This window comes from Paenarthrobacter sp. NPDC056912 (assembly GCF_042786555.1).
GTDB lineage: Bacteria > Actinomycetota > Actinomycetes > Actinomycetales > Micrococcaceae > Arthrobacter.
Map to the genome: position 1 here is coordinate 1 of NZ_JBHUCD010000002.1, position 57671 is coordinate 57671.

48 protein-coding genes (1 of these 48 running past the window's edge) are annotated in these 57671 nt (G+C 63.3%); 27 read left to right on the forward strand and 21 right to left on the reverse strand.

Annotation, left to right across the window (positions count from 1 at the left end; all coding sequences use genetic code 11):
• Window positions 1-137 precede the first annotated feature (137 nt).
• Window positions 138-329 carry a YegP family protein gene (locus ACFRJ9_RS02020; protein ID WP_377663879.1) on the reverse strand — a complete coding sequence of 64 codons (192 nt, stop codon included), beginning with the start codon at window positions 327-329 and terminating at the stop codon, window positions 138-140.
• 158 nt (window positions 330-487) lie between these two features.
• On the opposite strand from ACFRJ9_RS02020, the gene nboR reads away from it, so the two are divergent.
• Together nboR and ACFRJ9_RS02030 are read left to right on the forward strand one after the other, a co-directional pair.
• Window positions 488-1126: a nicotine blue oxidoreductase gene (gene nboR / locus ACFRJ9_RS02025; protein WP_377663882.1), complete on the forward strand. Its 639-nt coding sequence runs from the start codon at window positions 488-490 to the stop codon at window positions 1124-1126.
• A gap of 10 nt (window positions 1127-1136) precedes the next feature.
• Complete coding sequence (locus tag ACFRJ9_RS02030) at window positions 1137-1604, forward strand: GNAT family N-acetyltransferase (RefSeq protein WP_377663884.1); 468 nt, start codon at window positions 1137-1139, stop codon at window positions 1602-1604.
• A 48-nt stretch (window positions 1605-1652) separates the two neighbouring features.
• On the opposite strand, the gene ACFRJ9_RS02035 is transcribed toward ACFRJ9_RS02030, so the two are convergent.
• The 5 genes from ACFRJ9_RS02035 to ACFRJ9_RS02055 form a co-directional block, all read right to left on the reverse strand.
• Entirely contained in the window at window positions 1653-4460 is a 2808-nt protein-coding gene (locus ACFRJ9_RS02035; RefSeq protein WP_377663886.1) for a molybdopterin-dependent oxidoreductase, read from the reverse strand.
• Entirely contained in the window at window positions 4450-5379 is a 930-nt protein-coding gene (locus tag ACFRJ9_RS02040; RefSeq protein WP_377663888.1) for an FAD binding domain-containing protein, read from the reverse strand. The genes ACFRJ9_RS02035 and ACFRJ9_RS02040 overlap by 11 nt, the downstream gene beginning before the upstream one ends.
• Window positions 5370-6605 carry an XdhC family protein gene (locus tag ACFRJ9_RS02045; RefSeq protein ID WP_377663890.1) on the reverse strand — a complete coding sequence of 412 codons (1236 nt, stop codon included), beginning with the start codon at window positions 6603-6605 and terminating at the stop codon, window positions 5370-5372. Before ACFRJ9_RS02045 ends, ACFRJ9_RS02040 begins: the two co-directional genes overlap by 10 nt.
• A gap of 332 nt (window positions 6606-6937) precedes the next feature.
• Entirely contained in the window at window positions 6938-8494 is a 1557-nt protein-coding gene (locus ACFRJ9_RS02050) for an NCS2 family permease (RefSeq protein ID WP_377664675.1), read from the reverse strand.
• A 15-nt stretch (window positions 8495-8509) separates the two neighbouring features.
• Window positions 8510-9004 carry a nucleoside deaminase gene (locus ACFRJ9_RS02055; RefSeq protein ID WP_011776019.1) on the reverse strand — a complete coding sequence of 165 codons (495 nt, stop codon included), beginning with the start codon at window positions 9002-9004 and terminating at the stop codon, window positions 8510-8512.
• 412 nt (window positions 9005-9416) lie between these two features.
• Between ACFRJ9_RS02055 and ACFRJ9_RS02060 the strand changes: the two genes are divergently transcribed.
• A complete protein-coding gene (locus ACFRJ9_RS02060) occupies window positions 9417-10772 on the forward strand; it encodes an 8-oxoguanine deaminase (protein WP_377663892.1) in 1356 nt (451 codons plus the stop codon).
• A 112-nt stretch (window positions 10773-10884) separates the two neighbouring features.
• On the opposite strand, the gene ACFRJ9_RS02065 is transcribed toward ACFRJ9_RS02060, so the two are convergent.
• The 3 genes from ACFRJ9_RS02065 to ACFRJ9_RS02075 form a co-directional block, all read right to left on the reverse strand.
• Window positions 10885-11889, reverse strand: a complete 1005-nt coding sequence (locus ACFRJ9_RS02065) for a hypothetical protein (protein WP_377663894.1) — start codon at window positions 11887-11889, stop codon at window positions 10885-10887.
• 97 nt (window positions 11890-11986) lie between these two features.
• Complete coding sequence (locus tag ACFRJ9_RS02070; RefSeq protein WP_377663896.1) at window positions 11987-12478, reverse strand: hypothetical protein; 492 nt, start codon at window positions 12476-12478, stop codon at window positions 11987-11989.
• Between the two features lie 1186 nt (window positions 12479-13664).
• On the reverse strand, window positions 13665-13841 hold the full coding sequence (locus tag ACFRJ9_RS02075) for a hypothetical protein (protein WP_377663898.1): 177 nt from the start codon (window positions 13839-13841) through the stop codon (window positions 13665-13667).
• Between the two features lie 370 nt (window positions 13842-14211).
• Here ACFRJ9_RS02075 and pucL point away from each other — a divergent pair, with 370 nt between their 5' ends.
• Both pucL and ACFRJ9_RS02085 read left to right on the forward strand, forming a co-directional pair.
• Window positions 14212-15126: a factor-independent urate hydroxylase gene (gene pucL, locus ACFRJ9_RS02080; protein WP_377663900.1), complete on the forward strand. Its 915-nt coding sequence runs from the start codon at window positions 14212-14214 to the stop codon at window positions 15124-15126.
• Between the two features lie 177 nt (window positions 15127-15303).
• Entirely contained in the window at window positions 15304-16812 is a 1509-nt protein-coding gene (locus ACFRJ9_RS02085; protein ID WP_377663902.1) for a nucleobase:cation symporter-2 family protein, read from the forward strand.
• A 128-nt stretch (window positions 16813-16940) separates the two neighbouring features.
• Here ACFRJ9_RS02085 and ACFRJ9_RS02090 read toward each other — a convergent pair whose 3' ends face one another.
• Window positions 16941-17696, reverse strand: a complete 756-nt coding sequence (locus ACFRJ9_RS02090) for an IclR family transcriptional regulator (protein ID WP_011776026.1) — start codon at window positions 17694-17696, stop codon at window positions 16941-16943.
• 221 nt (window positions 17697-17917) lie between these two features.
• Here ACFRJ9_RS02090 and ACFRJ9_RS02095 point away from each other — a divergent pair, with 221 nt between their 5' ends.
• Genes ACFRJ9_RS02095 through ACFRJ9_RS02110 form a run of 4 tightly spaced genes read left to right on the forward strand, consistent with a single transcriptional unit; the run spans window position 17918 to window position 23024 of the window.
• Window positions 17918-19318, forward strand: a complete 1401-nt coding sequence (locus ACFRJ9_RS02095) for an NAD-dependent malic enzyme (RefSeq protein WP_377663904.1) — start codon at window positions 17918-17920, stop codon at window positions 19316-19318.
• A gap of 16 nt (window positions 19319-19334) precedes the next feature.
• Window positions 19335-20933 (forward strand): malate synthase A, encoded by a 1599-nt coding sequence (gene aceB / locus ACFRJ9_RS02100; protein WP_377663906.1) that lies wholly within the window; start codon window positions 19335-19337, stop codon window positions 20931-20933.
• A 1-nt stretch (window position 20934) separates the two neighbouring features.
• Window positions 20935-22197 carry a DUF6986 family protein gene (locus tag ACFRJ9_RS02105; RefSeq protein ID WP_377663908.1) on the forward strand — a complete coding sequence of 421 codons (1263 nt, stop codon included), beginning with the start codon at window positions 20935-20937 and terminating at the stop codon, window positions 22195-22197.
• Window positions 22198-22211: 14 nt separating this feature from the next.
• Entirely contained in the window at window positions 22212-23024 is an 813-nt protein-coding gene (locus ACFRJ9_RS02110) for a bifunctional allantoicase/(S)-ureidoglycine aminohydrolase (protein WP_011776030.1), read from the forward strand.
• 82 nt (window positions 23025-23106) lie between these two features.
• Here ACFRJ9_RS02110 and ACFRJ9_RS02115 read toward each other — a convergent pair whose 3' ends face one another.
• On the reverse strand, window positions 23107-23421 hold the full coding sequence (locus ACFRJ9_RS02115; protein WP_377663910.1) for an MmcQ/YjbR family DNA-binding protein: 315 nt from the start codon (window positions 23419-23421) through the stop codon (window positions 23107-23109).
• 69 nt (window positions 23422-23490) lie between these two features.
• Here ACFRJ9_RS02115 and ACFRJ9_RS02120 point away from each other — a divergent pair, with 69 nt between their 5' ends.
• The gene (locus ACFRJ9_RS02120; protein ID WP_377663912.1) at window positions 23491-23850 is read left to right on the forward strand and encodes a VOC family protein; all 360 of its coding nucleotides are present in this window, start codon (window positions 23491-23493) and stop codon (window positions 23848-23850) included.
• Between the two features lie 15 nt (window positions 23851-23865).
• Here ACFRJ9_RS02120 and ACFRJ9_RS02125 read toward each other — a convergent pair whose 3' ends face one another.
• From ACFRJ9_RS02125 to ACFRJ9_RS02135, 3 genes are read right to left on the reverse strand one after another with little or no spacing between them, the layout of a single operon-like run.
• Window positions 23866-24786: a carbohydrate ABC transporter permease gene (locus ACFRJ9_RS02125; protein WP_377663914.1), complete on the reverse strand. Its 921-nt coding sequence runs from the start codon at window positions 24784-24786 to the stop codon at window positions 23866-23868.
• A gap of 9 nt (window positions 24787-24795) precedes the next feature.
• Window positions 24796-25809, reverse strand: a complete 1014-nt coding sequence (locus tag ACFRJ9_RS02130; RefSeq protein WP_377663918.1) for a carbohydrate ABC transporter permease — start codon at window positions 25807-25809, stop codon at window positions 24796-24798.
• A complete protein-coding gene (locus ACFRJ9_RS02135) occupies window positions 25806-27146 on the reverse strand; it encodes an ABC transporter substrate-binding protein (protein WP_377663920.1) in 1341 nt (446 codons plus the stop codon). The genes ACFRJ9_RS02130 and ACFRJ9_RS02135 overlap by 4 nt, the downstream gene beginning before the upstream one ends.
• 259 nt (window positions 27147-27405) lie before the next feature.
• On the opposite strand from ACFRJ9_RS02135, the gene ACFRJ9_RS02140 reads away from it, so the two are divergent.
• On the forward strand, window positions 27406-28419 hold the full coding sequence (locus ACFRJ9_RS02140; RefSeq protein ID WP_377663922.1) for a Gfo/Idh/MocA family protein: 1014 nt from the start codon (window positions 27406-27408) through the stop codon (window positions 28417-28419).
• On the opposite strand, the gene ACFRJ9_RS02145 is transcribed toward ACFRJ9_RS02140, so the two are convergent.
• Entirely contained in the window at window positions 28416-29915 is a 1500-nt protein-coding gene (locus tag ACFRJ9_RS02145) for a sulfatase-like hydrolase/transferase (RefSeq protein WP_377663924.1), read from the reverse strand. The genes ACFRJ9_RS02140 and ACFRJ9_RS02145 overlap by 4 nt on opposite strands.
• Window positions 29916-30057: 142 nt before the next feature.
• Between ACFRJ9_RS02145 and ACFRJ9_RS02150 the strand changes: the two genes are divergently transcribed.
• Window positions 30058-31242, forward strand: a complete 1185-nt coding sequence (locus ACFRJ9_RS02150; RefSeq protein ID WP_377663927.1) for a substrate-binding domain-containing protein — start codon at window positions 30058-30060, stop codon at window positions 31240-31242.
• Between the two features lie 70 nt (window positions 31243-31312).
• Here ACFRJ9_RS02150 and ACFRJ9_RS02155 read toward each other — a convergent pair whose 3' ends face one another.
• Complete coding sequence (locus tag ACFRJ9_RS02155) at window positions 31313-33688, reverse strand: polysaccharide lyase 8 family protein (protein WP_377663929.1); 2376 nt, start codon at window positions 33686-33688, stop codon at window positions 31313-31315.
• Window positions 33689-33919: 231 nt separating this feature from the next.
• On the opposite strand from ACFRJ9_RS02155, the gene ACFRJ9_RS02160 reads away from it, so the two are divergent.
• From ACFRJ9_RS02160 to ACFRJ9_RS02195, 8 genes are all read left to right on the forward strand, one after another.
• A complete protein-coding gene (locus ACFRJ9_RS02160) occupies window positions 33920-34507 on the forward strand; it encodes a DinB family protein (RefSeq protein WP_377663931.1) in 588 nt (195 codons plus the stop codon).
• A gap of 65 nt (window positions 34508-34572) precedes the next feature.
• A complete protein-coding gene (locus ACFRJ9_RS02165) occupies window positions 34573-35553 on the forward strand; it encodes a phosphodiester glycosidase family protein (protein WP_377663933.1) in 981 nt (326 codons plus the stop codon).
• Window positions 35550-36731, forward strand: a complete 1182-nt coding sequence (locus ACFRJ9_RS02170) for a GtrA family protein (RefSeq protein WP_377663935.1) — start codon at window positions 35550-35552, stop codon at window positions 36729-36731. Before ACFRJ9_RS02165 ends, ACFRJ9_RS02170 begins: the two co-directional genes overlap by 4 nt.
• Entirely contained in the window at window positions 36728-37408 is a 681-nt protein-coding gene (locus ACFRJ9_RS02175; RefSeq protein WP_377663937.1) for a DUF4956 domain-containing protein, read from the forward strand. Before ACFRJ9_RS02170 ends, ACFRJ9_RS02175 begins: the two co-directional genes overlap by 4 nt.
• Window positions 37405-38193, forward strand: coding sequence for a polyphosphate polymerase domain-containing protein (locus tag ACFRJ9_RS02180; protein WP_377663939.1), 789 nt, complete (start codon window positions 37405-37407; stop codon window positions 38191-38193). The genes ACFRJ9_RS02175 and ACFRJ9_RS02180 overlap by 4 nt, the downstream gene beginning before the upstream one ends.
• Window positions 38194-38222: 29 nt before the next feature.
• On the forward strand, window positions 38223-39794 hold the full coding sequence (locus ACFRJ9_RS02185) for a carbohydrate-binding domain-containing protein (RefSeq protein ID WP_377663941.1): 1572 nt from the start codon (window positions 38223-38225) through the stop codon (window positions 39792-39794).
• A gap of 274 nt (window positions 39795-40068) precedes the next feature.
• The gene (locus tag ACFRJ9_RS02190; protein ID WP_377663943.1) at window positions 40069-40542 is read left to right on the forward strand and encodes a sensor histidine kinase; all 474 of its coding nucleotides are present in this window, start codon (window positions 40069-40071) and stop codon (window positions 40540-40542) included.
• Window positions 40543-40647: 105 nt separating this feature from the next.
• Window positions 40648-42828 (forward strand): transglycosylase domain-containing protein, encoded by a 2181-nt coding sequence (locus ACFRJ9_RS02195; RefSeq protein WP_377663945.1) that lies wholly within the window; start codon window positions 40648-40650, stop codon window positions 42826-42828.
• Between the two features lie 125 nt (window positions 42829-42953).
• Here the strand turns inward: ACFRJ9_RS02195 and ACFRJ9_RS02200 are convergent, their stop codons facing one another.
• Window positions 42954-43685 (reverse strand): glutamine amidotransferase, encoded by a 732-nt coding sequence (locus ACFRJ9_RS02200; RefSeq protein ID WP_377663947.1) that lies wholly within the window; start codon window positions 43683-43685, stop codon window positions 42954-42956.
• Window positions 43686-43828: 143 nt separating this feature from the next.
• On the opposite strand from ACFRJ9_RS02200, the gene ACFRJ9_RS02205 reads away from it, so the two are divergent.
• Entirely contained in the window at window positions 43829-45109 is a 1281-nt protein-coding gene (locus tag ACFRJ9_RS02205; protein WP_377663949.1) for an MFS transporter, read from the forward strand.
• Between the two features lie 176 nt (window positions 45110-45285).
• A complete protein-coding gene (locus ACFRJ9_RS02210; protein WP_377663951.1) occupies window positions 45286-46599 on the forward strand; it encodes an ammonium transporter in 1314 nt (437 codons plus the stop codon).
• Between the two features lie 130 nt (window positions 46600-46729).
• On the opposite strand, the gene ACFRJ9_RS02215 is transcribed toward ACFRJ9_RS02210, so the two are convergent.
• The 3 genes from ACFRJ9_RS02215 to ACFRJ9_RS02225 all read right to left on the reverse strand — a co-directional run bounded on the left by ACFRJ9_RS02215 (window position 46730) and on the right by ACFRJ9_RS02225 (window position 50411).
• Window positions 46730-47326 carry a DUF1992 domain-containing protein gene (locus tag ACFRJ9_RS02215; protein WP_377663953.1) on the reverse strand — a complete coding sequence of 199 codons (597 nt, stop codon included), beginning with the start codon at window positions 47324-47326 and terminating at the stop codon, window positions 46730-46732.
• Window positions 47327-47490: 164 nt separating this feature from the next.
• Window positions 47491-50061, reverse strand: coding sequence for a DUF4132 domain-containing protein (locus ACFRJ9_RS02220; protein ID WP_377663955.1), 2571 nt, complete (start codon window positions 50059-50061; stop codon window positions 47491-47493).
• On the reverse strand, window positions 50058-50411 hold the full coding sequence (locus ACFRJ9_RS02225) for a hypothetical protein (RefSeq protein ID WP_377663957.1): 354 nt from the start codon (window positions 50409-50411) through the stop codon (window positions 50058-50060). Before ACFRJ9_RS02225 ends, ACFRJ9_RS02220 begins: the two co-directional genes overlap by 4 nt.
• A 338-nt stretch (window positions 50412-50749) precedes the next feature.
• Between ACFRJ9_RS02225 and ACFRJ9_RS02230 the strand changes: the two genes are divergently transcribed.
• A complete protein-coding gene (locus tag ACFRJ9_RS02230; protein ID WP_377663959.1) occupies window positions 50750-51337 on the forward strand; it encodes a hypothetical protein in 588 nt (195 codons plus the stop codon).
• Between the two features lie 112 nt (window positions 51338-51449).
• Here ACFRJ9_RS02230 and ACFRJ9_RS02235 read toward each other — a convergent pair whose 3' ends face one another.
• A complete protein-coding gene (locus tag ACFRJ9_RS02235) occupies window positions 51450-53738 on the reverse strand; it encodes a SulP family inorganic anion transporter (protein ID WP_377663961.1) in 2289 nt (762 codons plus the stop codon).
• A 455-nt stretch (window positions 53739-54193) separates the two neighbouring features.
• Between ACFRJ9_RS02235 and ACFRJ9_RS02240 the strand changes: the two genes are divergently transcribed.
• The 4 genes from ACFRJ9_RS02240 to ACFRJ9_RS02255 form a co-directional block, all read left to right on the forward strand.
• On the forward strand, window positions 54194-55702 hold the full coding sequence (locus ACFRJ9_RS02240) for an FG-GAP-like repeat-containing protein (RefSeq protein ID WP_377663963.1): 1509 nt from the start codon (window positions 54194-54196) through the stop codon (window positions 55700-55702).
• Complete coding sequence (locus ACFRJ9_RS02245) at window positions 55703-56191, forward strand: FG-GAP repeat domain-containing protein (RefSeq protein ID WP_377663965.1); 489 nt, start codon at window positions 55703-55705, stop codon at window positions 56189-56191. It abuts the gene before it with no gap.
• A gap of 102 nt (window positions 56192-56293) precedes the next feature.
• On the forward strand, window positions 56294-57355 hold the full coding sequence (locus ACFRJ9_RS02250) for an acyl-CoA dehydrogenase family protein (RefSeq protein ID WP_377663967.1): 1062 nt from the start codon (window positions 56294-56296) through the stop codon (window positions 57353-57355).
• A protein-coding gene (locus ACFRJ9_RS02255) for a PIG-L family deacetylase (RefSeq protein ID WP_377663969.1) crosses the window boundary here: on the forward strand, window positions 57349-57671 show its 5' portion. Its footprint extends 1042 nt past the window's final position; 323 of the gene's 1365 nt are visible here — the first part of the coding sequence; it begins with the start codon at window positions 57349-57351; its stop codon lies beyond the right edge, outside the window. Before ACFRJ9_RS02250 ends, ACFRJ9_RS02255 begins: the two co-directional genes overlap by 7 nt.

The following is a 57671-nucleotide window of genomic DNA, read 5'->3' on the forward strand; positions in this document are numbered from 1 at the left end:
ACTGCTGTACGACCACGCCGGAACCACGGGCGTTGCTGGCGGCGCCGCATTGTAAACCAGCGCAAAACCGACTTTTGGCGGCTGTGTTCGTGAAGAACACTGCCGCCAACTGTCATTTGCCGGGAAACCGGAGATGCTCAGGTACCCAGGTTCCTCCGGTCGACTACGAAACCTGTTGCCGCGTTTTCGCGGACTGCGTTGATGCCTGCTACTACGGCATTGAGATTTGGGAACTGTGGCGACACTGCCACTACTGTGCCGTCCTCGGCTGTGAGCCGGAATCGGAATGAGTTAGTACCTGCTTTGAGAATCTCGAAACTGCCCGCCATTTTCCCCTGTCCTCACGCGTCGTTGCGTACCCGAGCTGACTTCATAACTCTCCACCGACCCTAACGGCCAACTTCGTCCATCAAAAGCCCTACTGATGGGTAATTTGCAACCGATATCGGTAGATCTCTTCGAAACCATCCAAGGAGCTAGAGACCGCATGCAACCCCGCGCGTATCGTGAGGATATGACTGACTCCGGCATGGCCCCTGTTACGGGCGTGCTGCTCGCTGCGGGCGCTGGCACGCGGTTGGGCCGTGGCCCCAAAGCGCTGCTCCCCTTCCGCGGCCGCACGCTGGTGGAAGTCCTCGCCGACACCCTTTTCGACGGCGGCTGCCGCGAGGTTGTGGTGGTGCTCGGCGCCGAGGCGGACAACGTTCGCCGCAGCACCGACCTCGGTACTCACGTCGTCGTGGAGAACGACAACTGGGCAAAAGGAATGGCGGGATCGTTCCGCGCCGGCATCGACGCCGCAACGGCAGGCAACAGCATCATGGTGGCGCTGGTGGACCAGCCCGGATTAACCCCGACGGCGGTCAGCAGGTTGCTGGGCAGCCACCGTCCCGGTCGGGTCACCGCAGCCGCCTACCCTGATGAGTCAGGCCACCTGAAGCGCAGGCACCCGGTGATTTTCGACGTCGGGCTCCGCCAGCAAGCCGCGGAAGCGGCCAATGGCGACACCGGCGCGAGGTCGTTCCTGAAGGCCCATCCGGGGCTGGTGGACCTGGTGGATTGCAGCGACCTCTGCTCGGGCGAGGACCTGGACACGAAGGATCAGCTGCACCTGCTGGAAGGGTAAATTGGGGTCCATGTTCCGCATTTCCCCTGATGATCCAGCGCGCCCTGATGTCCACCAGCTCCTCAGTGAACACTTGGCTGACATGTTCGCGACTTCCCCGGCTGAGAGCGTGCATGCGCTGGACCACTCGGCGTTGTCGCACGAGTCCATCACGTTCTGGACAGCCCGCGAGGACGGCGTGCTGTTGGGATGCGGTGCGTTGAAGATGCTCTCCGATGGCCATGCCGAGATCAAGTCCATGCGCACCACAGCCAGTGCACGCGGGCGCGGCGTGGCGACACTGATGCTGGAGCACATCGTGGCCGAAGCAGGACGTCTGGGTTATGACCGGGTGAGTCTGGAGACCGGCACCGAGGAGTACTTCGCCCCCGCGCGCCGGCTGTACGCCAGGCACGGCTTCACGGAGTGCCCGCCGTTTGGTGACTACACCCTGGACCCGCACAGTGTGTTCATGGAACTCGCCGTTTCACCCAAGTAGCTGGCATTGGTGGTTGTTCCCAGGGCTGGGAACAACCACTAATGCGGGTCAGTTGGGGATGAGGGTGCGGTCGCGGAGGGCAAGGTAGATCTTGTCCCGAGCGATGGGGAGCTCACCGAATCGGATGCCCGTCGCGTTGCGGATGGCGTTGGCCAAAGCGGGTGCCACGGGGTTGAACGGGCTCTCGCTCATGGACTTGGCGCCGAGGGGGCCGGTGGAGTCGTTGGTAGTGGCAAAGTAGACCTCGCTCCTGGGCACGTCCGCGAACGATGGAATGTGGTACTGCCGCAGGATGTCCGTGGTGACGCGTCCGGCGTCGTCCACTTTGACTTCCTCGTACAGCACAGCGCCGAGCGCCTGGGCGATACCGCCCTCGATCTGCCCACGGCACTGCCGCGGATTCACCACTACACCCGCGTCCGCTGCCTGGACACTCTGCAGGATCCGTAGCTCGCCCGTGCCGGTATTGACCGCAACGCGGAAGCCGTGCACGTTGAACGCCACGGACCGCGGCGTTCCTCCCCAGTTTCCTTCGGCGGCGAGCTGGACACCCTGGTGCCGGGCGGCGTCGTAAATCTCGTTCAACGGCACGGTTCGCACCCCGCCCACCACAACGCCGCCGTCTACCAGCACGCATTCGTTTTCCGGAACGCCTGCCAGCACGGCGGCAACCGCACGGAGACGGGAAGCGAGTTCGACGGCGGCCGCGAGAGTAGCCTTGCCCGCCACCACGGTCCCGGCCGAGCCGAACGCACCGGTGTCGTGGGACACGAGATCCGTATCTGACTGGCGGACGGCCACGTTGGACGCTGTGCTGGCCAGCGCGGTGGCCGCCAGTTGCGCGTGAACCGTCGTGGTGCCGTTGCCGAACTCTGCCGTACCGACGTCGACGGCGAACCTGCCGTCCGCTTCAAGGCTCACCCGGGAGTGGGCGAAGTGGCCGCGCGGCGGAACGGTGTCGATCATGGAGAGCGCCGCCCCTTCGCCGGTGACCCAGTCCGCGCCAAGGTCATCGAGGCCTGCTGCCCGGTAGCGCTCCTTGCCCCGGTCCAAGGCGTCCCGCACCAAAGCCACACACTGGTCAAGGCCGTAGCTTCCGTAGTGGACGTCTTCCTCGGGTTCCGGGTGGGTGGAGACCATATCGTCGCCGGGCCGGACCATGTTGTTGAGCCGGAACTCCAAAGGATCCATGCCAATGCCCACCGCGAGCTCGTCCATGCCGGACTCGATCGCGAAGATCATCTGGCTCAGACCATAGCCACGGAAGGCGCCGGCGGGAACGGTGTTGGTGTAGACGGCCTGCGCATCCACCTTCTTGTTGGCGCACTTGTACAGGGCCAGGGATTCACCGCAGCCGTGGAACATGACGCCCGGGGCGTGGTTCCCGTAGGCACCAGTGTTGGTGACCACCTCGACCTGCAGTGCCGTCAGATGTCCGTCCCTGCTGGCTCCGGCTTTGAGCTTGATGGTGAAAGGGTGCCGGGTGGTGGTGGCGGTGAACTGTTCGGTGCGGGTGAACTCCACCTGCACCGGGCGCCGGAGCTTCAGGGTGGCCAAGGCAACGAGGTCCTCGGTGAGAACTTCCTGCTTGCCTCCGAAACCACCGCCCACCCTTCCGGCCACCACACGGATGCGGTCCTCGGGCAGATCGAACACCCGGCCCAACGTGCGCCGGACCAAGAACGGAACCTGCGTGGACGAGCGGACCACCAATCGGTCTTCTTCATCCAGCCAGGCAATGGAGGAGTGCGTTTCCATGGCGACGTGCTGGACCCGCTGCGTCTGGTAGGTGTGCTCGTGGATGAAGTCGGAGTTTGCAAAACCGTCGCTGACACTGCCCAGTTCCGTGTGGACCTCGGCGATCACGTTTTGCTGGGGACGCGAAATCCGGGCCGTTTCGCCGTCCTTCTCGCCGTGAATTGCCGGAGCTCCGGGCAGCAGTGCGTCGTGGGGACTGAAGACGGCGTCGAGCACCTCGTATTCCACGGCCAGCGCGCGCGTTCCCGCTTCAGCGGCACCTACGGATTCAGCGACAACGGCGGCAACACGCTGCCCGATGAAGCGCACCACGTCGTCGAACACGCGGGTGTCGTCGGGGTCATCGGTGTAGAGCTCGTGTTGGGCGGTGGAGAACAGTTGGGCCGGTGCGTCCTGGTGAGTGAACACAGCCACGACCCCGGGGACCGCCAGCGCTGCCGTTGCGTCAATAGAGACGATCCGGGCGTGCGCGTGGGGTGAACGCAGGAGCTTGAGGTGGAGCAGGCCAGGGAGTTGTTCAGCCGGGACATCCAAGGTGTACCGGGCGGTTCCCGTGACGATTGCCTGGCCGGCGGGGGCGGGTACGTTGTCCCCCAGCTGGCCGGGTGTGGCATCCCCGGCGGGTGACTTTTCCTGCGAAACGTCAGCTCCGGCGTCGTGCTTGTGATCTCCGCCGTGACCACACACGGCGTCCGCGATAGAGCGGTAACCGGTGCAGCGGCACAGGTTACCCTTCAGGCTGCGGGGCAGGTTGGCGCGTTGCTCGTCGTCGAACGTGGCTGCCGTCATCATCATCCCGGCGGTGCAGAAGCCGCATTGGAAACCCTGCCCCTCCAGGAACTGCTCCTGCACAGGGTGGAGTTCCCCGTCCTTGGACAGGCCCTCGATGGTGGTGACCGCTTTGCCCTCGGCGCGGACGGCGGGGTAGATGCAGCTGTGGACGGGCGTGCCGTCGACGTGGACGGTGCAGGCACCGCAGTCGCCGCCGTCGCAACCTTTCTTGACGCCGAAGTTGCCCTGTTCCCGGAGGAAAGTGCGGAGGCACTGGCCGGGACGGGGTGTGGCCTGCGTGGCAGCGCCGTTGATCTCAATTGCCATGGGAGGCCTCCTTCTGCGGGGTGGCGGGCTGGGCGGACGGCTGGGGAGATGTTGCATGCGGGGGCCAAAAGTCGCCGGACACGTTCATCGATTCGCCCAGCAACTCGGCCCGGATTTCCTCGGCCAGCCGGAAGGTCATATCGCGACGCCACGCCGGAAGGCCGTGGATGTCGTCGTGGTACAGCGGCCAGGGAATGGAATTCCCGACGGCGTCAGCCAGGGTCCCGGCGTCGGGAACCTGCCCGGCGGGGAACCTTAGCTGCACCGGGCGTTTGGTGGACGCGGTCACCGTGATGACCAGGCCGCCGTCGGGGTCCAGACGACCGATCAGCAAAACGCCGGAGCGGCCGAGGTTGCTGAGGGACAGTCGCCGGAAGGCGACCCTCGCCGAGAGTGCCTCGGCGGGGAGGTGGATGCTGCGCAGCAACTCCCCCGGTGCCAGGACAGTCTGCATGTCTCCTGTCACGAAGTCGGCCACAGGGACGGTTCGGCTGGTGCCGTCCGGGCTCAGGATGGTGGCAAGGGCATCGAGTCCTGCGCAGAGCGATGTCATGGGTCCTGCAGGCAAACCCGTACAGATGTTGCCGCCCACCGTGGACATGTTCCAGATCTTGAAGGACGCCACAAAGGAGTCGCAGGACGGGCGGATCAGGGCGAGCCCGGGCCACTCACGGTTGGCTGCTTCAGCGGTTTGCGGCAAGGCGTAGAGCTCGGCAACCGTGCAGGTCGCGGCAAGTTCGATGCCCTGGTCAGTGACCGTGATGGCTGGCCAATCCGCTTGGCCGAGGTCAAGGAGCCGTGTCAGGACGGTGCTCCCGTAGGAGAAGAGGACCGTGCCTCCGGCGAGCCAGGCATCGCCGTCGCGCCATTGCGCAGGGTCCGTGGTGGGGACCACGGCCTCGATGGTGTTCATGTCCATGGGTCCTCCTGAGTGAGGTGTTGACGTACTGAATGGATCGGTCCGGAGACGTCCTTGAGGGATGGGAAACCAGGTGCGCCGGGTGTTTTGTGGATTGGAGCACCACGCTCCGCGATGATCTCGGCCGTGATGGACACCGCGACTTCCGCGGGAGTTACGGCGCCGAGGTCCAGCCCGATGGGTGAATGCAGGCGTTCCAAGGATTCCGGGGGCGTACCGGCATCGAGCAGGGCATCCACCCGCTGGCGGTGGCTGCGACGGGAACCCATCGCGCCAACGTACGCCAGGTTCAACCGGAGGGCGCTTTCAAGCAAGGGGATGTCGAACTTGGGGTCGTGGGTCAGGATGCACACCACAGTTCGGGCATCGATACGGCCTGCCGCTGCCTCCGATTCGAGGTACCGGTGCGGCCAGTCGGTGACCACTTGGTCGGCTCCAGCGAAGCGGCTCTGCTGGGCAAACGCTGCTCGGGCGTCGCACAGGGTGACGTCATAGCCGAGCAGTTGCCCTGCGGGGAGCAGGGCTGCGCCGAAGTCGTTGGCGCCGAAGACCAGCATTCGTGCGGCCGGCAGGCGGCTTTCAACGAACAAGGTGATGGGTTCGGGCTGGGTTTCCTCCCGCGGGGGCAGGGCCAGCCTCTCGGTAGTGACCCAGCCATCGATGCAGCCCTCGGGTGCAGCCAGGCGGACCAAGCCGGCGCGGCCACCTTGGAGGAGTGGTTCGACCTGCGCTGCGGCCGCGAAGAGTGTGGCGGGGTGGTCTCCCACCAGTTTTGCCAGTTCCTCCGATTCCATGGCGCGGAACCGCACGGGATCATTGACCACCACCACTCCCCCACCGGCGTCGAGCCGCCGGATCAACGCTGTAGGGCGTTGTGTTTGAGCAAACACGGAAAGTTCGGGTGCGCCTGCCGTGAGCGGCTGGATGTGGACTTCCAGCTCCCCTCCACAGGTGAGTCCGACGGCGAACGCGTCCTCGGAACTGTAGCCGAAGGACTCGAGGCGAGGGCCGCCGTCGCGCATTGCTTCCAGGGCCGCCTCAACGACGGCGCCTTCCACGCAACCTCCGGACAAACTGCCCAGGATTTCGCCATGTTCGGAGACCATCATGGAGGTCCCCATGGGCCGCGGCACGGAGCCGCCCGTCCCTACGATCGTGGCCACAGCACACAGTTGGCCGGAGACCGCAGGCCGCCAGCTGCCCAGTGAAGGCATCAGATCCAGCATGGCAACACATCCTTATTCCAGGTGTCCCGGCCGGGTGGCCCGGCCGGAGCAGTGCGCGATCTTGCCTCATATTCTCATTTCCAGAGGATGTTGAGGGGTAGTCGCGGCTTATCAGTAAAAGTTCAATCAGCAAGAGTTCATAGGAACGGGGGCAAGGGCTTCATCTCCCTGCCCCCGTTCCCTGACGGAGCGTCGGAACCCGGCCGCCGCCCGCCGTCGTGCCTGTTCATCAGGGACGACGACGGCGGACGCCTATTCCTGCGGTGGGTTCCGACGGACCGTCGATCGGAGTGCCGGAAACAAGACCCGCCGGCGCGGGGTGGGGCTCCGGGCTAGACGCCCATCAAAGCGTTGATGGGGCCACGGGCGAAGTAGATGATGAAGCCCGCAGTCACTACCCACATGAGCGGGTGGACCTTCTTGGCCTTGCCCGACGCCGCGCTGATGATGGCGAAGGAGATGAACCCGACGCCGATTCCGTTGGCGATGGAGTAGGTCAGCGGCATGGTCACGATGGTCAAGAACGCCGGCAGTGCAATGGAGAACTTGGTGAACTTGATTTCGCGGATCTGCGCCATCATCATCGCGCCCACCACAACCAGTGCCGCAGCAGCGACTTCCAGCGGCACCACCGAGGTGAGCGGGGTGAAGAACATCGAGCCAAGGAACAGCAGGCCGGTGACCACGGAGGCCAGGCCGGTACGGGCGCCTTCGCCGATGCCCGCTGCGGAGTCGATGTACACGGTGTTGGACGACCCGGAGGTAGCGCCACCCACCACTGCGCCCATGCCTTCAACGATGAAGGCGGACTTCAGCTTGGGGAACGTACCGTCCTTGTGTGCCACGCCTGCGCTCTTGGCCAGGCCGGTCATGGTGCCCATGGCGTCGAAGAAGTTGGTGAACACCAACGTGAAGACCAACATGGTGGCAGCCAGGCCGCCGATCCTTGCGAACGAGCCGAAGAGATCGAACTGGCCCACCAGGCTCAGGTCCGGGACAGAGACCAGCTGGCTCGACAGGATGGGCACGTTGAGGTGCCAGCCGCCGGGGTTGTCAGCGGTGCCCGGACCGATGTGGAAGATGGCCTCGACAACGGCGGCGAGAACGGTGGTGGCGACGATGCCGATCAGCAGGCCGCCTTGGATCTTGCGTGCCACGAGGATGCCCATGGCCAGCAATCCGATGATAAAGACAAGGGTGGGGATGGAGGTGATGGAACCATCATTGCCGAGCTGGACCGGCGGGCCGCCTGCCGTGGGGCGGACAAAGCCGGAGTCAACGAAGCCGATGAAGGCAATGAACAGACCGATGCCAACGGTGATGGCGGCCTTGAGTTCCTTGGGGACTGCCTTAAAGATCGCCGTCCGGGCGCCGGTGGCACCGAACAGGACGATCAGGATGCCGTTGATGACCACCAGGCCCATGGCTTCTGGCCACGTGACTTCCTGGATGACCGCGACGGCGAGGAAGGAGTTGATGCCCAGGCCCGCTGCGAGGCCGAAGGGCAGGTTGGCGACGAGGCCGAAAATGATGGTCATGACGCCGGCGGTGAGGCCGGTGACGGCGCCCACCTGTGCTGCCGAGAGCCAGCCGCCGGCGACGTCGGTCGGGGCGTTTTCCGCCGAGAAGCCACCCAGGATGAGCGGATTCAGGATGACGATGTACGCCATGGTGAAGAACGTGACCAGACCACCGCGGAATTCGCGGGCCAACGTAGAGCCACGCTTGGAGATCTGGAAGAACTTGTCCAGGAAGGAGTTCGACACCGGGGGCGTTTTGTTGCCATCTGCCAGGCCGGTTGCCGTGTGCTTTGCCGCTGTGGGCTCTGCGCCGTCTCCTTGGGGAAAGAGCGCAGCCTGCTTTTCAGCGGAATTGTCCAGGATTGTCATGTCAGCCACCGGGCCCTAGTAATCAATCCTGGAATCAAGCGTGTTCCATGTGTTGAACGGCTGGAGGGCCTCCGGAGCCTGGGGGTCGCCCAGTTCCAGCTTGGCTACCGGCATCAGCGCGTCCCGGTTGTCGTTCTCGAAGTACTCGTAGAAGACGGCGTCGTCGAAGCCGACGGATGCGGCGTCGTGACGGTCTGCGGCAAAGAACACGCGGTCAACGCGTGCCCAGAGTGCGGAGGCCAGGCACATGGGGCAAGGCTCGCAGCTGGTGTAGAGGGTTGCTCCGCTCAGGTCGAAGGTTCCCAGTTCGCGGCAGGCGTTACGGATGGCCGTGACTTCTGCGTGTGCGGTGGGATCGTTCGTGGCGGTAACGCGGTTGACGCCTTCGAAGGCTCGTCCGTCCGCGGTGACAATGACGGCGCCGAAGGGGCCCCCACTGTTGAGGACATTGGCTGTTGCCAGCTCAATGGATGTGGCCAGGAATTGCTCGGCCGTGACGGTTGTACTCATGTTGCGACTTCCTTAGTGCTGTGGAAGCCGGGTGACCGTTCGGGGGCGCTACAAAAAGGAGCTCCAGTTAGCTTGGTTACCAGGCTTCAGCATGTGCGATGAAGGTTAAGTTGCGCCTGGTAGATAGCTTCCCGAGGTCCGGGTGCCCGCCTTTGGCAGTTAGAGCGTAGCACCGGATTTGTGAGCCGCGCCATAGTTTTTTGAAAATTTAATTTCGTCATACGAAATTAGTCACTCGGGGTGGGTGTCAACCTTATGTGACCGCGACGCGCCCGCGGGCGTTGACTGCCGCCGTCGAGCATTTTACGCTTTTGGGACTGGACCGCGCTCTGGCGGCCCGGCAACCTGGATCAGCAGACAGGGCCTAACTGAGCTGGAACGCATAAATGCCGACCAGACAAGGAACCCCCTCATGTCGCAATCCCCTACCCGGCTCTGGATCAAGAATCCTCTGGGAATCTTCACCGCAAACGACCTCGACGCCGGCGGCGGCCTGGTAGTTTCCGACGGGAAAATCATAGAGCTGGTGCCTTCGGGCGGGCAGCCCTCGTCTCCTGCCTCCGTGTTCGACGCCTCCGGGCACGTGGTCCTCCCCGGACTCATCAACACGCACCACCACTTCTACCAAACCCTCACCCGAGCCTGGGGACCCGTGGCCAACGCGCCGCTGTTCCCGTGGCTGCAGAATCTCTACCCCGTGTGGGCGCGACTGACTCCCCGAAGCCTTGAGCTCGCCGTGCAGGTTGCGCTGGCCGAATTGCTGCTCTCCGGCTGCACCACTGCCGCCGACCACCACTACCTCTTCCCCGACGGCATGGAAGATGCGATCGATATCGAGGTGGCTGCTGTACGCGCCATGGGCATGCGGGCCACTTTGACCCGCGGATCCATGACGCTCGGAGAGGACGACGGCGGGCTGCCGCCCCGGACCACGGTCCAGTCGCCTGAGGCGATCCTTGCGGACAGCGAACGGCTCATCCGCAAGTACCACGAAACCGGCGATGGGGCTGTTGTGCAGATCGCTCTTGCCCCGTGTTCGCCGTTCTCCGTGACCAAGGAAATCATGGCCGAGAGCGCCGCCATGGCCGAACGCTTCGACGTCAGGCTCCACACCCACCTTGCCGAAACCATCGACGAAGAAGACTTCTGCCAATCCATGTTCGGTTTGCGGACCGTGGACTATCTGGAATCGGTGGGCTGGTTGGGCAACCGGACCTGGCTTGGACACGGCATCCACTTCAACGACGAGGAGATCGCCAGGCTGGGAGCCGCGGGCACCGCCGTCGCGCATTGCCCCACGTCCAACATGCGGCTCGCTTCCGGCACCGCGCGCGTCCTGGAACTCGAGGCAGCGGGTGTTCCCGTGGGGCTGGGAGTGGACGGATCGGCGTCGAACGATGCTTCCAACATGATCCTCGAAGCCCGGCAGGCACTGTATTTGCAGCGGCTCCGCTATGGCGCATCCGTTCCCGTGGAGCGGGCTCTTGGCTGGGCAACGCGCGGATCCGCCGCGGTTCTGGGTCGTTCCGACATCGGGCAACTGGCTCCGGGTTTGCAGGCTGACTTGGCCATGTTCAAGCCCGACGAGCTGCGGTTCTCGGGCAGCCACGACCCCGTTGCTGCCTTGCTGCTCTGCGGCGCAGACCGTGCCGACCGGGTGATGGTTGGTGGGGCCTGGCGGGTAGTGGACGGCGCGATTCCCGGGCTGGACGTGGCCGGGCTGATCGCTGAGCACTCTGCGGCCGCGCGGAAGCTGGTGGCTGGGTAGGTTCTGCCCCTTCCTCCTCCTCGCTGCGACGAAATCGCCGGAACGCGTCCATTTCGCATGGAACGTTCCGGCGATTTCGCGCTTTTCCGGCGATTTCGAAAGCGTCAGTCCGTTAGATCCTGACCTTGTAGACGTGATGCGTGTACTCGTTGGCGAACGAATCCGTGAACTTACCGCCCTGGACGGTGAGGGTGCGCCCCTCGCCCACGACCTCCACCTGCGTGCCAGTGATTCCGGCCGGGAGGGTGAACGTCTTGGAGCCCGTAGTGCCGTTCACGCCGATGCCTGCGAAAAGGTAGGCATTGCCGTCCTTGGCTTTCAGCATGGTGTCCGTACCTGCGGCGCCCGCGTTCCACACATAGCTTTGCGTGTTGAGGACAGGTGCCAGGGCCTGAATACCAGCGAGGGCAGTCTTGATCTTCGCCTTCCGATCAGCCGGTGCCTGGACCAGGGAGTAGGTCCCGAAACCAGACTGGCCGTTGTTGTTGTGCTGGAAGATGCTGATCCCGCGGGCCTCGTGGATGATGCCGGACCACATGGCGCCCTCCATCTGTTCAGGCGTGATGGTCCGGTCGTTGGAGGCGTTCAGGAACGGCTTGGCCGACTCAACGAAAATCCAGTTAGGGTGAATGCCCGGTGCTGACTGGAATTTCCGCATCTGGTCCAGCTGCCAGCCGTAGGCCGCTGACGTGGCGGTCTTTGCACCCTGCGGCCATCCCGGGGTCCGGTTCAGCTCGTCTTGGAGGTCCGCGCGGGCGTACATGTAGTTATCCACGGATGCCGCGTCAACCGCGGCCATGAAATCGTCCATCACACCGGGCGCCCAGTACGTGTCCAGGATGCCCTTGGAATAGTTGGCGAAAGCGAACCTGCCGTCGTTGAAGGCACGGATCTGGGCCACCTTGTTCTTCATCTGCTGAAGATTCTGAGCATATGTGGAACCGTTGCAGCCCAAACCGAGCATGTCGCACTCGTCGTAGGTGTCCCAGCCGACGACTCCCGTATTGCTGCCTACTTCCGCGCGTGACCACTCTGTGCCAGCGATGACCAGCATCCCGGTATTCGTAATGGACGCCATCGTGGACCCGTCGTGCTCGGCGTTCTGATAGACGTTCACCCCGATGTCCTTCAGCTGAGCGGCGTGCTCAGGTTTGCCGTAGTAAACGCTGACCGGGAACAGGTTGGGGTTGTTGAGCTTGGCCGCACCCGGGAACTTAGCCCAATAGGCGGGGCCTCCATCCCACGGAATCCTGGCCAGGTTCGCAAGGGTTCCGGTGCCGGAAGTGGGGGTGGGGGTAGGGGTTGGGGTTGCAGTGGGTGTGGGGGTTGCGGTGGGTGTGGGGGTTGCGGTGGGTGTGGGGGTTGCAGTTGTCGCACTCGGCGTCGGCGTCGGCGTCGCAGTTCGAGTAGACGTCGGTGTCGGTGTCGGGGTCGGACTTGCAGTCGTCGCAGTGGGCGACGGGGTCGGCGTTGCAGTACGCGTCGACGTCGGGGTCGGTGTCGGCGTCGGTGTCGCAGTACGCGTTGACGTCGGGGTCGGCGACGGCGTCGCAGTACGCGTCGACGTCGGGGTCGGGGTCGGTGTCGGCGTTGCAGTACGCGTCGAGGTCGGTGTGGGCGACGACGTCGGGATTGCGGTTGTCGCGCTGGGCGACGGAGTTGGTGCCGTAGCGGTTGTTGACGGTGTCGGTGTCGGCGTTGTACACCCTGCAAGAGCCAGCGCGATCACCGCCCCAAGCATTGAGACCTTGAGTTTCATAACGTGTGTTCCTTAGGGGTAGCAGCCAGATTGCAGCTGCTGCGGCGCCGGATCCCCACGCCCGGCTCTCTTTGTCACCTGCCAAAGCAGGGATATAAGCCGAGGTATCAATCCCGGCACGGGCTCGATGACGAGCGTCTGTTTTTACTCGACATGCTGCGTTGCGACGCGTGCGGAACGTATTGCCCGGCGCCATCGAGCGAGCAAGCGCAACCCGTCAGTCAGGGCCGCAACGACCTTGAAGACCCAGAGGGTGGCCGTCAGCCCAGCTTACGTGAAGCCCTCAGTACCCTGCCGATTGTTACGCAGATCACAATGCGCGATTTCGATGGCTTGCTGCGCACTGGGCCGTTCATTCGGCATTGCCTACAACAGGGCGTCGAATTGGGGTTCTCCACATAGCGCAATCCGGGCCTTTCCATGCGCCAGGGCGCGTTCGAGGCTTATCCCATGACGAAAATAGACCGAGGCGAACTCCCTGCGGGGATGGATTTATGGCGAACCAGCGAGCTCCACGAGCCGAGTTTGAACAACAGGAAAATTGCCGCCTTGATACGGGCAGGCAAGCTGATTCGCCTGCGCCGTGGCTGCTACATCCGCGGGCAGTACGTGGATAGCCCAAAAGCCATGGGTTCGCAGCCGGCAACTGCTTGCCGCTCACGCCCATGGGACGCTCACGACGTCGTCCGGCGGCTTGGTCTACAGCCACACCTCAGCCGCACGACTCCACGGATTGTTCCTGCGGGACTCTGATGACCGGGCACATGTCACCACCCGGTCAACCGCGTCGAGCACATCCCACGGGCTCGATTTCGTGCCCCTGGGATCTACCAGGAAAGGCAGCGCGAAAAGGCACTCATGGCTGGAAGTTCATGCGGATCACATGGCCACACTTATTCAGGGAGCAGGAGTTCAAGATGTCAGTTCTGCGAGTCCTGCAGGGCGCAGGCTAGTTCCCGATTCGGGGGCTTGCTGCACGCTGAACCGTGCGCACGGCACGGACTGCAGCAAGGCATCGAATCGGGAGCAAGCACAGAGGAGCAAGCACAGAAAGGCGGGCAGCACCTCCCCAGGTACCACCCGCCTCTTTGGCTCTGTTGCGCAGAGTCCGCGCCCGTAGATGCAGGAAGATCCTAGGGGCGCTGCCGGCCGAACACCGGGAGCGCGCGAAGCCAGCGGGAGAATCCGCCGGCTTTGCGGTCACAGTCGGCCGGAATGTAGAAGTCGGGATCTGTAGCACCGAACGGCAGGTACAGCTCCTGACCGGGTGCCGGGAATTCCACGACGCGGTTCGTATCCTTCGGGTCCATCTGTTCCTCCTCTTTCAAGCGCATCCAGTTTCCGTACTTCGGAAAACTTTTATTGTTATGTGGAAAGTGTAGGTGGCGGCGAAACGAAGCGTCAAGACCCTCTTGGGGGGAGCAGGAGTTGCCCCGGTCACATTTGGATGGTTCATAACGATCTTCCGGAACCCGTATACACAAGCCGTTTTTGTGAGCTACTCTCGAATGAGTTCGTGGCGTACGTCACGTAACCTGAGAGCAGCAGGCAGGGTCGTAATGAGCTGGCATCCATGGATGCTGGCTCTTTTTTGTTGGGTCGGCTCCACCAGAAACGCAGTGGAAACACGCGCTTAATTTCATTGATGGAACGTAGGTTCCACCTCACAGAAGTTGGGATATGACCATGAGCAACAACATCGTCCTCGGCGAAAACCAGTACGGCAAAGCAGAAGTCCGCGTCGTCAAGGTCACTCGGGATACTGACCGCCACCACATCGAAGACCTGAACGTCACCTCGCAGCTGCGGGGCGATTTCCAGGCCGCACACCTCAAAGGCGACAACGGCCACGTGGTTGCCACCGACACCCAGAAGAACACGGTTTACGCTTTCGCACGTGAAGGCATCGGCTCCCCCGAGTCCTTCCTCCTGCGCCTTGCAGACCACTTCACCGGCGGTTTCGACTGGGTCACCGGCGGGCGCTGGGAAGCCGAGGCCTACAGCTGGGATCGCATCCAGGCCCACGGCGAGGGACACGACCACAGCTTCGTCCGCAACGGACAAGAGGTGCGTACCGCCGTCGTCGTCCGTGATGGCGCAACCACCCACGTCATTTCCGGCCTCAAGGACCTGACCGTCCTGAAGACCACGGAGTCCGGTTTTGTCGGCTACCCGCGCGACAAGTACACCACCCTCCCGGAGACCACGGATCGCATCCTGGCCACCGATGTCTCAGCCCGCTGGCGCTACAACACCAACCTTGATGTTGCCGGCACCGATTTCAACAAGAGCTACGAAGACATCAAGGCACTCCTGCTGGAAGGCTTCACCGAGAACTACTCCCACGCCTTGCAGCAGACGCTGTTCGACATGGGCAAGAAGGTCCTCGAAGCACACAGCGAAGTGGCCGAAATCAAGTTCTCCATGCCCAACAAGCACCACTTCCTGGTTGACCTGAGCCCGTTCGGCCTGGACAACCCCAACGAGGTCTTCTTCGCCGCGGACCGCCCGTACGGCCTCATCGAAGCAACCGTCCAGCGCGAGAACATCGAAGCTGCACCTGTTGCATGGAGCGGCATCGCCGGCTTCTGCTAGGCCTGCACCTAAACCGCAGTAAGAACGCACCACCAACGGATTTGTGTGCAGGTCCCGCCAACGGCGCCCATTAAAGGCCGGACCTGCACACAAACCCAACCCCAAAAACCAAAGATTTTGTTAGCCAGACACAGTTAGCCAGACGAAGACGTCTGCCATGAACCCAGAAAGTCTGCCATGAACATCAAAAAGAAATCCCGCCCCGCGAATACCACCTCTTCGCAGAAGCATCAGCCCGAACGCCCTGAGGACAAGCGCCTTTCCATTGGAAGCACCTTCGCATACGGTTTCCAGCACGTCCTCACCATGTACGGCGGAATCATCGCCCCGCCCCTGATCATCGGCGCAGCCGCGGGCATGTCCTCGCAGGACATCGGCCTGCTCATCGCGGCGTGCCTGTTCGTCGGAGGCCTGGCCACCATCCTTCAGACCATTGGCATTCCGTTCTTCGGATCGCAGCTTCCCCTGGTCCAAGGTGTTTCCTTCGCCGGCGTTTCCACCATGGTGGCCATCGTCCAAGGCGGTGGCGGCATCCAAGCGGTGTTCGGCTCGGTGATCGTGGCGTCCCTGATTGGTTTGGCGATCACTCCCCTTTTCTCCAAGATCATCAAATTCTTCCCGCCGGTGGTCACCGGCACAGTCATCACCACCATTGGCCTGACGCTGATGCCGGTGGCCGCAAACTGGGCCATGGGCGGCAACGCCAAGGCTGACAACTACGGCAGCATGGCCAACATCGGCCTCGCAGCGGCAACCATGGGCGTCGTGCTCCTCCTGAGCAAGGTTGGCAACGCCGCAATCTCCCGGCTCTCCATCCTGCTGGCCATGGTCATCGGCACCATCATCGCGCTGGTGGCAGGCATGGCTGACTTCTCCAAGGTTGGCCAGGGCGACATCGTCGCTTTCCCCACCCCGTTCGCCTTCGGTGCACCCACCTTCGAAATCGCAGCCATCGTCTCCATGCTGATCGTCATCCTGGTCACCCTGACCGAGACCTCAGCCGACATCATCGCCGTTGGCGAGATCGTGGACACCAAAGTGGACTCCCGCCGCATCGGCGACGGCCTCCGCGCAGACATGCTCTCCAGCGCCATCTCACCGCTTTTCAACTCCTTCACGCAGAGCGCCTTCGCCCAGAACGTGGGCCTCGTGGCCATCACGGGCATCAAGAGCCGTTTCGTGGTCAGCGCCGGCGGCCTCATCCTGGTGGTGCTCGGCTTGCTGCCGATCCTGGGCCGGGTTGTCGCAGCGGTTCCGACGCCCGTCCTGGGCGGCGCCGGCGTCGTGCTCTTCGGTACGGTGGCAGCCAGCGGTATCCGGACACTGGCCAAGGTTGAATACAAGAACAACATGAACCTGATCATCGTGGCGGCTTCGATCGGCTTCGGCATGATCCCCATCGCCGCCCCGAAGTTCTACGACCAGTTCCCGTCCTGGTTCTCCACGATCTTCCACTCCGGCATCAGCTCGGCAGCCGTCATGGCCATCCTGCTGAACATCCTCTTCAACCACTTCAAGGCCGGCAACTCGGACAACCAGTCGGTGTTCGTCGCGGGCACCGACCGGATCGTTAGCGAAGAGGACATCAAGTGCCTGAGCGAAGGCGACCGGTTCGAGAACGGCAAGTTGATCGACGCAGAAGGCAAGGAAGTCCCGCTCAAGACCTCCAGCGCGTCAGAGCACTAGCACCCTTCCGCAGATGACAGGCGGCAGTGTTTCCTTGGGGGACACTGCCGCCTTTTGTCGGCTCAACGAGATGACAAAAGATGGCAATGTTCCTGGGGAACATTGCCATCAAATGCCAACTCGGCGGATCAGTTCTGGTTCAGCTCCGCGGAGATGGCCATGGCTGCTTCGCGCAGCATGGGCACGGCACGGTCGGCGAAGCTCTGGTCCACGCGCGTGATGGGGCCGGAGACGGAGATTGCCGTGGGCGTGGGCGCGTTGGGGACGGCCATCGCGAAGCAGCGCACGCCGAGCTCCTGCTCTTCCTCGTCAATGGAGTAGCCACGTTCGCGGATGAGCTTGAGGTCAGCGAGCAGGGAGTCGATGTCGCCGATGCTCTTGGCCGTGGGAGTGGGCATGCCGGTGCGGGCCACTATGCCGCGGACAACCTCGTCGTCCAGCTGGGCGAGGATGGCTTTGCCCACGCCGGTATCGTGCGTGTGGGCGCGGCGGCCGACTTCGGTGAACATGCGCATGGAGTGCATGGACGGGACCTGCGCGACGTAGATGACCATGTCGGAGTCGAGCACGGCCATGTTGGAGGTCTCCCCGAGGCGTTCGACCAGGGTCTTCAACTGTGGACGCGCCACGGCACCGAGCTGCTTGCTGGCGCCTTCGCCGAGCCGGATCAGGCGCGGGCCCAGGGCGTAGCGGCGGTTGGGCAGCTGACGGATGTAACCCAGGGACACCAAGGTCCTCAAAAGGCGATGGATGGTGGGCAAGGGCAAGTCAGTGGATGACGAGAGCTCGCTCAGGGTGACGTCGCCACCTGCATCCGTGATCAGTTCCAGCAGTTCAAAGACGCGCTCAACGGACTGCACGCCTCCGGAGGCTTTTTCAGCCATTCCCTTGTCTCCAATGACTCAGATTCCGACAACTCTTATCCACATCGTGAAAAGAATTGCTTAGAACACCCAACATACAGCACAGCGCGCACCTGCGCGACGACACCGAACATGACCAAGTAGGGGGTTGTGTTTCCACTTTGTAGATAATAATATCCATAATACGAAAACATTCAGTTTGGAACGGCGGCCCGGGAACGGGCCTAACAGGAGGAATTTCAATGGCGAATCCGAGCCCCGGAAACTCGATCACCCTGCGCGTCGCCGCACCGTCGAGCTTCACCGCTACCAGCGAACTGGCAGCAGCCGTCGGCGCAGCCGGTGCAGCAATCACCGCGCTGGACGTCACGGAATCCCACCACGAGACGATCGTTGTTGACGTCACCTGCAACACCACCGACGACGACCACGCAGCCCGCGTGAAGGACGCCCTGAATGCCCTCGACGGCGTCAAGGTCCAGCACGTTTCCGACCGCACCTTCCTGATGCACCTCGGCGGCAAGCTCGAGGTCGTCCCCAAAGTAGCCCTGCGCAACCGCGACGATCTGTCGCGTGCCTACACTCCCGGCGTCGCACGTGTATGCATGGCGATCGCAGAGGACCCGGCCGCTGCCCGCAACCTGACGGTCAAGCGCAACACCATCGCCGTCCTCACCGACGGCTCGGCTGTCCTGGGCCTGGGCAACATCGGTCCCGCCGCTGCCCTGCCGGTCATGGAAGGCAAGGCCGCGCTGTTCAAGCAGTTCGCGAACGTGGACGCCTGGCCGGTCTGCCTGGACACCCAGGACACCGAAGAAATCATCATGATCGCCAAGGCCATGGCACCGGTCTACGGCGGCATCAACCTCGAAGACATCGCCGCACCGCGTTGCTTCGAAATCGAGAACCGCCTCCGCGAAGAACTGGACATCCCGGTGTTCCACGACGACCAGCACGGCACCGCGATCGTCACGCTCGCTGCCCTGGTCAACGCCCTCCGCGTGGTGGACAAGAAGCTGTCCGAAGTGAAGATCGTGGTTTCGGGCGTGGGCGCTGCCGGCTCCGCCATCATCCAGCTCCTCAAGGCCCAGGGTGCCCAGCACATCATCGCCGCAGGCCGCTCCGGCGCCATCCACTCCGGCGAGGAATACAACGACGAACACCGCAGCTGGATCGCAGCGAACACCAACGAAGAAGGCTTCTCCGGAACCCTGCACGACGCCCTCAAGGGAGCGGACGTCTTCATCGGTGTCAGCGCCCCGCACGTGATCGGCGAAGAGCAGGTTGCTTCGATGGCCGAGGACGCGATCGTGTTCGCCATGGCCAACCCCACGCCGGAGATCGACCCGGTCATCGCTTCCAAGCACGCAGCGGTGGTGGCGACGGGTCGCAGCGACTTCCCGAACCAGATCAACAACGTGCTAGCCTTCCCGGGCTTCTTCCGGGGCCTGCTGGACGCCGGAGCATCGGACATCACGCCGAACATGCTGGTGGCCGCAGCCGAGGCAATCGCCAACCGGGTAGCTGACGATGAGCTGAACGCGAGTTACATTATCCCCAGCGTCTTCGATCCCCATGTTGCCGCCGATGTGGCCAGTGCCGTAGCAGCAGCTGCGCACGCCAACGCCGCCAGCGCACTCTAGAAAAGGACACCGCCAAATGGCTATCACAGTCACTGATCCCCGGCCGATCGATCGCGCCGAGGAAATCCTCACCCCCAAGGCACTGGCCTTCATCGAGGAGCTGCACAAGCGCTTCGCCGGCACCCGCAACGAGCTGCTGCAGGCACGCGGCGTCAAGCGCCAGAAGGTTGCCGACACCAGCCGCCTGGACTTCCTTCCGGAGACCCAGGACATCCGCGACGGCGACTGGAAGGTCGCTGAGGCACCGGCAGCTTTGCAGGACCGCCGCGTTGAGATGACCGGCCCGGCAACTCCGGCCAAGATGGCCATCAACGCCCTGAACTCCGGCGCCAAGGTGTGGCTCGCGGACCTCGAAGATGCCAGCACGCCCACGTGGCCCAACGTCATCGACGCCATCCTCAACCTCCGCGACGCCGCCCAGGGAACCCTGAGCTACACCTCGCCCGAGGGCAAGGAATACCGCCTCCGCACGGACGCTCCCCTGGCTGTCGTTGTTGCCCGCCCCCGCGGCTGGCACATGGAGGAACGGCACCTGCTGATCGACGGCGAACCCGCCGTGGGTGCGTTGGTGGACTTCGGCCTGCACTTCTTCCACATCGCCAAGCAGTTGCTCCTGAACGGCCAGGGCCCGTACTACTACCTGCCCAAGATGGAGAGCCACCTGGAGGCACGCCTCTGGAACGACGTCTTCGTCTACGCGCAGGACTTCCTCGGCATCCCGCAGGGCAGCGTGCGCGCCACCGTGCTCATCGAGACCATCCCGGCAGCGTTCGAAATGGACGAGATCCTCTACGAACTGCGTGACCACGCCTCGGGCCTTAACGCCGGTCGCTGGGACTACCTCTTCAGCATCATCAAGTACTTCCGTGATGCCGGTGAAGAGTTCGTCCTCCCGGACCGCGCCACCGTTGCCATGACGGCACCGTTCATGCGGGCCTACACCGAACTCCTGGTCAAGACCTGCCACAAGCGCGGCGCCTTCGCCATGGGTGGCATGGCCGCCGTCATTCCGAACCGCAAGCAGCCCGATGTCACCGCCGCAGCCTTCGACAAGGTCCGCGCCGACAAGACCCGCGAGGCAAACGATGGCTTCGATGGCTCCTGGGTGGCACACCCGGACCTCGTCCCCACCTGCCGCGAAGTCTTCGATTCCGTACTGGGCGACCGTCCCAACCAGTTGGACAAGCAGCGCCCCGAGGTGAACGTCACCGCTGAGCAGCTGATCGACGTCGCGTCGGCCGAAGGCCACGTCACCGAGGCGGGCCTGCGCCTGAACCTGTACGTCGCCGTCGCCTACACGGGCGTGTGGATCTCCGGCAGCGGCGCAGTTGCCATCCACAACCTCATGGAAGACGCTGCAACTGCGGAGATCTCCCGCTCGCAGGTGTGGCAGCAGATCCGCAACAAGTCCGTCCTCGCTGACACGGGCAACACCGTGACCCGCGAACTCGTCACCCGAATCCTGGGCGAAGAAACCGAGCGCCTGCGCATCGAGTTCGGCGACGAGAACTTCAAGGCGTACTACGAGCCTGCGTCCAAGCTGATCGAGGACATCTGTCTGTCCGACGATTACACGGACTTCCTCACCACGCCCGCGTATGAGCTGGTGGGCTGAGATGGGCTCATTCTCTTCCTCTGACCTGGCCCGCATCGAGTCGCAGCTGGAGGCGACGGACCAGTTGCTGGACCGCAACTACCCCGGCGACGACGGCTCCCGCCAGCCCATCCACACCGTCTACATCCCGGCTGACCGCTTCACGCCCACGTTCGTGGCAGATTGGGGCACCCAGGCACTGGCGACGGCGGAAGCCCACGGCGGCCTCGAAAAGCTCGGTCAGCTGTTGGGCCAGGAGCCCGACCTCGCTGCCGCGGTTGCTTCCCGTGTGACGGCGAAGCTTTCTTCCGAGCCAATCGAAGACCTCCGCTTGGACTTCGAAGACGGCTACGGTGACCGCGGCGATGCGGCAGAAGACGCCGACGCCGTTGCTGCCGCCAACGCCGTTGCCGCTGCAGTTGCAGCCGGGACCGCTCCGCCGTTCATCGGCATCCGTTTCAAGTGCTTCGAGGCCCCCACGCGGGCCCGCGGCCTGAAGACCCTGGACCTGTTCGTCTCCACGTTGGCTGCGGCCGGCGAGCTCCCTGCCGGTTTGATCCTCACCCTGCCCAAGGTCACCACGGTGGCCCAGGTCCAGGCCATGGACTACGCAGTGTCCAGGTTGGAGGAAGTCCACGGGCTGCCCGCTGGCCGGCTTCGCTTTGAGGTGCAGGTGGAAACGCCGCAGCTCATCATCGGTGCGGACGGGACCTCGCCCGTAGCCCAGCTCCCCCACATTGTTCCGGGCCGTATCAGCGCCCTGCACTACGGGACGTACGACTACAGCGCTTCGCTGGGAATCTCCGCGGAGTACCAGTCCATGGAGCACCCTGTGGCGGACTTCGCCAAGGAAGTCATGCAACTGGCAGTGGCCGGAACGGGCATCCGCCTCTCCGACGGTTCCACCAACATCATCCCCGTGGGCGATGGCGTGGAAGATGCATGGAAGCTGCACGGCCGGTTGGTCCGCCGCTCCCTGGAAAACGGCTACTACCAAGGCTGGGATCTCCACGCCGCCCAGCTGCCCAGCCGCTTCTCGGCGTCGCACGCCTTCTACCGCGAAGGCCTGCCCGCCGCGGCTCTTCGTCTCCGCAACTACGTGGAACGCACTGAAGGCGGCGTCATGGACGAGCCCGCCACCGCCCGCGCGCTTGCCGGCTTCGTCCTCCGCGGCGTCCAATGCGGCGCAGTGGGGACCGACGAGGTCAAGGCGCTTGCCGGCGTCGAACTTTCACAGCTGACCGCACTGGCGCACCCGCGGCTCGCACAACCAACTTCGCACTGATAGGAGCATCTCGCATGGGCAAGTACTACTACCCGCAGGGCGGCCTGCCGCCGCAGACCCAACTGACCACCGAACGGGCCATCGTCACCGAGGCTTACACGGTGATCCCCAAGGGCGTCATGACGGACATCGTCACCAGCAACCTGCCGGGATTCTCCAACACGCGTTCGTGGATCATCGCGCGGCCGATCTCCGGCTTTGCCACCACGTTCTCCCAGCTGATCGTTGAGATCGCGCCGGGAGGCGGGGCTCCCAAGGCCGAGTTCGAGGCCGGCGTTGAAGGCGTCATCTTCGTGACCAAGGGCCAGGTCAACCTCACCCTCGACGGCGAACTGCACCACCTCGAAGAGGGCGGCTACGCCTACCTGGCTGCAGGCGCGGAGTGGGGCCTGGAGAACGTCTCGGACGACATCGTCTCCTTCCACTGGATCCGCAAGGCCTACGAGCGCCTTGAAGGCTTCGAAGCCAAGTCGTTCGTCACCAACGAGAAGGACGTGGAGCCCACCTCCATGCCGGACACGGACGACGTCTGGAAGACCACCCGCTTCACGGACTCCAGCGACCTCGCACACGACATGCAGGTCAACATCGTCACCTTCCAGCCCGGTGGCGTGATCCCCTTCCCGGAGACCCACGTCATGGAGCACGGCCTGTACGTCCTGGAGGGCAAGGCCATGTACTTGCTCAACAACGACTGGGTTGAGGTGGAGGCCGGCGACTTCATGTGGCTGCGCGCGTTCTGCCCGCAGGCCTGCTACGCGGGTGGGCCGGGCGAGTTCCGCTACCTGCTGTACAAGGACATGAACCGCCAGGTGAAGCTCACCTAGTCTTTACCGCTTGCGCCGAGATCGCCGGAAAGCTGCCAGTTCGCTGGCAAGCTTCCGGCGATTTCGCGCGTTTCCGGCGAACTCAGCGACGGCGGCCGGGGGCGCCGGCGATCCTGTACGACTCCTGCAGCAGTTCGTCGAGCTCGTCCATGTCGATCCCCTCCAGCCGGATCAGCAGCAGCTTGGGGGATTGCTCGTGATGCGGCGTCCAGAAATAGGTATCCGGTTCCATGGCTGCGAGCGCTTCGCGTTCATCGGTCTTGACGGTGACAACCCCGTCTTCCCAGATGCGTGCCATGAGGGTCTTGGCGAACCACGCCGGCTGCCCCCAGCTTAAGCGTTCGCTGACGCCCGGCATGTCCAGGCAGATTCTCCTGACGTCCTCTTCGGTGGCCATGGTTCACTGTGGCATTGGGGCTCGCCCAAGGACAAGACATGCCGGGCAACCCGCAGTTAGGCTGGTCGGATGTTGAGCATCGGCAGCACTGTCCTCGGGGTGAACGATATGGGCCGCGCCACCACGTTCTGGCACGAAGCATTGGGCTACGTCCCACGCGAACCAGGCGATGACACCTGGGTGATCCTGGTACCGGCGTCCGGGCCAGGGCCCCAACTCGCCCTCATGCTCAGCGAAACACCAGTACAGGACCACCCCCGCACCCACCTGGATCTCTATGCCGATGACCAGGCCGCCGAGATCGCCCGGCTCATTGAGCTCGGCGCCCAATACGTCGACTGGGACCTGTACCCGGAAGATCCGGACTTCGTGGTCCTCGCGGACCCTGACGGCAACCGCTTCTGCATCATCGACAAGAGCCCGCGGTAGCGCCGGCGTCGAGGGCTACTTGCCCATGCCGAGCGTGAGTCCTTCCGTCAGTCGCCGGCCCAGCCAGACGTAGATGACGAGCATCGGCAAGACCACGATCACGAGCCCGGCGAACAGTCCGCCCCAGTCAGCCCCGGAATACGTCTGCTGCTGCACGAACGAAATCAGGGCTACGGGCAGCGTGTACTTCTCGGTGGACTGCAGGAGTGTCAGTGCCAACAATGTCTCGTTCCAATGCGAGATGACCTGCAGGATGAAGGCTGTGAGGATGCCTCCCTTCGCCAGGGGAAGGGTGATCCGCCAGAACGTGCCGAACGCCGTGGTCCCGTCCAGGGCCGCAGCTTCTTCCATTTCCAACGGGAGGGAGCGGAAGAACGCGGTCAGCAGGAAGACCGTGAACGGCATGGAGACGCCGATGTACACGAGGTTCAACCCGATGATGCTGTCCGTGAGGTACACCTTGTTGAGCATGACGAAGAGCGGGATCAGGATGACCTGCGCGGGAATTCCCAGGCCCAGGATGAAGTACAGGCTCAGTCCCCGGGTCAGCTTGTTGTCCACGCGGCTCAGGTAGTACGAGCACGGTGCTGCGATGGCCACCGTCAGGACTGAAGAGACCACAGTGGTCAGCAGGCTGTTCCACGTTGCGACGGCGAAGTCGCCCACCGTCCAGGCGCGGACAAAGTTCCCGAAGTCCAAGGACGTGGGCACGCCCCAGGGGTCATCCAGGATGGCTCGGGTGTCCCTGAAGGCCTGAGCCACCATCCACACCAGGGCTGCGATGCTGATGGCGACAACCAGCCATAGCAGTGTGACTCCAATTCCCCGGAGGACGCTGCGTTCCCCGCGCAAAGCCGGGCTTGTCCCCCGCCCGGACTGTCGACGTCGGGAACGTGGCCGGGAACCGACGGGTGCAAGCAGTTTGTATTCGCTCATGACATTCCTCTAGAACTCGACGGCGTCGCGGCGCATGGCGCGTCGCAGCAGGACAACCAGGACGGAGATCAGTGCCAGGGACAGCACTGCGGATGCCGTGGCAGCGCCATAGGCCGGCGTTGACTGTCCGGAGAAGGCATTGACGTAGGTGTACACGGCGGCAGTCCAGCTCTGCGTGGGCGGAACTCCTGCACCGGAGCTACCTCCGAAGACCCATACGATCTCGAAGATCTTTACTGACGAGATGGTCCACAGCACCGCACAGGTACCGAAAACATCCCAGGTCAGCGGCAGGATGACGTAGCGCAGCCGTTGGAAGGCAGTTGCGCCGGCCAGCGCACAGTCCTCGTAGTAGTAGGGCGGGATACGGTCGACGCCGGCCATCAGGATGGTGGTGAAGTAGCCCGTGGTGGTGCACACGAGGGTGACCATGATGAGCGGGAAGATGTTGTCCTGCGCAAGCCACTTTGGCGGATCTGTCACTCCGAGGGGAGCCAGGAGGCTGTTGACCATTCCTCCTGGATTGAAGATGAAGCCGGCGAGGACGCCGAACACCAAGGCGTTGATGAGGTGCGGGAAGAAGATGACGTTGCGGGCGATCTTCTTCCCGGCCATGTCCCTGAGCACCAGCGTCAAGGCGAAGGCCAGGATAAAGATCGCCGCCCCCACCACGAACAACAGAAGCAGCGTATTTCCGAAGGACGAGAGAAACAGCGGATCCCGGAAAATCCGGCCGTAGTTGTCCAGCCCGACGAACTTCATGGGTCCGGAGCCGGCCCACTTATGGAGGCTGATCCAGACGGCGCCTAGGGCCGGGACGATAAACAGGACCGTGTAGAGGACGAACGCCGGACCGACGAACGGAACCAACAGCTTCTTGCGCTGCACGTCAATGGAGCTTCCCCCGCCGCCGGTGCTGCGTGGCGAGCTGCGTTGCGACTTGCCCGGCGAGCCCGGATTCCGGGATGCCTGACCTTCCGGTCCAGCCTCGCCTGCCCGGGTTTCCTTCAGGCTCATGGTCATGACCCGTTGTCCTTCCAGTACTGGATCTGGGCGGCCTTCATCTTGGCGATGAACTCGGTGGCCGAGGTCTTGCCGAGGAACAGCTCGTCATCCTTGGGGAAGAAGACCTTCTCCATGTAGCCCGGGAACGTGACGCCGTCGTTCTGCAGGTGCGTTGCCGGTGCTGCGTCGATGGCAGCTTTGACGGATTCGACGGCGGGTGCAACCGGCGCGTCCGGCCGGACCGGAAGCACTTTGGCTTCCGTTCCGAGCGCGTCCTGGTATTTGGCGCTGAGCAGGAACGCAGCGAGCCGCTGGGCAGGTACCTGGTTCTTGGACTTGGCGGGAACTGCGAAACCGATGAAATCCACGCGGGCGCTGGCTGGTTTATCCCCTATCGACGGGAATTGGAAGGACGAGTAATCGAAGCCGGGAGCTGCGTACGTTCCCGTTTCCGTGGGTGTCCAGGACCCGTTGAGGATCAGGGCTGCGTCGCCGTTGGCCCACAACTGCTGCTGTGCGGGGAACTTGCTCGCGTTGTAGCCGCTGTTGAGGTAGCCGCCCTTGACCAGGGTCTCTACTTTCTGGGCAGCTTCGAGTACCGCGGGGTCGTCCCAACCTTCACCGGACTTGTCCTCAACAAGCGCCTTGAAACTGCCGGCTCCCTTGAGCCGGAGCATCGCGGTCACGAACCACGTGGAGTTGTAGCCCGCGATGTCACCGTCCGCGGCGATCGGAGCTGCGCCACTGGCTTTCAGCTTGTCCAGGACCTCAATGAACTCATCCCACGTCGCAGGGGGCTTGGCCTTGAGTTCGGGGTGCTTGGCGGCGTTGAACCATATGCCGTCAGAGCTGATGCTGTACGGCACCATCCACGGCTGGCCGTCTTCTCCCTTGAAGACACCATTGCTGGTGAACTTCTCCGGAATCAGTGAACTGACGGCTTTCCCGTCAACCTCGTACGAGTACACGGAAGTCAGCGGACTTGCCTGGCCGGTTTCGCCGATCACGGGGGCGAGCTTTGCGAGTGTGCCGTCCACGAGGTCCGGGACGTTATTGGTGTTCAACGCGGGAACGAGTTTTTCCGTGTTGCTGCGGCCTTGCCACTGGACGCTGACGGTGGCTCCGGTGTCCTTTTCGAAGTCGGCAATGGCTGCGGCGATGACTTTCTGCTGGGGCTCACCGTCCTTCCACATGGACCAGTAGTTGATGGTTTGCCCCGAAATGGAGCCGGAAATGTCTACGGCGTCGGCAGCGGTGGAGGCTTCGGTGGCTCCGCCGCAGGCAGCCGTGGACATAGCCAGGGCTGCACCGATCAGGACGGCCAGCGGGCGAAGATGACGGGCTGTTTTGCCCATGGGGATCACCTTTCAAGTGAGGGGGGAACCGGCCGGATGCGGTTCGGTGAGACGACTCTCACAGTTCCTGAAAGCAGGATTCAATGAGTACTTTCGAATGTTTCGGCAACTGTTCCGGAACTCCGCTTGCATCCACCGGACCCCGGCTGGCAGTTCACCCCGATTAGGCATTTATTCCTCCCTTTTGACTCCCCAACAATCAAGGTGATCTGCGCGGACCGGTGATGTCCGCGCTTCGGCTCCGAGCTAATGAGGAAAATTGATACGACTGGGAATCATCGGCGCGGGCGCCGTGGCACACTTCCACGCGGAATCGGCCGGGCGGATCAGCAATGTCCAACTGGCTGCGGTCTGCGATCTGCAACGGGATGCGGCAGACAGGGTGGCCTCACCACGGGGTGCCCGGATCTACACCGACTACCTGGCCATGTTCCGCGAAGCCGGCCTGGACGCCGTGATTATCAATACCCCGCACGCGCTGCACCTGGAGATGGTGCTGGCCGCTGCCGAACACGGCGTGCACGTCCTGGTGGAGAAGCCCATGGCCACCACCGTGGCCGATTGCGACCACATGATCCAGGCTTGCCGGGATGCCGGGGTGGCCCTGGTGATCGGGCAGATCCAGCATTTCCTGCCGGAGAAGCTGGCGGCCGAGGATGTGCTGGCCGGGGGCGAACTTGGCCGGGTCCTGATGATCCGCGACTACAGGACCACCGACTACCGCCCCGGAACCCGTCCGGACTGGTTCTTCAGCGAAGCCATGGCCGGTGGTGGTGCACTGATGAACATCGGCGGCCACTGCCTCGACCGGTCCATCTGGTTCGGCGGCGCACCTGTTGAATCCCTCAATGCTTCCACCCTGAAACGCTTCGGCGTTCCGGTGGAAACGGACGGGGCCATCTCGTTGACGCTCCGCAATGGCGTCCACGTCAGCGTCGTGGTTGTTTCCGACGCCGCCCAGCGCATGGACGAGGTCCTCATCGTGTGCGAGCGCGGCACTATTTCCTGCAGCCCGCATCACGGAACGCTGGTCCGCGCCAACGGCACCACACGTACTGTGTGGGAGCCGCTGCCGGAGGACATCCAAGAGGGCTTCTTCCTGCAGTTGCAGGACTTCATCAAAGTGCTCGACGGCGGCACACCGAAAGTCAGCGTGGACCACGCCCGGCACATCGTTGAAGTGGTCCTGGCGTCCTACGCGGCTGCCAGGACCGGAGAGACTGTGGTGCCAGATGGGATGAACGCCGAACTGACGCTCAGCGAAGTTCCCTAAGAGGAGCTGCCAGCTGCGCCCGCGCCGTCCCAATTGGGTGGAGTGAAAGCCCCCAGCGGGTCGACGAGCACGGGCGTTGTCTGGCCCGCCCCGGCCACCGGGAGCCCGCTGCCGTCCAGTCCTGGGGCGGCGTGGCGCTGGAACCATTCGTAAAGTTGCCTCCTCATACCGGCGACACGGACCGCGTGGGCCGTTTCGTGGACAAGGTTGTCCTGTTCGTTCGGGTCGGCCACAAGATCGTAAAGTTCGTGGGGACCATGCGGGTACCTGTGCACGTACTTCCATTCAGCGCTGCGGATCATCCGGACCGGGCCGTATTCGTCGTAGACCACGACGGCGCGTTCCCCGGCGGCGGCGGGCTGACCGCCGTCGTCGGGGTTCTTGAGGGCGCCTGTCGCAGTAGCGTCCGGGAGCGCGCGCAGCAGCACCGCGAAAGACTGTCCTGGCCCGCGTTCGAAAGGCCCGGCGTCCAGGCCTGCGAGTTCCAGCACGGTGGCGGCAACGTCGTAGGCGGACAGCAGTTCCGGCAGGACAACCCCTTCCTTGATCCGGCCCGGGAACGCGAAGATTGCAGGGACTTTGACCGAGGAGTCATAGACGTTCTGGGGGAATGTCCCGTTGCCCTTGCCCCATACGCCGTGATGGCCGCAGTTGAAGCCGTTGTCGCTGCTGAAGACCACGAGCGTGTCCTCCAGGATGTCCAGCTCTTCGAGACGGGACAGGACACTCCCGATGCCCGCGTCCATGGCACTGACCGCGGCGAAGTACCCCACCAACGCAGCGCGCACGTCCGCTTCGCCACCGATCGGGACGCCGTCCACTGTGGGGGTCCACGGGTGGAGCGGTTCCTGCGGGCAGCTGGTGAACCCGCAGTCCCTGTAGAGCTCCTCAAATTCGGGTGGGTGCTGCCCTTTCCATGGCTTGTGAGGGGCTGTGTAGTTGAGGGCCAGGAAGAAGGGTTCGGGTTCTTGCGAGGCCTCATTGATAAAGCCCAGGGCATCGCGGGTAATCGCGTCCGTCAAGTATTCGGTGACGAGTTCGCGGCGGCTGCTGCCGCCGTCGGACGTGTGCATCACTGACCGGTCATAAGGGCTGCCGCCACCCTCCAGCGCAAACCAATGGCTGAAGCCTTTCCTCGGAACGTCATTGGCGCCCAGGTGCCATTTGCCCGAAAGGCCGAGGCGGTAACCGGCGTCGGCGAGGTCATCCGTGAACAGCCGTTGGCCTTGCAGGAAGTCCACCGCGGCCGGCCCGGTTTCGACGCCCGCCAAGTAGTCGTGCACTCCGTGGCGCGAGGGAATATCCCCCGTCATGAGGCTGGCACGGGCCGGCGAGCAGACGGGCGAGACGCAGAAGAAGTTCTCCAGCCGCGTTCCGCGAGCGGCCAAGGCATCTAGGTGGGGCGTGCGGATCTCGGGGTTTCCGGCGCACCCCAAGGCCCAGGCGCCTTGGTCGTCGCTGAGAATGAAGATGATGTTGGGCTTGTGGTTGGGCACCCTTCATTGCTACTCAGCCTGGAGGCGAGGAATCAATGAGCATTCCCGAAATACTCAACAACTGCGTCAATTACTCTCTAAATACTCCCTAAATTCTGAGGCAAGATGGGAGGAATCATCAGTTCAGACGTGGAGTTGGATCATGCCAAGGAACAATCTCGAAGCGCTCCAGGCCGAGCCCGCCTCGTCGGCCATCCGGGACACCGCCAAGCAGAACCTGAAGTTCCAGAACCTCAGCGACAACCTTCGACGCGGCATCCTGGCCGGGACCTGGGCGGTAGGCACCAAGCTGCCTACCGAGCAGCAACTGTCCCTGGAAACCGGCCTCTCGCTGACTACGGTGCGGCGGGCGTTCGAGGACCTGGTGGACAAAGGGCTCGTGGTCCGGCGGCAGGGCGCCGGCAGTTTCGTGGCCGCGCCGCAGCGTTCGCAGAAGCGCTCCCGCTACGTGATCGGCGTCCTGCTGCCAGATACCCAGCTCTACTATCCGCAGGTCCTCCAGGGCATCGAGGAACACCTCTCCGCGCGCGGCGCGAGCCTGCAGCTTTCCACCTACCACTATGACTTCACCCGGGAGAACGCCAGCATCGACTTCCTGTTGGACGCCGGGGTGGACGGGCTCATCCTGGTGCCGACGCTGACCGGTTTGGACAACCCCCAACAGCGCGTTGCCGAGCTCATGGCCCTGCCCGTACCGGTTGTCCTGCTGGAGCGGAGCCTGGATGATTTGGGGCCAGGAGACCGGACCGAACACGTCTGTTCGGATCACCAGGGCGGAGCGTACGACGCCGTCATGCACCTTCACCGTTTGGGTCACCGAAAGATCGGGCTGCTGACACGGGCGAACGAGGCCGCACGCAGCAGCAACCCAACCCAGGCCGCCGTGATCGCAGGGTATGCGGCCGCCGTCGCGGCGTTGGGATTGAAGACCGACGGGCACGTCACCATGGCGTTCAGCGCCACCAAGCCGGAGTGGGAAGCCGACCAGGCCGAGCACATGTTCGAACTCCTGGCGGGGAGCGGTGCCACGGCGGCCTTGGTGTTCGGCGACAGGGAAGCTGCGCTGCTGGAAGGGGCCGCATCCCGCCGCGGGATCCGAGTGCCGGAAGATCTTGCGTTGGTTTCCTACGACGACGAGATGGCCGACCTCGCCCAGATCCCCCTCACCGCAGTCTCCCCCGCCAAGCACCGCCTCGGCGTCATGGCCGCCGACGTCCTGTTGCGCCGGTTGACCGAGGGCGATGCCTGCCCGCTGTACCAAGTCCGGTTGAGGCCAAGGATCGTGGTGCGTGACTCCTGCGGGGCCAAGTTGGTCCGGAACCTCTAGCGCGTTGTGAGGCCCGCTCTGCCCCCTATGGTGGCGAATTGCCACGCAGAACGGGCCCCGCAACGTTGCTCTAGCGGCGGAGCTTCACCATCCGTGTTTGGCCGGCAAGCCCCGCGGTGTCCAGCGTCAACGTTGTCTTGCCCGCGGCATCGGTCCCCAGCAAGGCACCGGCGCCTTCCAGCACGCTGGACCACGTCCCTTCCGGCAGCGTCAGGGTGATGCCTGCAGCCTTCTGCGTCGGTTCGCTGATGGCCAGGCTGAGCACATTGCCATGCCTGGAGAACACCACGCATGCCGGGCCCGAGGCGCCAAGGTCCCCTGCCGTTCCGGCTTTCCAGAAGGTTGCTGCCGTGGTCTTCCCGGCCTTGAACTCCACGGACTGGGCCGTGGAATCATTGCGGATCACCGAGTATTTGTTGCCCTTTGCGAGCCTTTGGCAATCATTTACCGAGGCACCCGGGGCCACTACGTAGGCGTAGTCCTTGGCGCCGGCACCCGCACCGTGGTCCAGGTAGATCGTGGCGAAATTCCGCTGCTTGACAGTGGTGCTGCCGTTGATATTCACTCCCGACCAGCTTCCTGAGCGGCTCTCCCGGAGTACTGTCAGCGGGGAGGAGTCCAGGACCGCGTAGCCGCCGAACCCTTCCAGGTGGACCCAGCGATCGTCGCTGAGAACCACAGCGTTCCCGGCCGTTGCCGCGATGGTGCCCGACGCCGTCGTGAGTGTATTGCTGCCTTGGTGGAGATTGCGGTGGTCAAGGATGGTTTCCACCGTGGCTCCCGAGCCGGTGGTGATGTCGGCGCCGAGGCAGACGGTGACCTCGCCGCTGACGAACCAGGACTTCCGGGCCGACAGGCCTGTGCGGCCCGGTCCCACCAGATGTTGTCCGACGGCGGCAACCTCACCTAGCGCGGTGGAGCCTGTCCATTCGTTCGCGGGGACGGCGGCCCCCCATTCGCCTTCCACCTTGTCCGGCAGGGGTGTGGTGTCCACGGTGGTCCCGGGCAGGCGGTTGTAGTTGGCCGTCGCCCAGAAGGCGTCATCGTATTGGCCGAGGTCTGCTGTATAGAAGTAGGTCATGCCGGACCCTGTGTGATAGCCCCGGTTGTTTTCCCCGTTGCCGCATTCGTACCAGGCGATGCGGTTGCTGGCCATGGAGAGCGCCAACGCCCAACCGCTCCCCCGGTGCATGGTGCGGTCCATCGACGGGAAGAGCCGGTGGCCGGGAGCTTCCGCCACCGGCGTCACGCCGGCCGCCAGCAACTCTTTCACCAGGGCCGTACGGGGCACGCTGGCTCCGGCGAGGATGGGGCGGTAGGTATTGCGGGTGATCCACCCGGCGCAGAGACCCCGCCATCGGGCGGCCGTGGCGCTGTCCATGGCACGGGCCAGGAGCAAGATGGCCTCGATGCTGGTGGCCGCGAGGTCGTGGCCGGTGTTCGCTTCACGGCTGATGCTCCGGCCCCGGACCGAATCTGCCATGGCGCCGTTCACTATCAGCGGTGCAAAGGATCCCTCTACGGCATCAAAGAAGATGCTGCGCGATGGGTCTGTGACTTCGAAACCCGTACCGCCAAGCAGTGCGAACAGTTTGGACAGCCCATTGAGCAGCACCACTCCGTACGAGCCCGTGTAAGGCGTGGTGCTGTGCTGGATGAAGGAGCCGTCCCGGAAGATGCCATCCCCGCTGGTGACGTACTGCCATACCTGGCTCAACCCGGCGATGGCGTGCTGAAGCTTGGCGGTGTCTTCTCCGGCCAGGGACCGGATGATGATTCCCTGGCACAGGTCTACGCGGTTTGCGCCCACGGACGTGATCTTGCCGCGCTTGGGCGGGAACTGCAGCCACGGATCTGGGACAAAGTGGTCAATTGCCGCCGAGTAGGCCTGGATCTCGGCGGCGGACAGTTCGCCGTGAAGCAAGACCATCGCATCAGCCAAGGCCCGGGGCACGCCGATTTCCCATGACCACCAGTTGCCTGCCTCTTCCTTGGCGTCGTTGTAGCAAAGGGCGTTCGCATCAGCCAGGCCGGCTTTGATGTCCGCCAGCACTGCGGCATCCCCGAACACTGCCGCCGTAGGCGTGGCCCAGGCCGTGGCGAGCTGGGACAGGCGCGTGTAGGTGGTGACCATGTCCGCGTCCTTCGCGAACGACAAATCCGTGAAAACCGACGTCCGGGCGGGCTCACGGTTGAGCTTGGCCAGTGAGTCGGCCGCCTTCTTGTTCAGTGCCGTCACGGCATTGGCGAAGTCCGCGTCCCCGGCCTGGATGACGGTGCGGCCGGTGATCTGGTCCACCCAGCGGTTTCGCAACGCTGCGAATTCCGCGGCACCGGGTTCTTCGGATGCCCACGAAGTCTGGGCGAACATGGAGCTCACCATGGCCGCAAGCGAAAGAGCGCCGGCGCCCTGAAGCAGGGTCCTGCGCGGGAATTGTAGTGACAAGGAGTTGCTCCTAACACTGGTGGATGGGCTTAGTCCGGCATCCTTTGGCCGGGCCCTCCACTGGCTTGCGTTGTAGTCAACGCGAGCTGGAAAGGAGGAATAAAGCAGTACCGCCAAATCGCGGGAAACGTGCAAGGACCCCGGGAACGCTGCCACGTCGCTGGAGCGTTCCGGCGATCCCGCGTTGTTCCCGCGATCTGGTTGTCGGTCGCCTTCGATAGAGTGCAAGGCATGGATGACAAAGCAACGTTGCTCAGCTACTTGCGGCTCCGCAGGGCGGATCTCCTCGGCAAACTGGACGGGCTGACCGAGTACGATGCCCGACGCCCCATGACTCCCACGGGAACCAACTTGTTGGGCCTGGTGAAGCATGTGGCCAGCGTGGAGCTGGGGTATTTTGGCGAGACATTCGGACGTCCGAGCGGGCTGGACTTGGCGTGGTTGGAATCATCCGCTGAGCGCGATGCCGACATGTGGGTGCCGGCCTCGGAGAGCCGCGCACAGATCATCGAACTGCACCACTTCTCCGCCAAGCACAGCGACGAGACCATCGAGTCCCTGCCATTGGACGCACCGGGCATCGTGCCCTGGTGGTCGGAGGACAAACACAATGTGACGCTCCACCGAATCCTTGTACACATGTGCGTTGAGACCGCCCGCCACGCCGGGCACGCAGATATCATTCGGGAGCTCATCGACGGCTCAGCGGGACAGAGACCGGGCGATCCCAACGTCTCGCCCCGCACGTCGGAGGAGTGGGCGGCACACCGATACCGCATTGAGGAAGCCGCACTGGAAGCCGGTCACAGCAATGGCTGAACCTTCACAGCCCACGCATATGCGGGGCAAACCTCCGGCGTAGCCTCGCTCCGTAGAAATGGAGCATGACTCCTCAACAGACAGAACACCGTAAGGGCGGCCGGACACGGCGCGCCGTGATCTCCGCCGTTCTGGCGGTCACTCTCTCTGCCGGGGGTGCCGCAGCCTGGGCACTCGACCGCTTCGTGATCCCGCACGCACAAATCACCAACGTCTCGGAGTACGAAGCCAGCCAGGCCGGAACAACCACGACGTCGGATGAGACTTCCGCTGACACGTCGGCGAGCGCCGTAGTCACCGACACTTCCTACACCTCCGGCGACACCAGCGTCACCATCTCCACGGTGACCACAGGCAGCGGCGACGATACCGTTACCTACTACGTTGCCGACGTCGTGCTTGATGACGCCACCACGCTGAAGTCCGCGTTCGCCGAGGATACGTACGGCGAGAACATCACGGAAAACACCTCCGCGATCGCCCAGGACCACAACGCGATCTTCGCCGTCAACGGTGACTACTACGGTTTCCGGGACACGGGCATAGTGATCCGCAACGGTGTGGTGTACAGGGACGAAGGCGCGCGGCAGGGCCTGGCGTTCTACACGGACGGCACTGTCAAGGTCTACGACGAGACCACCACTACCGCTGAGCAGTTGATCGCCGACGGCGTGTGGAACACCCTCTCGTTCGGGCCTTCCCTGCTGGACAACGGCGAGATCGCGGCCGGCATCGAGGACATCGAGGTGGATACGAATTTCGGCAACCACTCCATCCAGGGCGAGCAGCCGCGAACGGCCATCGGGGTGATCGACCAGAACCACCTGGTGTTCGTGGTGGTGGACGGCCGCAGCCCCGGCTACAGCGCCGGCGTCACCATGACCGGCCTCGCCCAGATCATGAAGGACCTTGGGGCCACCACCGCGTACAACATCGACGGCGGCGGCTCGTCCACCATGTACTTCAACGGGTCCTTGGTGAACAATCCGCTCGGCGAAAACAAAGAGCGCGGCACCTCCGACATCCTCTACATCGCCCAGTCATGATCATCCTGATACCGGCCTACGAGCCGGACCACCAGCTCATCAATCTTGTCCTCACCATCCAGCAAGCCGATCCGTGGCTGAGCATCGTGGTGGTGGATGACGGCTCCGGACCGGACTACCAGGACACGTTCGACGCCGTCGAGGGGCTTGGGTGCCATGTGCTCAGCTACGCCGTGAACGGCGGCAAGGGGCACGCGCTCAAGAGCGGCTTCGCGTTCATCGCCGAGCGGTTCCCCGGCCACGACGTCGTGTGTGCCGACAGCGATGGACAGCATGGCGTGGCGGACATCTTGGCCGTTGGCGACCGCGTGCGGGCCGTCACGGCGTCCATGGTTCTCGGCAGCCGGGCCTTCACCGGCGACGTTCCGGCCCGGAGCAGGTTCGGCAACTCAGTGACCCGATGGTTGTACCGGCTCGCCACAGGGCAACGGATTTCCGATACGCAAACGGGGTTGCGGGGCTACAAAGCGGACATGATCCCCTGGTTGCTGAGCGTCCGGGGCCAGCGGTACGAGTACGAGCTGAACCTGTTGCTCGAGGCGAAGCAGGCCGGCTACGGGATCGAAAGCGTCGGGATCGCCACCGTGTACCTGAATGACAATGCCGGCTCCCACTTCCGGCCGGTGGCTGACTCCATCCGGATCTACGCACCGTTGCTGAAGTTCCTCGGATCGTCCTTCTCAGCCTTTCTGGTGGACATGGTGATGTTCATGGTCCTGATCGGGCTCACGGATTCGCTGCTGGTTGCGGTGCTCGGAGCCAGGGCCGTCAGTGCTGCAGTGAACTTCATGGTCAACCGCCGGCTGGTGTTCGAGCACGGCAGGGACACATCCCTGCGCTCAGCCGCCACAGGTTACGTGGCCCTGGTCCTGGTCCTGCTGGCCGCCAACTACACCGCCATTTGGGCACTCACATCGATATCCGTTCCGGACTTGCCCGCCAAACTCCTCACCGAGGCAGCGTTGCTGGGCATCAGCTATGCAGTGCAGCACCGTTTCCTGTTCGCCCGCAAGACCCGCGCCTATGAGGCCGTGCCCACGACGCCGGTGACTGCGCTCGCAACCGAACCGGCCGCCGTCGAAAGTCATATCCCAGCCTTGGTCCCGACACAGTTTCAGCACAGCTGGACCGGGAATCGTGGAAACCAGCCCACCAACAGATTCCGGAGAATCCGATGAACACCATCATCCTCATGGCCGCGGACCTAGCCGCCATCACCATCCTGACGCTCGCCCTCTACCTCCGCCGGCACCGGCGCCGTGACCTCGTGGTTTCCTACCTCGGCATGAACGTTGGCGTCCTGGCCGTGGCCACTGCGTTGTCGGGTTCGGCCGCGGGTGTCGGCTTGGGACTTGGCCTGTTCGGTGTTCTTTCCATCATCCGGCTCCGGTCGACCGAGCTTGCCCAGCATGAGGTTGCCTACTACTTCTCCGCACTGGCCCTGGGTTTGATTGCGGGCATCGGCGTCGAGCCGCTCTGGCTGACGCTGTCCCTCATGGCATTGGTCCTCCTGGTGATGTTCGTGGGCGACAACCCCCGGGTGCTTCCTGCGTACCGCCACCAGACAGTGGTGCTGGACCGGGCCATCAACAGCGAACCCGAGCTGTATGCCAGGCTCGAGGAAGTCCTCAACGGCACCGTCCACTCGGCCACCATCCAAGAGCTGGACCTGGTGAACGACAAGACGATTGTGGATGTCCGGTATGCGGTACGCCCGCCCCAGCCCCGGCACTCGCAGCTTGGTTTCGACCAGCCGGCAGGCGCGCTGACCCCGGCGCCGCAGGAACTGCCCGTACAGTCCCAGCACGCGGTACAGTCCCAGCCGTCCCTGCCTACCTCGGCCGGTGTAGCGTGAGCCGCGTCGACGCCGAACCGATCATCCCGCAGCTGAGCCAACTGCCCGCCGTCGGGCTTGAAGAACTCACCACGGAAGCCGCATTGCTGACTCGGGTAGACCGCAAGTATCTTGTGCCGTCGGCCACGGCGAGGCGGATACTGTCCACCTTCAGCAGTGAGGCCCGCGTCCTTGAAATGGACGGGAACCGTACGTTCGACTACGACTCCGTCTACTTCGATACCCCCGAATTGGACAGTTACATGCTGGCCGCCCACGGCCGACGCCGGAGGTTCAAGATCCGCACACGAACCTACGTGGACAGCGCCGTGAGCTTCCTCGAGGTCAAGACCGAAGGCGCACGCGAGGCCACCGTCAAGGAACGGATTCCCTACGAGCTGTGCGACCGCGACCGCTTGACCGACGAAGGGCTGGCATACGTCAATGAGACGCTCACTGCAGCGATCGGCGACGTCACGTTCGGCACGCTGCAGCCAGTCCTGTCCACCCGCTACGACCGCACCACTTTGTACCTCCCCGAGTCCGGGAGCCGCGCCACCATTGATTCAGAGGTCACATGGCAACGGCCGGATGGCCAGCCATGGGTCCTTGATGGCGCCGTGGTGGTGGAGACGAAATCCGGTTCCGCACCCGGCCCACTGGACAGGCATTTGTGGGCAAACGGTGTCCGGCCGAGCCGCATCTCCAAGTTCGCCACTGGCATGGCGGCCCTCCATCCCGAGCTGCCTGCCAACCGCTGGAACCAAACACTTCGGCGCCGTATGCCGCTGCGCCCCATCCACTGACTTTCCCTCCACAGACCAAGGAATCAACCATGCGCTCCTTCCGCACGTCCCTTTCCGTTGCCGCCGTCGCCCTGGCTATCTCCCTGGCCGGCTGCTCCACCGCCGCCACGAGCTCCACATCCACCGGGACCACGGGCACGTCCACCACCACAACCACCCAGCAGGCCGTCACCGCCGCCACCATCGAGGAAGACACCCACTACGACAGCGACGACCTCACGTGGGACGCCGCTTCCGAGGTGGCAATCAGCCTGTCCGACGGCGGCAGCAAAGTGACGTCGTCGTCCTCCACCGGTGTGGCGGTTGACGGCAACACCGTCACTATCAGCGCTGCCGGAACCTACCGCCTCAGCGGATCACTGAGCGACGGGCAGATCGTGGTGGCCGCTGGAGACTCGGACACGGTCCGGATCATCCTGGACGGCGTGGAGCTGGGCAATTCGACCGGTTCCCCGTTCGTGGTCCAGAGCGCCGATGAAGCGATCGTGTACTTGGAGGACGGCAGCACCAACACGCTGACCGATGCCACCGCCTACTCGGACCAAGGCGACGACGCCCCTAACGCCGCCCTCTATTCCATGGCTGACCTGACCATCGCCGGCCCGGGTTCCTTGAACGTCAACGGCAAGTACAACGACGGCATCGTCTCCAAGGACGGCCTGGTGCTGGCATCGGGCAAGGTGACGGTAGACGCAGTGGACGACGGCATCCGCGGCAAGGACTACACAGTCCTCCTGGACGGCGCGTACCAGGTGACCGCCGGCGGGGACGGCGTCAAGGCTGACAACGAGACGGACGAAGGCCGGGGATGGCTCCTGGTCAGCGGCGGAGCCCTCACTGTCAACGTCGGCGACGACGGCGTGAAGGCCTTCAACACGCTATCCGTCAAGGGCGGAACAGTCACCATTGCCAAGTCCGAGGAAGGCCTCGAAGCCCAGCACATCCTGATTTCCGGTGGCGACACCTCGGTTACTTCCAACGATGACGGCGTCAACGCGTCCGGCGGTTCATCAACCAGCACTGACACCGGTGCCGCCCCGGGCGGCGGAATGGGAGGCGGTATGGGTGGCGGCGAGACCGTTGGCGACTACACCGTGGAAGTTTCGGGCGGCACCCTGACCATCAATTCACAGGGCGACGGACTGGACTCCAACGGAAATGCCACCATCTCCGGCGGCACCGTTGTAGTCAACGGACCCACCAACGATGGCAACGGCGCACTCGACGTGAATGGTGAGCTCACAGTTTCTGGTGGCACCGTGGCGGCAGCCGGCAGCGCCGGAATGGCCGTGACACCGGGAACGTCGTCAACGCAGTCCGGTGTGCAGGTGGCCTTCAACTCATCCGTGGGTGCTGGAACTCCGGTCCACGTTGTTGACTCGTCCGGGGCCGTGGTTGCCACGTTCGTGACCACCAAGACCATTGCATCCCTGGTGTTCTCGTCCTCGGCGATCACTGCGGGCCAGAGCTACACGGTCTACACGGGCGGCAGCGCCGACGCGAAGGCCGGACTGACTACCGGTTCCATCGACGGTGCAGAGGAACAGGGCACCGTGACCGCGGGCCAGTACACCCAGGCACAGGGGCCGGGCCGCCGCTAGATTTCTCCCTGCTGGATCATTCGGCACGTCGCACTGCTGGGCACCCGGGAATCCGGGTTTCCGGTGGGAGACCGGCCGGATGATCCAGCAGAATCTCCGTGCGCACCACGCCTCACCACGCAACACAAGGCGACTCCGCAAACTTGATGGGAAATTGAGCCAATCGAAAAGGTTCCTTGATATTGCGGCGCCACGCTGGAAGCAGACGAAGCACCAATCCACCAGGGATTTGGCGTCGAATATTCAGCAAGAACACAATGAGGTGGGGGTAGCAATGGACCAGTCAGCAGCCCTAAGCGAGGTGGTGTCCGTCAAGGGCATCATCCAGGATCAGCACCCCGTGGATTTCCACGCCCTGGGTGTGGCCGGGTGCATCGACAGGCTCGCAGCGCCCCTCCGACGTGCAGGTGTGACAGTCAATTGGTACACGCCCCACCATGGCATCGAGATCTCTTCCGCCGCCGCGGCGCTCCTCTACCACGTGGCGCAGGAAACCTTCAGCAATACCTTGAACTACGCCGAGGCCAGCGAGCTTACCGTCCGCCTCAACGCCGTTTACCACGGCATCCAGCTCACCATCACAGATGACGGCGATGGTTTCGAAATCCACGCCGCACCCAGTGGCCGGCGGCATGGCTTCGGATTGCTGCTGATGTCGATCGCAGTGCACGACGCCGGCGGCACAGTCGAGATCGACTCCACCGTTGGGCGGGGCACCAGTGTGAGGGTCACGCTGCCGCTGGATTGAGTCCGAGTTGGGACCATTTCCGGCTCCCAAACCATGGATCAGCAGCCACACCGGACGTATTCTGTAGCTACTTTGCAGCCTGGCATCACGACAGGATGGCACAACATGGCACAGAAAAAGGGTCCACGGTTCGGTCTTGGCAAGGCCCTCCTGAGGGTTCTCGGATTCTTCGTAGTGAGCACTCTCTGCGGGGTGCTGATCTCCGGCCTGGTAGTCCCCGTGGTCGCTTTCACCAGCACCACTGTGGGCGGATCCATCGGTTTCTACGAAAGCCTGCCCAGCCAGCTGGACGTGGATTCACCGTCCCTGTCCAGCACTGTGGTGAGCGCGGACGGTCAACACATCGCCACGTTCTACGCCGAGAACAGGGTGAAAGTCCCGCTGGATGAGATGTCCCCGTTCATCCGCGAGGCGATCGTTGCCATCGAGGACAACCGTTTCTACGAGCATGCGGGCGTGGATGCGCAGGGCATCATCAGGGCCCTGAGTTCGAACCTGACCAAGGGCACCCGGCAAGGCGCTTCCACGCTGACGCAGCAATACGTCACCAACGTGCTCAACGAATCCCGGCTCTCCGAGGGACGCCCGGAGGACGTGGTGCTCAGCGGCCAGAAGACCATGGGAGACAAACTCCGTGAGGTCAAACTCGCCTTGGAACTGGAGAAGCGTTTCAGCAAGGACCAGATCCTTGAGGGCTACCTGAACATCGTGTTTTTCAACCGCAACGCGTACGGCATCGAGGCCGCTTCGCGCTACTTCTTCAGTACCTCCGCCATGGATTTGACCTTGCCGCAGGCCGCCCTCTTGGCCGGTTTGGTGAACGGCCCGAGCATCTACGACCCCACGGTGGACCCCGACGCCGCACTCGCCCGGCGCAACCTTGTCCTGGACCGGATGCTGGAACAAGGCAAGATCACCGCCGTGGACCACGGGGTAGCTGTAGCGACGCCGGTGGAACTCGACATCTCGCCCTCACGGCAAGGCTGCGCCGGGGCCGCGATCGCCACCTACTTCTGCGACTACGTCTCCCACCTCATCCTCAACAACGAGGCCTACGGCTCCACGGTCAACGAACGTGAACGGCTGCTGTACCGCGGCGGCCTCACCATCACCACCACGTTGGACAGCAGGCTCCAAGCGGCCGCCCAGGCACAGGTGGATGCCTCAGCCGGCGACAACCCGGACAAATGGGGCGCTGCTATGACCACGGTGCAGCCCGGCACCGGAAAGATCCTGGCGATGGCCCAGAACACCGTGTTCGTACCCGAGGATGGGAAGTTCGACACCCAATTGAACTTCAACGTCGATGCCAAGGACGAGAACGGCTACGACCTCAACGGCGCCGGCGGATTCCAGCCTGGATCCACCATGAAACCGTTCATCTACGCCGAGTGGCTCAACGAGGGCAAGAACCCAACGGCCGTGGTGGATGCTTCCCGCCGCGTGTACCCCGTGGGCTTCCCGTGGCGCGATAGCTGCGGCCGGGTTCTGGGCGGCTACAGCACCGCGCAAAAGAACGCCAACCTGGGTGCAGATGACGACCTTCAAAACAACGATGTGGGTTACTACCGCGCGATGCCCATCAACTACGGCCTCTACAACTCCATCAACACCGCCACGTTCGCCACGGCTGCGCAGTTGGACTTCTGCGGCATCCAGAAAATGGTGGACACCGTTGGACTCCACAGCGGACTCGACAACGCTCCGGTGAACATGCACCAGATCGGCAACCTGCTGGGGTCCATCGGGGTCGCTCCACTTGTCCTGGCCAGCGCCTACGCCACTTTCGCGAATGATGGCACCTACTGCAAACCCATCGCCATCCTGGAAATCAGCGACGCCCAGGGCAGGAAGTTCGATGCCCAGACGCCGGAATGCCGGGATGCCGTGAAACCAACCGTCGCCCGGGGCGTCAACGCGGTCCTTCAGGACGTGCTGAAGATGGGCTCGGGCGTGTATATCAATCCCAAGGTCCAGAGCCAGGTCCCCGTTGCCGCCAAGACCGGCACTTCCAACAACAACGGGGCCACGTGGGTGGCCGGCTTCACCACGGCGCTCGCCACGGCATCGTTCTTTGGAGATACGACGGCGGGCCAGCAGCGCGCCGGACAAAACGTCACCATCAACGGCAAGTTCTACAAGTCCTTGGACGGCTACATGATTGCCGGGCCGCAGTGGGCCAACTACATGATGGAGGCTACCGCTCTCTACCCGAGCGGTCCCTTCCCCTCACCTGCTCCCCCACCCGCGCCGGTCAACCCCACGCCGTCAGTACCGCGACGGTAGCCGCGCCCCAGGTGACGTTGACGTCCGACGGCGGCATCCGGCGTCGGGCGTTCTGCGTTGCGGGGCCCGCTCTGCGCGCCATCGCTCGTGTTTGGCGCGCAGAACAGGCCTCGCAACGTGTCCGACTAGCGCGCGTAAAGCTCAGTGAAGTTGCGCAGGACCCGCATAGGCTCGGTCACCGATGACTGCCTGGCCGTTTCGATCAGCTGATCTGCGGTGTGGGGTGGGAAGTAGCCGGAATTCTTGTAGATGTTGATGCGCGTGATGAGGCCGTCAGCGTCCAGTTCGGGGTGGAACTGTGTGGCGTAGAGGTTGCTCTTGATCCGGAACATGTGCACCGGGCAGGCAGCGGAACTCGCCAGCAGCACTGCGTTCGCGGGCAGTTTGCTGCAAGCTTCCTTGTGCCCGACGAATGCCTCGAACGTGCGGGGCATTCCCTTGAGCATGGGGTCGCGCTCCCCTTCGGCGGTCAACGTGATCTCCGTGGGGCCAACGGGTTCTCCGAATCGGCGGTCGATGGTGGCCCTTTGGTGGACACCCAGGGTCCCGACGCCGTAGCAAGCCCCCAGGAACGGGAAGTCCCGGGCAACGATGCGGTCCAGCAACCCGGAGAGTTCCGCCTCCACCCGCAGCTGGGCGTCACTCTTCTCCTCCACAGGATCACTGGATGTGTATGGGCTGCCGCCCACAATCACGCCCGAATAGTCGGACAGTTCCAGTGGCGGCAAGGGAGCAGCTTCCAGCCGCACTCGAACCAGTTCCTCCGGTTCCAGGCCGCAGTACCGGAGGTAGGCCTGGTATTCGTCGTCGGCTGCGGCGTCTTCGGCGCGGGTGGCCAGCAAGAGGAAGGGTTTCACAGGCCCAGTCTGCGGGAGGAATGCCTGGCTTTCAAAGTGCGTTGCCAGCCAAGGGGGTCTCTGACAGAGACTCCCTCAGCAGCTCTACGCTGCGTAGCGTTGGAAACACCCGCCACCCGCAATTCATCACTGAGGAGCCGTCTTTGAAGCAGGACCCTGCCGTCGTCGGAACACACGAGCCCGAGGCGTCCGTAGACGGAACTGCAGTGCGTCCCGGCGCAGCCATGCCGATAGCCGGCGCGCCTCAGCCCAAGAAGATCCCGTGGGGCGGGCTCCTGGTGCTTGCAGCCGCCGGATTCACTGCCGTGACCACAGAACTCCTCCCCTCGGGTCTGCTGCCGCAGATCAGCAGGGACCTTGGGGTGGATGAATCCGCCGTGGGATCATTGACCGCGGCGTATGCGGCCGTCATCGTCTTCACCGCGCTCCCCCTGTCCAGGCTCCTCGCCGGCAGGATCCCACGGAAGACCCTGCTGATCGCCACCGTGCTGGCGTTCGCCCTGAGCAATGTCCTGCTGGCACTGAGCCCGGACCTGGGCCTGGCCATCGCGGCCCGGCTCCTTGGCGGGGTGGCGCACGGAATGCTGTGGTCCAGCATGGCCCCCTATGTAGCGCGGATCGTTCCGGCACATTCCGTCGGAAAGGCCATGGCGGTTGTCTTCAGCGGCAACAGCATCGCACTGGCTGTCGGGGCGCCCATCGGTACTCTGATGGGCACGCTCATGACGTGGCGTGCCTCGTTCATTGTCCTGGCAGGAGTGGGGGCGGTCCTGGCCCTCCTTGCTTTCTGGCTCCTCCCCGGCGCCCATGATTCCGGCAGCCACAAGACCCCGTCCCTGCGCGCGGCCCTCAAACTGCCCGGAGTAATCGCTGTGGCCACGGCCTGGCCGCTCCTGCTGCTGGCCCACTTCACACTCTTCACCTATGTGGCACCGTTCCTCCTTGCCTCAGGACTGCCGGAATCAGCCACCAGCCTTTCGCTGTCCGTGGTGGGAATTTCGAGTCTGGTGGGCATCTGGATTGCGGGGCTGACCGCTGATTCCCGCCCGCGACGCTCGGTGATTGCCGCCGTCGTACTTCTTCTGCTGACCTTTGCCCTGCTGCCGCTGCTGGGCGGCACGTGGGTGGGCGCGTTCGCGTTGATGACCGCATGGGGAGTCGCCTTTGGCGCCATCGGTATATACAACCAGGCAGCCATCCTTCGCGCCGGTGGTGAACACAAGGACGCCGCCAACGGCCTCACCGTGGTCACCATCCAGTTGGGGATCGCCGTAGGGGCCGGCTATGGAGCCTTTGCCCTGACCGCTGTGGGCGCTCAATTGGTACCGTTGGCTGCCGCGCTGCCCACGGCGATCGCCTTGGTGATCATCATCGCCAGCCGACGCGGCGGATACCCGGCCGGCGTCCGCGAGAAGCGCCGTTAACATTCCCGAAACACGGCAGTCACGTGATCTTCACGTGCGTGGGATTTCTGTAACTTAGCTGCAACTTAGCTCTTCTGAGTCGGAAACATAGCTCACCGAATATTGATCGGGGGGCTAGCGAGGGCCGGACATATTCAAGGCCCGTTTCGGACAGGCTTGATCAGAAGGGAACGCAGGTGGAGATCTCTGCGCAACACGTCTGGCTGATGTTGTCATCGGCAATGGTGCTATTCATGACCCCGGGGCTCGGCCTGTTCTACGGCGGCATGACACGTGCCAAAGCCGCCCTGAACATGATCATGATGAGCTTCGTTTCGGCAGGCATCGTTGGCGTGGTGTGGGTTCTCTGGGGTTACTCAATGACCACCGGCGATGGCTTCCTTGGCCTGTTCGGCAACCCGTTCGCGCATTTCGGCCTCCAAGACCTGATGGGTTCACCGGACCTGATCAAGGCCGGCTTCGCCGCGACGTTCGCCATCATCACGGTGGCCCTGATCAGCGGGGCTATCGCGGATCGCGCCAAATTCAGTGCTTGGGCGCTCTTCGTTCCCATCTGGGTCACTGTGGTCTACTGCCCGCTGGCCTACATGATCTGGGGCGGGGGCCTCATGAGCGCCGGCGGTGCCCTCACGGAAATCTTCGGGCAAGTCATCGACTTCGCCGGCGGTGCAGTGGTTGAGGTCAGCTCCGGAACCGCCGCTTTCGTCCTCGCATTGATCGTGGGAAAGCGTCACGGGTTCGCCAAGGACCCCAGCCACCGTCCGCACAACGTCCCCTTCATCATGATCGGCGCAGCCATCCTCTGGTTCGGCTGGTTCGGTTTCAACGGCGGAGCCGCCACCACCGTGGAGCAGGCGGGCCTCATCTGGATCAACACCCTGGTTACTCCGGCGGCGGCCATGCTGAGCTGGCTCGTGGTGGAGAAGATCCGCCACGGACACCCCACGTCCTTGGGCGCAGCGTCCGGTGTGGTTGCCGGCCTCGTGGCCATCACACCGTCCTGTGCCAACATCAGCCCGCTCGCAGCACTCGGCCTGGGGCTGGTGGCCGGCGCCGCCTGTGCAGTGTTCGTGGACCTGAAATACAAGTTCGGTTTCGACGACTCTCTGGACGTGGTGGGCGTGCACTTCGGCGCAGGCGTCATCGGCACACTCTCACTGGGCTTCATCGCCCTGCCCGTGGATGGCGTCGGCGGTGGCCTCCTCTACGGCGGCGGACTGCAGCAACTCGTAGCCCAGGCAGTCGCCGTTCTCATTACTATTGCGCTCTCCGGACTGGGTACCTTGATCATCGGCCGCGCCATCCACAAGACCATCGGCTTCCGCGTCACCCACGAGCACGAAGTCACCGGTGTGGACCTCACCCAGCATGCTGAGTCGGCCTACGAGTTCGGCCTCACCGCCCACGGCCATTTCCGCCAGCAGCAGGCGCACCTGACCGCGTTGATCAGGCGGCAGCCGGAAGAAGCCAAGGAAGACAGCTTCGCCTAAGGGCTGGTGTCTTGCGGTCCGTTCGTTACTGCTGGATCATCCGCGAAGTGAGCAGTCCAGGCCCTTGAAGTTGCGGGCCAGCTAGTGGTGGCAGCAGGAATGATCCAGCAGAAAGTACTGCCTGTTTGGCTTAGCCTGAGCCGTTCCAGATCCGTTGCCACCAACTCCTATGAGCTTGTGGCCGGGGTTCCGGTTCGTTAGGGGCTGCGGCAGCCCTCCGTTCCCGCCAACGTTCCAATTCGGCACCAACGTCGCGGGGTTTGGTGATCACGGGTGGGCCACCCTGGAGTTGCCGCCGGGCCTCGATGACCCGCTTGTTGAAGTCCTCAAGGATGTCCCGGACCTGCTTCTCGGTGTACTGCAGGTCCAGCTTGGCATCGAGTTCAGAGTCCTCGATCCGAAGCAAGATCGCAGGTGGTCCGATCCCGCTGAGGTGTTCGCGCTGGATGAGTCCTTTGACCCACCAGTCGGGATCGTAGTGTTCCCCCAAGCCCGGGATGGGTTTCCCTGCGTATTTGAGGTTGTCGAACTTGCCTTGGGCCATGGCGTCCCGGATGAGGTATTCGACCCTAGCGGCGTCGTCCACCTTCCGGCGTTTCTCCCGCTCCTGTGCGTCGGCGGCCTCGATCTCAGCGTCCTCGTGGGCGCTGCCACCCCATCCGCGTACCGCTCGCAGTTCCGCGCCACGTTCGAGCTTCCGCCTGAAGGCGTTGTTCTCGGCATTCACGTTTCGCCACCTCCTCGCACGGCAGCCCTGCCTGCCGGAAATTGTGGTTCTGGGTCAAGTATTCCGCATGGCGTTCAGGAACGGGACGAAGTTATCGAGTTGGCAAACACCCAATCCAAGCGGTCCGAGTACTGCCTAGAACTCCAACCCGGTCTTAGGACTGCTCAAGAGACCGTATCGCGGTGGCGTGCCCCGTGAATTTGGCTGAGGATGGATTGATCCGTGATCTTGTGGTCGTCCATGAGCATGAAGGCCTTGGACAGGATCGAAGCCAACCTTCCGGCCTTTTCTTCGAAGGGCAGGAAGATTCGTCCAGAGCGCGCGCCGGACGCCTGGACAATGCAAAGGTAAGAATCATCCGGTTCCATCAGTATGTTTCCCGATCCGAGATGGATTTTGTAGGAGCGGTGGGTGCCGCGCACGATGAGGTGGCGATCGGTCAGCTGGCAGCATTCGGACAGAATGGTATGCGGAAGGATTTCGCTAAGGTACGCCTGCCGTGACAGCGCTGATTCCGAAAGCTCCGCTGTGTGCGATGTGTTCCAGTAGTCCCTGATCTGGCCATTGGGGTGGTCCGCCCAGTCCAGGTCCGGCCCGATTGCTGCCACAGCGGTAAACAGGTCAATATCACGCATGGCTTCGCTGAACACTCCTTGCGGAAGATCGGCCAGGTTCACGGACTCCCAGATCGCCCTGGCAACGCGCCGCTCGAACCAAACCCTGTTGGTGGAGCACAGAGACGTGCGCTCTTCCTGGAGATCGAGTGTTTCGATGCTGAACCCCGCCCTGAGCCGCTCGTCGGGGAAGTCAAGATACAGGTGGGTGTCCTGCCCGCCGTCCCAGGAGCCCAGTTGCGCGCCATGCCAACCGCGCTCCTTCGCAAGCGCCTGTACCCGCGGATAGTCCAGGATGTGCGCGGCGAAGCGGTTGGAGTAGTGGCCGGTCTCCTGCTCGGCTGATGTGAGCAGGTACTGCTCCCGATATACCTGCTTGAACGGCTGCCTCACCCGATTCTTGATGACCTGGGAGCGCCAGGAGCGCACGTCCTCTGCGGCTTGTTCCCATGGTTTCCAGAGAACAACGACGTCGTCATTGCCGATTGCGCGTGTCTCGCCCTCTGCTCCTTCAAGTTCCCAGCCGGCGGCATCGCCTGCACGCCGCGGATACCCGGAAAATTTGCCTTCCTTTGTAGCGATGGTCCACAGCACGCCGCGCGCAGTGGCTCCCACAATAGGGTGTTCCAGATACCGGGTCCGGAAATCGGCGCCGGTCCACGCCCGGTCCGACGCCAGGAGTCGTTCGATACGGCCCCGCTGGCTTGCCAGGGCTTTCCTCGCCTCACTCACCGCCCGCTTGACTGCTGCCAGTTCAGGTGTGTTCTTCAGCTCGGCCGGCATGATAACTGGATGCTCTCCCGCACTGAACCACGAGACCTCTACGGCAGACCCGCTTGGTCCGTGCAAGAGGACCAGCCTTGCTGTATACCCGTCGATGGCGAAGGTCTTGGTGCCGTCCCCATCGAATCCCAGATCGGGGATGGCTGTTTCCAACAGTTCTGAAGGGGAGATCCCGCGTTCGGCGGAGAGTTGGTCGACGACGCTGACGAGGCGCTTGTGCAGGTTCTTGTTCTTGACCACATCCCGGACCCGGGTCAGGGCGCCGACCACTTCGGTGGTGGCGTCCGGCTGACTCTTGGCGATCTCCAGCAGAACTTCCACACCTGCATTGGCTCCAGTGGTGGACCGGCAGACTCCGTTACGGCCATTGTGGCCGGCTCCCAGATAAGTGGCCGCATCACGGAGGAGGTTGATATGTCTGTGCGCATCAGGTTGAAGGGCAAGCAGCCAGAAGGAAGCACGAAGGAGACCCCCTGTGTGCGTAGTGAGGCACGAGAGTTCGCCGCGGTCCGCCGTCGGTATCCGCTCCGCGGCGAGGCCAAGCAGGGATTCGGCGACCAACAACGTACTGGGATCCTCGGCTATGCGGATGACCGCCTCGCGTTTCCACTTAGCCGTGGGCTTCGGGCCGGTCAGCTCACTCATAAAGAGAAATAGGCGGGCGCACCGGTGTTCGGGCATGAGCGGGCGGACCGCCTCACGTACCAAGGGCCCGAAATCATCCGCATCCCTCACGTACTGCAGCGGGATACGGCCCTCTTCGGCGTCGTCGTCGAGCAGCAGTTCGTTAAATGCACGAACCTCCGGAGGCAACCCCGGCCCATCTCGGAAGTCAACGAGCAACATAGCCTCCATCCGGCGGGTCACCGCCGGCATCCTCCGGCGTTCAGCGGGCTCCAGGGACAGGATCGGGCCGTGAAACGCGCGTCGCCAGGAAGGGTAGATATACCGGGAGTAGGGCACATGGGAGAGCATCCAAACGAGTTCGTCGGCGTCCCAGTTCAACGGTGCGAGATCCGATAGCACGTGCAGGGCTTGCTCCACCGGGGGCGACATATAGATGCGGCCTGCCGGGATGCGGTCGGGTTCGTAATACCTGTCAGCGATCCCATACCTGTGCTCATCCACGTGACTGAAGGTGAATGCGAAAGCACCCTTTCGGCCGGCGGGATCAAGCCGCTCAAGGTAGTTGGAGAACCGCTGACAGTACTCCTCTACGTCCTGCCCTGAGAGCTTTGCCTTGAAGAATCTCATCAGCCGACGGCGTTGCCCTTTGGCAAGCCGGCTCAGACTTTCAGGCATTTCAACGCGCCCCATGGTCTCATCCAAAGTGCTCATCCGCCGACCAACGGTACGAGCTTGATAAAGGTGGCTTCCGTAGCTTTCAGGACGTCTATCTCGTCAGTCAGATCGCAGACCTGCCGGCCATCCACCATCACGAAAAATGCATTCCGCTCAAAGCCCCTCACCGCGATATCAGCTTCCTGCTCCCAGCTCACAGACTGTCGACCTTGGTTGCCGCGACCCTGATCGTTAAACTCACGTTCCCTGGCGGAACGTTCGATCAGACCGGTGACATTGGCAGTGCCGTGCGCATTGAAGCGTGCGACTTCCTCACGCACGCGCCATCGGATCAGCCCCTCTACTGTGATGACGTCCGGCAGCCCTGCCAGCTCAGGTTGATTCACCACCCCAGTTCCAGGCAGTCTCTCGTCACAGATCCGCAACCTAGCCATACCCACCACCCATCCGTTCTGATATCTCCGCAGCATATAGGGCCGGCCCGACAAAATAGGGTCAGAAATCGCTGCCGGACAATCGTCCCGACCCGAAGGGTCCATGCACAGCCTGCCCGGCGCACTGTCCCCAACAGCGGTGAGCCGGAGTTTCGACGTCACTGACCGTGCTGAGGCGTACGCCAAATACCTTCGTGAAACAACGGCCCTTCCTGAGTTCAAGGGCGTTAGCGAAAGCATCCAAGAAAACCCTGAAACCGGACGTATTCGGCGGCCGTTAGCATGAGGCCATGGAATCCTTCACCTGGTCCAAGGCAACCACCACCGAATCCGAAGGGACCAAGGTGGCCGTCCTCCTCCCAGGATCGGGATACCCGGTTCAGGGCCCGGTCCTTTTCTGGGCTGGTGAAATGCTTGCCGCCATGGGCTGGCACGTCCAAGCCGTCAGGTGGACTGCCGATGACGAGCCTGGAGCCGACCCGCACGCTTTCGTAGCGCGGGCGGCGGAGCAGGCCTTTGCCGCCGCACCCTCAGCAAGCCAGCGGCTGGTGGTTGCGAAGTCCTTCGGGACGCTGGCTATTCCCTGGGCAGAGGAAACCCGGACGGCAGGTGTCTGGCTCACGCCGCTGCTGACGGACGCCAAAGTCAGGGAGACGATCGGTCATACGGACAAGGCCGACCTTTTTGTCGGCGGGTCCGACGACAAACTCTGGGATGGCGGCCGGACGTCGGAGTCTGCGGGGACGTTTGTTGAGATTCCCGGCGCGGACCACTCCCTCCAGATCCCTAACAACTGGCGGGCTTCGCAAGAGCTCCAATCAGGCGTTTTCGGCAGGATTGAGGAATTCGTTAGGGCCCTGCCGGACGCGGCCGCTTGAGCCCGTACCGCCACGACCCACTTTGAAGGTGAACCAACCCCGACACGCCGTGAAAGCCGGGGTGTCAAGGCTGGATGCGGGCTCAAAGTAGGTGGTGGCGGCCCGGCCGGAGCTAGGAGCGGAGCGCCATGCTCGGATCCAACTGCTCGATGCCCTCCGGAGTCACCAGCACAACCCGTGCCGTGCAGATGTCGTAGAACAAGCCGGTGGCCTGGACCAGGCCGGAGGCAATAGCCGGCCCCGTGACCGGGTGTTCCTCGAGCTTCCGGAGCTGCAAAGCCACGTTCACCATGCTCAATTGATCCAACTGGCCATACCCGTGCGCCTCGGCAGCCTTAGCCACCGGGTGGCCGGCCAACAGGGCAAAGTAGCTGGGCCTCGCGTGCTCCAGCCAGGTATCGAAACCGGATCCCAAGGCAGGCGCAGCACCCTCGGCGTCAGCAATGACGGCTTTCATCGCGCCACAATTGGAATGCCCGCAAATGACGATCGAATCCACGGACAACCCCTTGACCGCAAAGGACAGCGCGGAGTCGATCGAGGCATCGTGACCGTCGCTGCACACCACGTTGCCGATGTTTCGGAGCGTCAGGAGGTCGCCGGGTCCACTGCTGGTGATGAGGTTCGGGTTGACCCGGGAGTCGACGCAGGCAACAAACAGCGTGTCCGGGTTCTGGCTTTCGGTGAGGTCCTGAACCAGCGGCCGGACCTTGTCGGCGTGGCGACGGTGGTATTTGTCGATGCCCAGGAGGACTGACCGCAGCGGCAGCTGCCCGCCGTCGTCGTCCTCTGCTTTGTTGACCGCTTCAGAAGGTTGCCACGACGTGCGAGGCGGGAGCGGGAACTCGCGCGGATCCTGCCGCTGCGGGGTGTTGTCTTCGGCGTCCGTGAATGCGGTGGTTCCGTGTTCTTCGAGAATCACCGTAGCGCCGGTGTTCCGATGCTGCTGCTGCCACGCGACCAGCGCCTCACGGAAGGCGTGATCGAGGTAGTCGGCGTTGAGTTCCACCACGGCGTCCTGGCCTTCAGGCACGGAATGGAGGACGCGGTTGAGCCGGGGCAGCGCGAAGAAGCTGCACGAGCCGGCAATGGTCACGCGCCATGGCAGCGGCTCAGCAGAGGGGGCATGCGCTTGGATCTGTGCCCGGAGCACACGCCACAGCACGCACAGGGCGGCCAGTGCGAGGCCAATGATGACGCCCTCAAGGAGGTTGAGGGCCACTACGCACACCAGAGTGACGCTGTAGACGAGGAGGTCGCCGGTGCGGAGGCTGGTGCGGATATCCGCAACTTTGATGAGCTTGGCCCCGATCACCAGCAGGAGCCCCGCGAGCACGGACAACGGAATCAGTTGGATGAGGCCGGCGAACAATGCGGAAAACACCAGGACCCATACGCCATGCAGGATGGCGGAGGTACGGCTCTTCGCACCCGCTTCAACGTTGGTGGCGCTCCGGACGATCACGCCTGTTACCGGAAGCCCGCCGAGCATGCCGGACACCATATTGGCCGAGCCTTGCCCGACAAGTTCGCGGTTGAGGTTGGTGCGCGAGCCCCCATGCATTTTGTCCACGGCGACGGCGGACAGGAGCGACTCGATGCTCGCGATCAGTGCCACCGTGATGACGGCCATGGCCGCGGCCCGCCAGTTCCCGTCGGGCAGGCTGGGAAGTGCGATTGCGTCGAAGATGGAGCCACTGAAGCTGATGCGCTCCACGCTTGGCGCAACCGCGACGGACAGTGCCGTAACCGCGACGACGGCGGCCAGCGGCCCCGGGATTTTCCGCACTGCGGCGGGGAGGAACTTCCACATCAGCAGAATAGCGACGACGGCCAGCCCAAGGAGCGCAGAGTGCAGCTCAACGTTGGTGATGGCTGCTGGAAGCGCACTGAGGTTTTCGATGGCTGATCCAGCAGCTTGACCGCCGAGAAGCACATGGAGTTGCTGCAGGATGATGGTGATCCCGATGCCCGCGAGCATCGCTTTGACCACCACCGGCGATACTGCCAGGGCCGCCCGGCCAATGCGGCTAACGCCCATGAGTAGCTGCACGACGCCGGCAGCGGCGGTGATGGCGCATGTCGCCGGCCAGCCGAACTCGTCAACCAGACCGGCAACGACGACGGTCAGTCCGGCGGCTGGGCCGCTCACCTGCAGAGGGGAACCTCCAAGGGTTCCGGCCACGATGCCGCCGACGGCTGCGGCGATGAGACCGGCCATGACCGGGGCTCCGGAAGCGGCGGCGATGCCGAGTGAAAGCGGAAGAGCTACCAGGAAGACAACGAGGGACGCGGGGAGGTCGGCGCCCAAATTGCTGAGGAAGGGGGGCTTACGGTCCTTGGTGCCGGGCGGGCTGTGGGCGTCCGTGGGGACATGGGCGGATTCGTTGGGCTGCGGCATGGTGGTGTTCCTTTGGCTCGGGAATACTGACCATTCCAAGCTACGGAACTTGTCACCTGCATTGACAAGCCGATGTGACAAGCGTGACAAAAGTTGTGAAACCGCATCGTCATGTTGAGACAAAGGGGAACTTTTCCAGGGGGTGCGCGCGTTGGAGGGAGTTGGTCTTTGATCTTCGAGTCGAAACAATGCGGCGCGGATCACATTCGGCGCGCCGCGCAATGTAGGCTTCGCTGGTTGAAGCGATAGTCGCGAATCGAATTATTGGGGGTTGAGCCTTGGCTGCTCGGGGTATATCCATGTCTTTTGTCGGTGCCACAGGGAGGCGCCTCGCTGCCGGTCTTCTGGTCCTGCTTACGACGGCCGGCGTCCTCGTCGGAGTGGGAGCCGCGCCGGCGGAGGCTGACATTCTCACGGACCAAAAGTTCAAAGCCAGCGCTCCCCAGGATGAAGCGTTGAATGCCACGACCAACAAGCTCTACGTCACGAACTATTCCGGCAAATCCGTGATGGTCATTGATGGAAACACGATGACGTCCAAATCAATTGCTGTTGCTGCATTTCCCGAAGGTATTGCCGTTAATGAAAAGACCAACCAGATATATGTTTCCCATTCCACCAGCAACTTGATCACGGTCATCGACGGTAATACCGAAAGAACGGCGACGATTGCCACCGCCCCGCATCCTTCGGCAATAGTCGTCAACAGGAAGACCAACAAGATCTATGTTAGCCATGGGAACTACTTTGGAGTCTCGGTTATCGATGGAGCCACTAGGGCAACGACTCATATTTCATCGCCCTTGGCAGCAGAATCCCTGGCTGTTGATGAGTCAACAAACAGGGTCTTTGTAACAGACTGGGAAAGTAAAAAGACTGCGGTTCTCGACGGCGCCGACCACACCTTCAGCACAGTTGATCTCGGGTGCGTGGCAAAGTCTGCAGTAGTGAACGACATTACTCAACAGGTCTTCTTCGCCTGCCCGTCCACTAAAGCAATTGCAGTTCTCAGGGGACGGGCCAACGTCGTGACAATCGTCGGCACTGAATCAGATGCCCGCCCTGGCGTCCTGGCAATTAATCGCAAAACCAACATGGTCTATGCCTCAGATGAAGGCAATCAGTACCTGACGGCGATCAGCGGGACCACACTGAAAGTTACTAATACTCCCGCCGCTCAAACCAATTACCAGAGCATTGCAGTCAATGAAACCACCAACAAAGTCTACGCATCCGATCATTACCGTTATCGGGTGACAGTCTTTGATTCGCAGGGAAAACTTCTGGGTGACGTCCAAGGCTTCAACAACCCTGCTGACCTAGCTGTGAACGAAGCCACGAACAAGATCTACGTCCTCGACTCAGGTGCCGCCGAAATCCGGATCATAGACGGCAAAAGCGTTGCTCCCGTTTTCACGTCCGGGAGCCCTCCGAACACAGGCACTGTCGGAGTCCGCTACGAACACATCTTCACGGCCGGCGGCTCGCTCGTGCCCCAGTTCAGGGTTGCCAGCGGAGCGCTGCCGCCGGGCCTGAAACTGGAGCCACAGTATTCTGGCGTAAGGTTGTCCGGCGTTCCCACGACTCCCGGGACCTACTCCTTCCGCGTCGCTGCCAGCAATGGCTACAATCCCGATGCGGTAAGCCCGCTGCTGAGCATCACGGTCAAAGCCGCTAAGGTCGGGCACGACTTCAACGGAGACCGAAAGCCCGATGTTCTTTCACGCGATGGTAATGGGAACTTGTGGCTATACCCGGGCCAGGGCAACGGTGGCTGGCTTCCGCGGATTCAGGTTGGGCAAGGCTGGAACGTGATGACGTCCATCGTGGCCCCTGGAGACTTCAACGGGGACGGCAATGCCGACGTTCTGGCACGTGATGGCAGCGGCGCACTCTGGCTTTACCCGGGCAACGGCCGAGGCGGCTGGTTCGCTCGAGTCCAAGTGGGACAGGGCTGGAATTAGATGAGCGCTGTCACGGCTGTCGGAGACCTCGATCTTGACGGAAGTGCCGATTTGGTAGCACGGGACGCGGACAGCTACCTCTGGCTCTACCGAGGGAACGCCAAAGGTGGTTGGCTTTCGCCGGACCGAATGGGCAACGGGTGGCAGGTTTTGACGGCGATGATGGGGCCCGGCGATTTCACCAAGGACGGTGTTCCCGATCTTCTGGCTGTTGACGGCGCCGGAGCTTTGCAGTCTTACAGTGGTTATTGGGCACGGTATGACTGGGGAGTGTTCTCTGATTTCATAGGGCCCAACCAGGTCGGTAACGGCTGGAACGCCATGACCGCAATCGTCGGCCCCGGTGACTTCAACGGGGACGGCAACGTGGATCTCCTGGCCCGCGACGCAGGCGGAGCCCTCTGGCTCTACCCGAGCGACGGCAAAGGCGGATGGCTCCCCCGCGGCCTGGTCGGCTCCGGCTGGAACACCATGAACCTGATCATCTAGCCACCAAACACGAAGCAAAGCGGACGACGGCGGGAACCTCTCGCCGTCGTTTTCTTTCCATCCAGTCAATACCATAAGGCTCCTTAGAATAGGCTGGGTCCCATGAGCGACACCGAAGCCCATCCTGTACGCATCAGTTCCCACCCTGCCCAACTCCAAGCGCTGGAACCAGTACTGAAAAAAGTGCGCACAAGGGTTGGCGACATTCCCGCGTTGCTCGCATTGGCCGAGGACATCGGCCACGCCGCCCCGAAGCCCGGCGAGGGCAGCACCGCAAAGCTTTGGGAGCTCTTGGCGTCAGTCACAGCCGTGGACGTGGCGGCGGGACGGGCGCTCGAACCACACCTGGATGCCGTCGCGATCCTCGCCCAGGCCGGGGTTGAAGAATCAAAACCTGGCGCCTGGGGTGTCTTCGCCGCCGAGGGCCCGGGCCTGAAGCTGGAAGCAAAGCGCCAAGCGGACGGCAACGTAGTCCTCAACGGCTCCAAACCGTGGTGCTCGCTCGCTTCTCGGCTGGACGGTGCCGTGATCACCGCTTACACCGAGGACAACGGCAGGGCAGCTTTCGCCGTCAACCTGAATGACCCCGGAGTATCGTGCGAAACCCCGCTCTGGACCAGCCGGGGCCTGCGGGAAATTCCCAGCGGCACGGTCCACTTCGACCAAGTCCCGGCAACTCCTGTTGGCGGCGCGGCTTGGTATTTCGAGCGCCCCGGATTCGCGTGGGGAGGCATGGGCGTAGCCGCGTGCTGGCTTGGCGGAACGGTCGCCGTGGCCCGGGACTTCAGGACCGCGCTGGCCAAAGCCGCGGAGAACGGTCGGGAACCGGACCAGATCGCCCTCGCCCATCTGGGTGAGGTGGACCGGATCATCGCCTCCGTCACTGCGTATCTGGCCCAAACAGCTGAATGGATCGATGCCGGCTCCAGCGCGGACAGCTCCAACGCCTGGAGCGAGGCCTTGCGTGTCCGCGCGACTGTTGCCGCCGCCGTCGAGCGTGTCCAGACAGTGGTGACCCAAAACCTGGGCCCCGCACCGCTGGCCTTCAACGAAGCGTATGGGAAGCGCATGGCTGACCTGTCGCTGTATGTCCGGCAGCACCACGGCATGCGGGACGACGCGCAATTGGGCGCCCTGGCCCTTAAGGGAGACCGCAGATGGTAGCTTTCTCGCACACGGACACCGGCACGTCCGAGCCGGAATGGGCTTCCAGCGGAGTGGCGGCGTTGCCGGAGCTGCCGCTGAGCGCAGAAGAGCTCGCGGGCATGACGTTTGTAGTGCTGGCTGCCCACCCCGACGACGAAACCCTGGGCACCGGCGGCTTCCTCGCCAAGCTGCACTCTGCCGGAGCCACGGTAGAAGTCCTGTTGTGCACGGCTGGCGAGGCATCGCACCCGGACTCGAAAACCACGACGCCGGAACAGCTTGCCGCTGTCAGGCTCACGGAGTTTGACACAGCTGTGTCCGGGCTGGCTTCCAG

Coding starts and splice junctions, on each gene's coding strand:
- ACFRJ9_RS02020 (WP_377663879.1), bottom strand. CDS start 329: ATGGCGGGCAGTTTCGAGATTCTCAAAGCAGGTACTAACTCATTCCGA.
- nboR (WP_377663882.1), top strand. CDS start 488: ATGCAACCCCGCGCGTATCGTGAGGATATGACTGACTCCGGCATGGCC.
- ACFRJ9_RS02030 (WP_377663884.1), top strand. CDS start 1,137: ATGTTCCGCATTTCCCCTGATGATCCAGCGCGCCCTGATGTCCACCAG.
- ACFRJ9_RS02035 (WP_377663886.1), bottom strand. CDS start 4,460: ATGGCAATTGAGATCAACGGCGCTGCCACGCAGGCCACACCCCGTCCC.
- ACFRJ9_RS02040 (WP_377663888.1), bottom strand. CDS start 5,379: ATGGACATGAACACCATCGAGGCCGTGGTCCCCACCACGGACCCTGCG.
- ACFRJ9_RS02045 (WP_377663890.1), bottom strand. CDS start 6,605: ATGCTGGATCTGATGCCTTCACTGGGCAGCTGGCGGCCTGCGGTCTCC.
- ACFRJ9_RS02050 (WP_377664675.1), bottom strand. CDS start 8,494: ATGACAATCCTGGACAATTCCGCTGAAAAGCAGGCTGCGCTCTTTCCC.
- ACFRJ9_RS02055 (WP_011776019.1), bottom strand. CDS start 9,004: ATGAGTACAACCGTCACGGCCGAGCAATTCCTGGCCACATCCATTGAG.
- ACFRJ9_RS02060 (WP_377663892.1), top strand. CDS start 9,417: ATGTCGCAATCCCCTACCCGGCTCTGGATCAAGAATCCTCTGGGAATC.
- ACFRJ9_RS02075 (WP_377663898.1), bottom strand. CDS start 13,841: ATGGACCCGAAGGATACGAACCGCGTCGTGGAATTCCCGGCACCCGGT.
- pucL (WP_377663900.1), top strand. CDS start 14,212: ATGACCATGAGCAACAACATCGTCCTCGGCGAAAACCAGTACGGCAAA.
- ACFRJ9_RS02085 (WP_377663902.1), top strand. CDS start 15,304: ATGAACATCAAAAAGAAATCCCGCCCCGCGAATACCACCTCTTCGCAG.
- ACFRJ9_RS02090 (WP_011776026.1), bottom strand. CDS start 17,696: ATGGCTGAAAAAGCCTCCGGAGGCGTGCAGTCCGTTGAGCGCGTCTTT.
- ACFRJ9_RS02095 (WP_377663904.1), top strand. CDS start 17,918: ATGGCGAATCCGAGCCCCGGAAACTCGATCACCCTGCGCGTCGCCGCA.
- aceB (WP_377663906.1), top strand. CDS start 19,335: ATGGCTATCACAGTCACTGATCCCCGGCCGATCGATCGCGCCGAGGAA.
- ACFRJ9_RS02105 (WP_377663908.1), top strand. CDS start 20,935: ATGGGCTCATTCTCTTCCTCTGACCTGGCCCGCATCGAGTCGCAGCTG.
- ACFRJ9_RS02110 (WP_011776030.1), top strand. CDS start 22,212: ATGGGCAAGTACTACTACCCGCAGGGCGGCCTGCCGCCGCAGACCCAA.
- ACFRJ9_RS02115 (WP_377663910.1), bottom strand. CDS start 23,421: ATGGCCACCGAAGAGGACGTCAGGAGAATCTGCCTGGACATGCCGGGC.
- ACFRJ9_RS02120 (WP_377663912.1), top strand. CDS start 23,491: ATGTTGAGCATCGGCAGCACTGTCCTCGGGGTGAACGATATGGGCCGC.
- ACFRJ9_RS02125 (WP_377663914.1), bottom strand. CDS start 24,786: ATGAGCGAATACAAACTGCTTGCACCCGTCGGTTCCCGGCCACGTTCC.
- ACFRJ9_RS02130 (WP_377663918.1), bottom strand. CDS start 25,809: ATGACCATGAGCCTGAAGGAAACCCGGGCAGGCGAGGCTGGACCGGAA.
- ACFRJ9_RS02135 (WP_377663920.1), bottom strand. CDS start 27,146: ATGGGCAAAACAGCCCGTCATCTTCGCCCGCTGGCCGTCCTGATCGGT.
- ACFRJ9_RS02150 (WP_377663927.1), top strand. CDS start 30,058: ATGCCAAGGAACAATCTCGAAGCGCTCCAGGCCGAGCCCGCCTCGTCG.
- ACFRJ9_RS02160 (WP_377663931.1), top strand. CDS start 33,920: ATGGATGACAAAGCAACGTTGCTCAGCTACTTGCGGCTCCGCAGGGCG.
- ACFRJ9_RS02165 (WP_377663933.1), top strand. CDS start 34,573: ATGACTCCTCAACAGACAGAACACCGTAAGGGCGGCCGGACACGGCGC.
- ACFRJ9_RS02170 (WP_377663935.1), top strand. CDS start 35,550: ATGATCATCCTGATACCGGCCTACGAGCCGGACCACCAGCTCATCAAT.
- ACFRJ9_RS02175 (WP_377663937.1), top strand. CDS start 36,728: ATGAACACCATCATCCTCATGGCCGCGGACCTAGCCGCCATCACCATC.
- ACFRJ9_RS02185 (WP_377663941.1), top strand. CDS start 38,223: ATGCGCTCCTTCCGCACGTCCCTTTCCGTTGCCGCCGTCGCCCTGGCT.
- ACFRJ9_RS02190 (WP_377663943.1), top strand. CDS start 40,069: ATGGACCAGTCAGCAGCCCTAAGCGAGGTGGTGTCCGTCAAGGGCATC.
- ACFRJ9_RS02195 (WP_377663945.1), top strand. CDS start 40,648: ATGGCACAGAAAAAGGGTCCACGGTTCGGTCTTGGCAAGGCCCTCCTG.
- ACFRJ9_RS02220 (WP_377663955.1), bottom strand. CDS start 50,061: ATGAGCACTTTGGATGAGACCATGGGGCGCGTTGAAATGCCTGAAAGT.
- ACFRJ9_RS02230 (WP_377663959.1), top strand. CDS start 50,750: ATGGAATCCTTCACCTGGTCCAAGGCAACCACCACCGAATCCGAAGGG.
- ACFRJ9_RS02235 (WP_377663961.1), bottom strand. CDS start 53,738: ATGCCGCAGCCCAACGAATCCGCCCATGTCCCCACGGACGCCCACAGC.
- ACFRJ9_RS02245 (WP_377663965.1), top strand. CDS start 55,703: ATGAGCGCTGTCACGGCTGTCGGAGACCTCGATCTTGACGGAAGTGCC.
- ACFRJ9_RS02250 (WP_377663967.1), top strand. CDS start 56,294: ATGAGCGACACCGAAGCCCATCCTGTACGCATCAGTTCCCACCCTGCC.